This window comes from Streptomyces sp. NPDC003379, assembly GCF_053589195.1.
On the sequence record NZ_JBSFRK010000057.1, the window covers coordinates 1 to 48,083 of the forward strand.

General features: G+C 69.1%; 54 protein-coding genes. 25 read left to right on the forward strand and 29 right to left on the reverse strand.

The window, feature by feature from the left end; all coding sequences use genetic code 11:
- Positions 1 to 117 precede the first annotated feature (117 nt).
- The 9 genes from thpD to ACWDVB_RS35405 are packed head-to-tail and all read right to left on the reverse strand — an operon-like array spanning position 118 to position 7,276.
- Entirely contained in the window at positions 118 to 1,014 is an 897-nt protein-coding gene (gene thpD / locus ACWDVB_RS35365; protein ID WP_451518850.1) for an ectoine hydroxylase, read from the reverse strand.
- Complete coding sequence (ectA, locus tag ACWDVB_RS35370; protein ID WP_451518849.1) at positions 1,011 to 1,565, reverse strand: diaminobutyrate acetyltransferase; 555 nt, start codon at positions 1,563 to 1,565, stop codon at positions 1,011 to 1,013. Before ectA ends, thpD begins: the two co-directional genes overlap by 4 nt.
- Before the next feature lie 2 nt (positions 1,566 to 1,567).
- Positions 1,568 to 1,972 (reverse strand): ectoine synthase, encoded by a 405-nt coding sequence (locus ACWDVB_RS35375; protein WP_451518848.1) that lies wholly within the window; start codon positions 1,970 to 1,972, stop codon positions 1,568 to 1,570.
- A 26-nt stretch (positions 1,973 to 1,998) separates the two neighbouring features.
- Positions 1,999 to 3,267, reverse strand: a complete 1,269-nt coding sequence (gene ectB / locus ACWDVB_RS35380; protein ID WP_451518847.1) for a diaminobutyrate--2-oxoglutarate transaminase — start codon at positions 3,265 to 3,267, stop codon at positions 1,999 to 2,001.
- 37 nt (positions 3,268 to 3,304) lie between these two features.
- The gene (locus ACWDVB_RS35385) at positions 3,305 to 3,574 is read right to left on the reverse strand and encodes a phosphopantetheine-binding protein (RefSeq protein WP_214923742.1); all 270 of its coding nucleotides are present in this window, start codon (positions 3,572 to 3,574) and stop codon (positions 3,305 to 3,307) included.
- Positions 3,575 to 3,601: 27 nt separating this feature from the next.
- Entirely contained in the window at positions 3,602 to 5,146 is a 1,545-nt protein-coding gene (locus tag ACWDVB_RS35390; protein WP_451518846.1) for a class I adenylate-forming enzyme family protein, read from the reverse strand.
- The gene (locus ACWDVB_RS35395) at positions 5,143 to 5,574 is read right to left on the reverse strand and encodes a hotdog fold domain-containing protein (RefSeq protein ID WP_451518845.1); all 432 of its coding nucleotides are present in this window, start codon (positions 5,572 to 5,574) and stop codon (positions 5,143 to 5,145) included. Before ACWDVB_RS35395 ends, ACWDVB_RS35390 begins: the two co-directional genes overlap by 4 nt.
- 23 nt (positions 5,575 to 5,597) lie before the next feature.
- Complete coding sequence (locus ACWDVB_RS35400; RefSeq protein WP_451518844.1) at positions 5,598 to 5,990, reverse strand: holo-ACP synthase; 393 nt, start codon at positions 5,988 to 5,990, stop codon at positions 5,598 to 5,600.
- The gene (locus ACWDVB_RS35405) at positions 5,987 to 7,276 is read right to left on the reverse strand and encodes a diaminopimelate decarboxylase (RefSeq protein WP_451518843.1); all 1,290 of its coding nucleotides are present in this window, start codon (positions 7,274 to 7,276) and stop codon (positions 5,987 to 5,989) included. The genes ACWDVB_RS35400 and ACWDVB_RS35405 overlap by 4 nt, the downstream gene beginning before the upstream one ends.
- Before the next feature lie 208 nt (positions 7,277 to 7,484).
- On the opposite strand from ACWDVB_RS35405, the gene ACWDVB_RS35410 reads away from it, so the two are divergent.
- Complete coding sequence (locus ACWDVB_RS35410; RefSeq protein ID WP_451518842.1) at positions 7,485 to 7,652, forward strand: hypothetical protein; 168 nt, start codon at positions 7,485 to 7,487, stop codon at positions 7,650 to 7,652.
- Between the two features lie 40 nt (positions 7,653 to 7,692).
- Here ACWDVB_RS35410 and ACWDVB_RS35415 read toward each other — a convergent pair whose 3' ends face one another.
- Both ACWDVB_RS35415 and ACWDVB_RS35420 read right to left on the reverse strand, forming a co-directional pair.
- Positions 7,693 to 10,773, reverse strand: a complete 3,081-nt coding sequence (locus tag ACWDVB_RS35415) for a BTAD domain-containing putative transcriptional regulator (RefSeq protein ID WP_451518841.1) — start codon at positions 10,771 to 10,773, stop codon at positions 7,693 to 7,695.
- Between the two features lie 49 nt (positions 10,774 to 10,822).
- Complete coding sequence (locus tag ACWDVB_RS35420; RefSeq protein WP_451518840.1) at positions 10,823 to 11,053, reverse strand: hypothetical protein; 231 nt, start codon at positions 11,051 to 11,053, stop codon at positions 10,823 to 10,825.
- 191 nt (positions 11,054 to 11,244) lie between these two features.
- On the opposite strand from ACWDVB_RS35420, the gene ACWDVB_RS35425 reads away from it, so the two are divergent.
- Positions 11,245 to 11,862, forward strand: a complete 618-nt coding sequence (locus ACWDVB_RS35425; RefSeq protein ID WP_451518839.1) for a hypothetical protein — start codon at positions 11,245 to 11,247, stop codon at positions 11,860 to 11,862.
- Positions 11,863 to 11,928: 66 nt separating this feature from the next.
- Here the strand turns inward: ACWDVB_RS35425 and ACWDVB_RS35430 are convergent, their stop codons facing one another.
- Positions 11,929 to 12,219: a hypothetical protein gene (locus ACWDVB_RS35430; RefSeq protein ID WP_451518838.1), complete on the reverse strand. Its 291-nt coding sequence runs from the start codon at positions 12,217 to 12,219 to the stop codon at positions 11,929 to 11,931.
- A 338-nt stretch (positions 12,220 to 12,557) separates the two neighbouring features.
- On the opposite strand from ACWDVB_RS35430, the gene mobF reads away from it, so the two are divergent.
- Entirely contained in the window at positions 12,558 to 14,471 is a 1,914-nt protein-coding gene (mobF, locus tag ACWDVB_RS35435; RefSeq protein ID WP_451518837.1) for a MobF family relaxase, read from the forward strand.
- 875 nt (positions 14,472 to 15,346) lie between these two features.
- Here the strand turns inward: mobF and ACWDVB_RS35440 are convergent.
- Entirely contained in the window at positions 15,347 to 16,015 is a 669-nt protein-coding gene (locus ACWDVB_RS35440; RefSeq protein ID WP_451518836.1) for a DUF3223 domain-containing protein, read from the reverse strand.
- 536 nt (positions 16,016 to 16,551) lie between these two features.
- Here ACWDVB_RS35440 and ACWDVB_RS35445 point away from each other — a divergent pair.
- From ACWDVB_RS35445 to ACWDVB_RS35465, 5 genes are all read left to right on the forward strand, one after another.
- Complete coding sequence (locus ACWDVB_RS35445) at positions 16,552 to 17,310, forward strand: replication-relaxation family protein (RefSeq protein ID WP_451518835.1); 759 nt, start codon at positions 16,552 to 16,554, stop codon at positions 17,308 to 17,310.
- 33 nt (positions 17,311 to 17,343) lie between these two features.
- Positions 17,344 to 17,781, forward strand: a complete 438-nt coding sequence (locus tag ACWDVB_RS35450; RefSeq protein WP_451518834.1) for a hypothetical protein — start codon at positions 17,344 to 17,346, stop codon at positions 17,779 to 17,781.
- A 129-nt stretch (positions 17,782 to 17,910) separates the two neighbouring features.
- Positions 17,911 to 18,579, forward strand: a complete 669-nt coding sequence (locus ACWDVB_RS35455; RefSeq protein ID WP_451518833.1) for a DUF402 domain-containing protein — start codon at positions 17,911 to 17,913, stop codon at positions 18,577 to 18,579.
- Between the two features lie 222 nt (positions 18,580 to 18,801).
- Complete coding sequence (locus ACWDVB_RS35460; protein WP_451518832.1) at positions 18,802 to 18,957, forward strand: hypothetical protein; 156 nt, start codon at positions 18,802 to 18,804, stop codon at positions 18,955 to 18,957.
- 109 nt (positions 18,958 to 19,066) lie between these two features.
- A complete protein-coding gene (locus ACWDVB_RS35465) occupies positions 19,067 to 19,369 on the forward strand; it encodes a hypothetical protein (RefSeq protein ID WP_451518831.1) in 303 nt (100 codons plus the stop codon).
- Here the strand turns inward: ACWDVB_RS35465 and ACWDVB_RS35470 are convergent.
- Positions 19,348 to 19,614, reverse strand: coding sequence for a hypothetical protein (locus tag ACWDVB_RS35470; protein ID WP_451518830.1), 267 nt, complete (start codon positions 19,612 to 19,614; stop codon positions 19,348 to 19,350). The two genes, ACWDVB_RS35465 and ACWDVB_RS35470, sit on opposite strands and share 22 nt — an antisense overlap.
- 87 nt (positions 19,615 to 19,701) lie before the next feature.
- Here ACWDVB_RS35470 and ACWDVB_RS35475 point away from each other — a divergent pair, with 87 nt between their 5' ends.
- Positions 19,702 to 20,313, forward strand: coding sequence for a hypothetical protein (locus ACWDVB_RS35475; protein WP_451518829.1), 612 nt, complete (start codon positions 19,702 to 19,704; stop codon positions 20,311 to 20,313).
- Between the two features lie 10 nt (positions 20,314 to 20,323).
- Here ACWDVB_RS35475 and ACWDVB_RS35480 read toward each other — a convergent pair whose 3' ends face one another.
- The 4 genes from ACWDVB_RS35480 to ACWDVB_RS35495 form a co-directional block, all read right to left on the reverse strand.
- Positions 20,324 to 20,842 (reverse strand): DUF6233 domain-containing protein, encoded by a 519-nt coding sequence (locus tag ACWDVB_RS35480; protein WP_451518851.1) that lies wholly within the window; start codon positions 20,840 to 20,842, stop codon positions 20,324 to 20,326.
- Between the two features lie 97 nt (positions 20,843 to 20,939).
- The gene (locus ACWDVB_RS35485) at positions 20,940 to 21,560 is read right to left on the reverse strand and encodes a hypothetical protein (protein WP_451518828.1); all 621 of its coding nucleotides are present in this window, start codon (positions 21,558 to 21,560) and stop codon (positions 20,940 to 20,942) included.
- 225 nt (positions 21,561 to 21,785) lie between these two features.
- Positions 21,786 to 22,883: a terpene synthase family protein gene (locus tag ACWDVB_RS35490; RefSeq protein WP_451518827.1), complete on the reverse strand. Its 1,098-nt coding sequence runs from the start codon at positions 22,881 to 22,883 to the stop codon at positions 21,786 to 21,788.
- A 46-nt stretch (positions 22,884 to 22,929) separates the two neighbouring features.
- The gene (locus ACWDVB_RS35495) at positions 22,930 to 23,970 is read right to left on the reverse strand and encodes a polyprenyl synthetase family protein (RefSeq protein ID WP_451518826.1); all 1,041 of its coding nucleotides are present in this window, start codon (positions 23,968 to 23,970) and stop codon (positions 22,930 to 22,932) included.
- Positions 23,971 to 24,331: 361 nt separating this feature from the next.
- Here ACWDVB_RS35495 and ACWDVB_RS35500 point away from each other — a divergent pair, with 361 nt between their 5' ends.
- Entirely contained in the window at positions 24,332 to 26,263 is a 1,932-nt protein-coding gene (locus ACWDVB_RS35500) for a helicase HerA domain-containing protein (protein ID WP_451518825.1), read from the forward strand.
- A gap of 88 nt (positions 26,264 to 26,351) precedes the next feature.
- Positions 26,352 to 27,182, forward strand: a complete 831-nt coding sequence (locus tag ACWDVB_RS35505; protein ID WP_451518824.1) for a hypothetical protein — start codon at positions 26,352 to 26,354, stop codon at positions 27,180 to 27,182.
- A 99-nt stretch (positions 27,183 to 27,281) separates the two neighbouring features.
- On the opposite strand, the gene ACWDVB_RS35510 is transcribed toward ACWDVB_RS35505, so the two are convergent.
- From ACWDVB_RS35510 to ACWDVB_RS35520, 3 genes are all read right to left on the reverse strand, one after another.
- Positions 27,282 to 27,848: a hypothetical protein gene (locus tag ACWDVB_RS35510; RefSeq protein ID WP_451518823.1), complete on the reverse strand. Its 567-nt coding sequence runs from the start codon at positions 27,846 to 27,848 to the stop codon at positions 27,282 to 27,284.
- A gap of 218 nt (positions 27,849 to 28,066) precedes the next feature.
- A complete protein-coding gene (locus tag ACWDVB_RS35515; protein ID WP_451518822.1) occupies positions 28,067 to 28,390 on the reverse strand; it encodes a restriction endonuclease in 324 nt (107 codons plus the stop codon).
- A gap of 73 nt (positions 28,391 to 28,463) precedes the next feature.
- Positions 28,464 to 28,961, reverse strand: a complete 498-nt coding sequence (locus ACWDVB_RS35520) for a hypothetical protein (RefSeq protein ID WP_451518821.1) — start codon at positions 28,959 to 28,961, stop codon at positions 28,464 to 28,466.
- Between the two features lie 192 nt (positions 28,962 to 29,153).
- Between ACWDVB_RS35520 and ACWDVB_RS35525 the strand changes: the two genes are divergently transcribed.
- The 3 genes from ACWDVB_RS35525 to ACWDVB_RS35535 are packed head-to-tail and all read left to right on the forward strand — an operon-like array spanning position 29,154 to position 31,581.
- On the forward strand, positions 29,154 to 30,470 hold the full coding sequence (locus ACWDVB_RS35525; RefSeq protein WP_451518820.1) for a hypothetical protein: 1,317 nt from the start codon (positions 29,154 to 29,156) through the stop codon (positions 30,468 to 30,470).
- The gene (locus ACWDVB_RS35530) at positions 30,467 to 31,042 is read left to right on the forward strand and encodes an N-acetyltransferase family protein (RefSeq protein ID WP_451518819.1); all 576 of its coding nucleotides are present in this window, start codon (positions 30,467 to 30,469) and stop codon (positions 31,040 to 31,042) included. Before ACWDVB_RS35525 ends, ACWDVB_RS35530 begins: the two co-directional genes overlap by 4 nt.
- Positions 31,039 to 31,581 carry a flavoprotein gene (locus ACWDVB_RS35535; protein ID WP_451518818.1) on the forward strand — a complete coding sequence of 181 codons (543 nt, stop codon included), beginning with the start codon at positions 31,039 to 31,041 and terminating at the stop codon, positions 31,579 to 31,581. Before ACWDVB_RS35530 ends, ACWDVB_RS35535 begins: the two co-directional genes overlap by 4 nt.
- Positions 31,582 to 31,819: 238 nt before the next feature.
- Here ACWDVB_RS35535 and ACWDVB_RS35540 read toward each other — a convergent pair whose 3' ends face one another.
- Both ACWDVB_RS35540 and ACWDVB_RS35545 read right to left on the reverse strand, forming a co-directional pair.
- A complete protein-coding gene (locus tag ACWDVB_RS35540) occupies positions 31,820 to 32,044 on the reverse strand; it encodes a hypothetical protein (protein ID WP_451518817.1) in 225 nt (74 codons plus the stop codon).
- A 621-nt stretch (positions 32,045 to 32,665) separates the two neighbouring features.
- Positions 32,666 to 33,274 carry a 2'-5' RNA ligase family protein gene (locus tag ACWDVB_RS35545; protein ID WP_451518816.1) on the reverse strand — a complete coding sequence of 203 codons (609 nt, stop codon included), beginning with the start codon at positions 33,272 to 33,274 and terminating at the stop codon, positions 32,666 to 32,668.
- A gap of 85 nt (positions 33,275 to 33,359) precedes the next feature.
- Here ACWDVB_RS35545 and ACWDVB_RS35550 point away from each other — a divergent pair, with 85 nt between their 5' ends.
- On the forward strand, positions 33,360 to 33,677 hold the full coding sequence (locus tag ACWDVB_RS35550) for a hypothetical protein (RefSeq protein WP_451518815.1): 318 nt from the start codon (positions 33,360 to 33,362) through the stop codon (positions 33,675 to 33,677).
- Between the two features lie 574 nt (positions 33,678 to 34,251).
- Here the strand turns inward: ACWDVB_RS35550 and ACWDVB_RS35555 are convergent.
- Both ACWDVB_RS35555 and ACWDVB_RS35560 read right to left on the reverse strand, forming a co-directional pair.
- Positions 34,252 to 34,824, reverse strand: coding sequence for an HD domain-containing protein (locus ACWDVB_RS35555; RefSeq protein WP_451518814.1), 573 nt, complete (start codon positions 34,822 to 34,824; stop codon positions 34,252 to 34,254).
- A gap of 14 nt (positions 34,825 to 34,838) precedes the next feature.
- Entirely contained in the window at positions 34,839 to 35,894 is a 1,056-nt protein-coding gene (locus ACWDVB_RS35560; protein WP_451518813.1) for a helix-turn-helix domain-containing protein, read from the reverse strand.
- A gap of 182 nt (positions 35,895 to 36,076) precedes the next feature.
- Between ACWDVB_RS35560 and ACWDVB_RS35565 the strand changes: the two genes are divergently transcribed.
- The 5 genes from ACWDVB_RS35565 to ACWDVB_RS35585 all read left to right on the forward strand — a co-directional run bounded on the left by ACWDVB_RS35565 (position 36,077) and on the right by ACWDVB_RS35585 (position 39,609).
- On the forward strand, positions 36,077 to 36,469 hold the full coding sequence (locus ACWDVB_RS35565) for a DUF6415 family natural product biosynthesis protein (RefSeq protein ID WP_451518812.1): 393 nt from the start codon (positions 36,077 to 36,079) through the stop codon (positions 36,467 to 36,469).
- A 107-nt stretch (positions 36,470 to 36,576) separates the two neighbouring features.
- Entirely contained in the window at positions 36,577 to 37,161 is a 585-nt protein-coding gene (locus ACWDVB_RS35570) for a hypothetical protein (protein ID WP_451518811.1), read from the forward strand.
- Positions 37,162 to 37,485: 324 nt separating this feature from the next.
- A complete protein-coding gene (locus ACWDVB_RS35575; protein WP_451518810.1) occupies positions 37,486 to 37,893 on the forward strand; it encodes a GNAT family N-acetyltransferase in 408 nt (135 codons plus the stop codon).
- Positions 37,894 to 38,293: 400 nt separating this feature from the next.
- On the forward strand, positions 38,294 to 38,926 hold the full coding sequence (locus ACWDVB_RS35580) for an RNA polymerase sigma factor (RefSeq protein WP_451518809.1): 633 nt from the start codon (positions 38,294 to 38,296) through the stop codon (positions 38,924 to 38,926).
- Complete coding sequence (locus ACWDVB_RS35585) at positions 38,923 to 39,609, forward strand: hypothetical protein (RefSeq protein ID WP_451518808.1); 687 nt, start codon at positions 38,923 to 38,925, stop codon at positions 39,607 to 39,609. Before ACWDVB_RS35580 ends, ACWDVB_RS35585 begins: the two co-directional genes overlap by 4 nt.
- A 23-nt stretch (positions 39,610 to 39,632) precedes the next feature.
- Here ACWDVB_RS35585 and ACWDVB_RS35590 read toward each other — a convergent pair whose 3' ends face one another.
- A complete protein-coding gene (locus tag ACWDVB_RS35590; protein ID WP_451518807.1) occupies positions 39,633 to 40,268 on the reverse strand; it encodes a hypothetical protein in 636 nt (211 codons plus the stop codon).
- 163 nt (positions 40,269 to 40,431) lie between these two features.
- Between ACWDVB_RS35590 and ACWDVB_RS35595 the strand changes: the two genes are divergently transcribed.
- Entirely contained in the window at positions 40,432 to 41,052 is a 621-nt protein-coding gene (locus ACWDVB_RS35595) for a zinc finger domain-containing protein (RefSeq protein ID WP_451518806.1), read from the forward strand.
- Positions 41,053 to 41,065: 13 nt separating this feature from the next.
- Here ACWDVB_RS35595 and ACWDVB_RS35600 read toward each other — a convergent pair whose 3' ends face one another.
- Both ACWDVB_RS35600 and ACWDVB_RS35605 read right to left on the reverse strand, forming a co-directional pair.
- Complete coding sequence (locus tag ACWDVB_RS35600) at positions 41,066 to 41,377, reverse strand: HTH domain-containing protein (RefSeq protein WP_451518805.1); 312 nt, start codon at positions 41,375 to 41,377, stop codon at positions 41,066 to 41,068.
- A complete protein-coding gene (locus ACWDVB_RS35605; protein WP_451518804.1) occupies positions 41,374 to 42,297 on the reverse strand; it encodes a replication initiation protein in 924 nt (307 codons plus the stop codon). The genes ACWDVB_RS35600 and ACWDVB_RS35605 overlap by 4 nt, the downstream gene beginning before the upstream one ends.
- A gap of 742 nt (positions 42,298 to 43,039) precedes the next feature.
- On the opposite strand from ACWDVB_RS35605, the gene ACWDVB_RS35610 reads away from it, so the two are divergent.
- The 4 genes from ACWDVB_RS35610 to ACWDVB_RS35625 all read left to right on the forward strand — a co-directional run bounded on the left by ACWDVB_RS35610 (position 43,040) and on the right by ACWDVB_RS35625 (position 44,895).
- Positions 43,040 to 43,870: an N-6 DNA methylase gene (locus ACWDVB_RS35610; RefSeq protein WP_451518803.1), complete on the forward strand. Its 831-nt coding sequence runs from the start codon at positions 43,040 to 43,042 to the stop codon at positions 43,868 to 43,870.
- Complete coding sequence (locus ACWDVB_RS35615; protein WP_451518802.1) at positions 43,867 to 44,040, forward strand: hypothetical protein; 174 nt, start codon at positions 43,867 to 43,869, stop codon at positions 44,038 to 44,040. The genes ACWDVB_RS35610 and ACWDVB_RS35615 overlap by 4 nt, the downstream gene beginning before the upstream one ends.
- Positions 44,041 to 44,114: 74 nt before the next feature.
- Positions 44,115 to 44,237 carry a hypothetical protein gene (locus ACWDVB_RS35620; protein ID WP_451518801.1) on the forward strand — a complete coding sequence of 41 codons (123 nt, stop codon included), beginning with the start codon at positions 44,115 to 44,117 and terminating at the stop codon, positions 44,235 to 44,237.
- An 85-nt stretch (positions 44,238 to 44,322) separates the two neighbouring features.
- On the forward strand, positions 44,323 to 44,895 hold the full coding sequence (locus ACWDVB_RS35625) for a hypothetical protein (RefSeq protein ID WP_451518800.1): 573 nt from the start codon (positions 44,323 to 44,325) through the stop codon (positions 44,893 to 44,895).
- Between the two features lie 49 nt (positions 44,896 to 44,944).
- Here ACWDVB_RS35625 and ACWDVB_RS35630 read toward each other — a convergent pair whose 3' ends face one another.
- Complete coding sequence (locus ACWDVB_RS35630; protein ID WP_451518799.1) at positions 44,945 to 47,344, reverse strand: Helicase associated domain protein; 2,400 nt, start codon at positions 47,342 to 47,344, stop codon at positions 44,945 to 44,947.
- Positions 47,345 to 48,083: the final 739 nt, after the last annotated feature.

Genomic DNA, 48,083 nt, shown 5'->3' on the forward strand with positions numbered 1-48,083 from the left:
GTGTGCACCCCGCCCCCCTTCCCGGGGCCCGGGTGTTCTGCGGCGTGCGAACACTTGCCGCGGGGCGGGGGGGCCCCCGTGGAGCCGCCCCGCGCCGGAAGGGTCATTCAGCTGAGGTCACATCCGGGGTGCGAACTCTCGGTTGCCCAGGTGCTGGGGGCGCGGAAGGGCTGCCGCGAAGGGCTCCTCCAGGGCGTTTTCCACGCTGTTGTACACGATGAAAATGTTCGAGCGCGAGAACGGGGTGATATTGCCGTTGGAACCGTGCAGCAGGTTCGAGTCGAACATCACCGCTGACCCGGCGGGGCCGGCGATCTGCTTGATGCCGTGCTCGTGGGCCATCCGCGACAGGTGCTCCTGGCCGGGAGAACCCACGGTGATGCGGTGCACCCGCAGAGACTCCTTGTGGAAGTCCAGGGGAGTCTCGCCGACCGAGGGAATGAACGTCTTGTGTGTGCCCGGCATGACCATGAGGGGGCCGTTGAACTCGTAGTTCTCGCTCAGGGCGATGGACACGCTGAACGCGCGCGGCCTGGGCATGCCGTCCTCGGCGTGCCAGGTCTCGAAGTCCGAGTGCCAGTCGAACTCGGCGCCGCCGAAGCCGGGCTTGTAGTTGACCCGGCTCTGGTGGACGTACACGTCCGAACCGAGCACCTGGCGGGCGACGTCGGTCAGCCGGGGCGAGTTAAGCAGCTCGGCGAAGACCTCGCTGACCTTCTCGACCTCGAAGACCGAGCGAAGGCGGTCGGAATCCGGCTCCAGCACCACGCGGTCGCTTGCCAGCAGCGCCGGGTCCTCGCTCAGCCGCAGGAGTTCGGCGCGGTACGTCTCGACTTCCTGCGGAGTGAGCAGGCTGTCGAAGACGTGGTAGCCGTTGGACTCGTAGCGGGCCCGTTCCTGCTGGCTGAGCGGCCCTTCGTGGTCGCCCCAGATGGTCGGGTCGTGGCGCGTCTGAGCTGTGGCCTCGCCCGTGACGCGGGTCGGATACAGGTCGGTGCGGGGGACGGCGGTCATTCGGTGTTCTCCTTCTGCTTGGAGGGCACGTCTGCGAGGGGGCCTATGCGGTGCAGGACTTCGTCGTGATGGCCCTCGCCCAGCCAGTCGGCTGGGAAGAGAACGCGGTCGGTGACCTCGGCCGAACGCTTGCGGGCGTACTGCCTGAGAACCATGAGGATGGCCTTGTTCTCGGCGGAGACGGTGGCCTCGACGTACCGGGCACCGCGGTCCCGCTGCCGGTCGGCTGCGGCCTCGAAGAGCTTCACGCCGAGGAACGGGATGCCGTGCCGGGGGCTGACCGCCGTCTGCCAGACGAAGTACGTGTCCGGTTCGTCGGGACGTCGGTAGCCGGTGAGAAAACCGACGATCTCCTCATTCACGGTGGCCAGCAAAGAGCAGTCGGCGAAGTCCCGGAACCACAGAACATAGGAATAAGGACTGTTGGTGTCCAGGCCAGGGGTGTTCTTCACCAGCTCCCACACCGCGAAGCCGTCCTCGGGGCGCGGAGTGCGGAAGACGGCCTTCTTGCGAGGCGATACCTGGGGTTCGGATTCGAGTGCGGTCGCCACGGTCAGTTCGCCTCGCCCTCGGTGAGCAGAGGGTAGACGCCGGATTCGTCGTGGTCCTCCCGGCCAGTGACCGGAGGGTTGAACACGCATATGTAGCGGGAGTCGGTCTTGGGACGCAGGGTGTGCCGCTCGTGCCCGTTGAGGAGGTACATCGTGCCCGGAGTGATCCAGTGTGTCTCCCCCGTCTCCTCGTCGGTAAGCTCGGACTCACCCTCGACGCAGAGCACGGCCTCGATGTGATGGGCGTACCACATCGTTGTCTCGGTGCCCGCGTAGACGGTGGTTTCGTGCAGCGAGAAGCCGACCTTCTCCTGGGCGAGCACGATGCGCTTGCTCTCCCAGGTTCCAGAACGCGAGCGTACGTGGCGGTCGGTATCGGTGATGTCGGCGAACGACCGGACGATCATGGGTGGTTTTCCTCTCTCTGGTTTTCTCAGCGGGTCTCGCGGACGGAACGGGCAAGGACAGTCAGTCCTTCGTCCAGCTCGTCCTCGGTGATGGTCAAGGCGGGCAGCAGCTTGACCACCTCGCTCAGCGCGCCGGAGGTCTCTACGAGAAGCCCCAGTTCGAAGGCACGTCGGCAGACCTGTGCGGCGCGCAACGGGTCGTGGAACTCCAGGCCCCAGGCGAGTCCGCGGCCGCGGACATCCGCCACGTCGTGAGGGTGTTCGGCGGTGACAGCCCTGAGCGCGGCCTCGACCTGTTCGCCGCGGGCCAAGGTCTGTTTTTCCATATGGCTGTCGGCCCAGTAGGTCTCCAGCGCCGCGGTGGCCGTGACGAAGGCCGGGTTGTTACCTCGGAAGGTGCCGTTGTGTTCGCCCGGTGCCCAGACGTCCAGCTCCGGTTTGAGTAGCAAGAGCGACATGGGCAGGCCGTAGCCGCTGATGGACTTCGAGAGCGTGACGATGTCCGGCACGATGCCGGCCTCCTCGAAGGAGAAGAACGCCCCCGTGCGGCCGCAGCCCATCTGGATGTCGTCGACGATCAGCAGCATGTCGCGCCGACGGCACAGGTCCGACAGGCTCCGCAGCCACTCCATACGGGCCACGTTGATGCCGCCCTCGCCCTGCACCGTTTCGACGATCACAGCAGCCGGCTGATTGAGGCCGGAGCCTTGGTCCTCCAGCAGCCGCTCGAACCACAGGAAGTCCGGGGCCTGGCCGTCGAGGTAGCGGTCGAATGGCATCGGGACGCCGTGTATCAGAGGTACACCCGCACCAGCGCGTTTGAAGGCGTTGCCTGTCACCGCCAGCGCGCCCAGTGACATTCCGTGGAACGCGCCGGTGAAGGACACGACCGTTTCATGACCCTTGACCTTGCGCGCCAGCTTCAACGCCGCTTCGACGGCGTTGGTGCCCGTCGGGCCCGGGAACATAACTTTGTACGGCAGGTCGCGAGGCCGCAGCACGATCTCCTGGAACGATTCTAGGAAAGAGCGCTTGGCCGTCGTGGACATGTCCAGGCCGTGTATGACACCGTCCCGCACCAGGTAATCCAGCAAGGCACGTTTGAGTACGGGATTGCTGTGGCCGTAGTTGAGGGCGCCCGCACCGGCGAAGAAGTCGAGGTAGGCGTGACCGTCCTCGTCGTACATGTGCGAGCCCTGCGCGCTGTGGAAGACGGTCGGCCAGCCACGGCAGTAGCTGCGTACCTCCGACTCGAGGGTTTCGAAGACACTCAGGTCCGGCAGAGTGACCGTCATGCGGTGCCTCCTTCTGCTTCGGGAGCAGTGCGTACGGTCACGCCGCGGCGGGGGAGGGGGCCAGCGGGACGGAAAGTACGAAGTCTGTGAAGGTGTCCACCGACTCAAAGTCGTCCACGTCCAGTTCTTCGGGATCGACTACGAGCCCGATGGAGTCCTCGAGCGCCATCAGCATCTCGAGCATGGTGGTGGAGTCCAGGTGCAGGTCGTCGAAGAGCCTGACCTCCCCCCGCAGGCCGGTGACAGGGCGCTCCAGTACATCGGTCAACGCCGTCTCCAGGGCCTGGACGACATCCTTGCGTTCCATGAGTCTTCTCCTTGAGTAGAATTGGGTTCAGTCGAGTTGGGCTGTCTGCCGGTCGGGCCTGACGGGAACCGCCGCCTCAACCAGGGAGGCAAGCTGCTTCCGGTCGACCTTTCCGTTGCCGTTGACCGGCAGTTCGTTGAGCCGCACGCAGCGGCGGGGGATTTTGAACGGCTCGATCTGTTCGCGCATCCGTTCTAGAAGTTCATCAGTGGCCAGTTCAGTGACCACCGCGAGCAGCGCGGGTCGTCCGCTGTCCGGGGGCAGGACAGCTGCTGCCGACACCTGCTCGATCCGGCGCGCCGCCGCCTCGACCTCCGTACAGCTGACGCGAAAGCCCCGCTCCTTGTACAGATCGTCCCGGCGGCCGGAGAAGTAGAGGTAGCTGTCCTCGTCCATCCAGCCGTAGTCGCCGGTACGCAGTTCAGGGAAGAGCCCTTCGGCGCGGGGAAAGCGTTCGGCGGTCAGTTCGGGGCGGCGCCAGTAGCCGGTCATCACATGAGGGCCGCGCACCACGAACTGCCCGATCTCGCCCGGGGGGAGACGCTCGCCGTCGTCTCCGGCGACGTATATCTCCGTGCCAGGCAGCGGCCGGCCGCTGGATCCCGGACGTTCGAGATCCCCGTCCGGTGGCATGATCGCCGCGCGCTTGCACTCGGTGAGCCCGTACATCACCTGGATCCGGAGACCGGGCAGGGCGGAGCGCAGGGAGGATATGGTCTCGGCGGGCAGGGCCGCACCGGTGTTCGTCAGCAGTCGAAGTCCGGCCAGGCGCCCGCTGCCGCGGCTGCTACGGGCGAGCAGCCAGGCCAGTCGGTCGCTGACCGAGGGGACACCCGCAAGTATCGTCGCCCTGCTGGACTCGAGACTACGCAGCAGTGGTGGACCGGCCTCGGCCGCGGTGGCGAGTCGGAGCTGCGCGCCGCTGAGTACCGCCAGGAACAACTGATACAGACCGTAGTCGAAGGACAGCGGTAGCGGGCAGTAGACGATGTCGTCGCTGCGGTAGTCCAGCCGGTCCTGGATGGCCGAGGCTGCGAACAGCATCTGCTGATGAGTGCTCACCACCGCCTTGGGCAACGAGGTGGTGCCCGACGTGTAGATCAGGCAGGCCGGGTCGATGGCGAGGGTGCCGGGGTGGGGCAGCGGGCCTGCCCCGGCCTGCACCGTGAGGAGTTCCGTCAGTGACAGGGACGCCGTCCCCACCCGTTGCGCCGTCGCCTCGGCCGAAGAGTCGTCGGTGACAAGCAGCACTGGCTCGCTGTCAAGCAGTACGTGCTCCAGCGGTCCGCCACGCACCTGCTCGTGCAGCACGCTGAAAGCGGCCCCGAGCCGGGAGAGACCGTACAGCGCCGCCGCGATGCCCAGCCCGTCGGCTGCTGTGACCACCACCCGGTCACCGCGCCGTACGCCCCGGCCGGCGAGTGCCGTGGCGGCCTGGACACTGGCCGTGGCCAGTTCACCGTAGGTGAGGCTGCCGTTCTGGTCGGTCAGGGCGATGCGCTGCGGAAGCTGCTCGGCGGTGGCGTCCAGCACCTCGTGCAGCAGCCGCGGCTGCTCGTCTGCCCGGGTCACGCCGCCGCCCCTTCGGCCGGAGTGGGCCTGGCGACCAGAGGAGCGACCGTGGTGGCCGTGGCGCTGCAGACCAGCTGGGGGCTGGACAGCGCCTCGGCAGCGCTCGGTGACGCGCCGGGACGCGCTGAAACCACCTTGTGTGCTTCCAGCTCCACCACCCGGCGCAGTCGGGTCCGGTGGACGAGCCGTGCGCGGGCCTCGATGTAGTCGCCGGGGTAGACGGGAGCGGTGAAGCGGACCTTGGCGTACTCGGACAGCAGGCCCTCGTCGCCGTCAGTGCGTACGGTGATCTCGGTGACCAGATCTCCGAACAGCCGAAGGATGCAAGCCCCATCGATCAGGCCGCCGCCGTAGTGGGCATCTGCCTGGCTCATACGCACCCGCAGGAACGCGACGGTGCGGTTGTCTTCGTCTTCTGGTGTACTCATGGCGCGGGACTCCTTTCAGTAGGTCAAATACCGGTCCCCGGAGAGGGCATGCTGATCGCTACGGCTGCCACCACGTTCTTCTTGTGCGCGATGGAAAGGGCCGTGGGAGGTAGGGACAGGTCGGCGGCCCGGCCGGTGAAGCGCACCGACGGCGCACCGTCATCCGTGCGGCCGATGCTGATCTCGCGGGGCGTGAGTCCCTGGAAGAAGCCCCGGCCCAGGGACTTGAGGACCGCCTCCTTGGCGGTGAACCTGCCGGACAGAAACTCCAGGCGGCGCCCGGCGGTCATCTGCGCGGCGAGTGCCAGCTCCTCGGCGGCGAAGGTGTAGCGCAGGAACCAGTCCCGGTCCGCTAGCCGACGCAGCTCTCTGCGGTCTAGTACGTCCAGCCCGATGCGCAGATCTGGTGGGCTCACTGGTGGCCTTCTTCGCTGAAGTCGGCCAGCTGTTGGCGGCTGAGCAGGTCCTCGGGCGTGTCCCGTTCGCGCACCAGGTGCGCCTTGCCCCGGTGGACCACCACCTCGGCGGGGAAGCCGTGGCTGAGGAAGAGCCCGGGGGACGCGGTGGGTCCGTACGCACCGGAACGCTCTACGCCCAGCAGATCGCCGGGCCGCACTTGGGGCAGGGCGACCTTCTTGGCGACCACGTCGTTGGGCGTGCACAGCGGACCGGTGAGCGAATAGCGGCGGTCCGCCTGGCCGCCGGGGCGGCTCAGATGCTGCACGGGGAAGTTCCGCTTGACGAAGCTGCCGATGCCGACAGCGGCCATGTGGTGGTTGGTGCCGCCGTCAGCGACCACGAACCACTCACCCATGGACTGCTTCACATACCGGGCGCGCACCATGTATGTGCCGGCGCGGGCGGCCAGGTATCGACCCAGTTCCATGATCACGCGGCATCCGGGGTGACGCCGCGTGAAGGGGATGACGGCATCACGCATTCCGGTACCGAGTGCTGCCACATCGGGGTCTGCCTCGCCGTCGAAGTACGCGACTCCGAGCCCACCGCCGACATCTACCGTGTGCAGCGGGATACCAAGTTCCCCCGCGAGGTCCTCGGCGGTGGCCAGGATTCTACGGGTGTTGTGGACGACGTCGGCGGCATCCAGAATGCGGGTGCCCATGTAGGCGTGCAGGCCGATGACCTCGACGCGCTGTAGAGCCGCCAGTTGCTTCTTGGAGCGGCGTACGGTCTCTTCGTCGATACCGAACTGCCGGGGCTTGCCCCCCATCGAGAGCCCCGATCCCTGGGCGACGAAGGCCGGGTTGACCCGCAGCATCGCCGGGAAGGTGCAGCCCCCGCTGCTCTCCAACAGCGCGTCCAGCAGCTGGAGTTCCGCTATGGATTCGCACACCACGGCGTGGATCCCCGCCTCGACGCAGGCCGCGAGCTCTCGCTCGTCCTTGCCCGGACCGAGGAAGATGATGTCGCTAGGTGCGATACCGGCCCGCAGGGCAGTCAGCAGTTCGGTGTACGAGGAGACTTCGGCGCACGCGCCCAGCGTGCCGAGAAAGGCGCACACACTGATGTTCGGATTGGCCTTGAGTGAGTAGAAGATGTCGATCTCTTCCGGAAGCTCCTCGCGAAGCGTGCGGAAGGTGTTCTCCAGGATCTCGGTGTCGTAGACGAACAGCGGGGTTCCGAAGCGGTCAGCGAGTGCTGACACGGGGATTCCCTGCACGTGGATTTCCTCGGCGCTCATGCCTTCTCCTCCTTGCTGCCGCTCGAATTCTTGCGGCCGACGACTGCGGAGGGGAATGCAGAAACGCTGGTCAAAAGCGTCCTTGACCTCTTTGGGCCGGACGCGCGAGGGTGCGGGAACCGCAGGGTGCCGGGGCGGTAACGGGCCGGGAAGGAGGCGCGGAAGTATCAGCGGCGTCAGAGGGAACGCCACCTGAGGGAGATTCGAAATGCGCACCAAGCTCACCACCGTCGTCTCGATCGTCGCGGCTGGGGCTTTCGCTTGGGCGCTCGCCGCCCCCGCGCAGGCCAGCACCCAGGACTCCGGCTGGCAGCTGAAGGCAGCGGCCGGCACGAGTGCCGGTCAGGCGACCAACGACAACAACGGCAACAGCTGACCTGGCGCTCAGGCGCACGGTCCTCCTGGGAGCCGTCACCTCACGCGTACCGGAACACGCCTTCCGGTACGCCCATGAGAAAGAACAGCGAGTCGGCCTTCTGGCGGTTACTGACGGAGGCCTCCAGGTCACCCATCGCCTCGCTGGTTGCAGCGAGGCCGTCCAGGGCCTGGGCCTTCTCGTAGTGCAGTTCCATGCGGGAGGAGAGCTCGTGGGCCAGCTGGTTCTGGCGCAGAGCCTCCGCGAAGTCGCCCAGCGCGAAGTACGTGCGGGCGGCGGAGAGGTGCACGAACGCCCGGTGGATGTCGTCCGTGCTGCGGATGGCCTCGGCCAGCGCGTGCAGGACGCATTCGCGGGCGTCCTCGACCCGGCCCATACGTAACAAGATGTCAGTGCGGCAGGCCAGCATGGCCGGCAGGACCGAGGGCATCCGCAGATGCTCGCAGCACTCGACCGCCTCTTCCACCCGGGCGAGTGCCTCCTCGTAACGGCCCATGCCTTCCAAAGCGCGCGAGAGATAACTGAGCGCGTCCACGGACAGCTGTATCTCTCCTATGGAGTCGAATACTGTCAGCGCCTCCTTTGCCGTCTCGGCCGCCATCGCGAACCGCCCGAGTCGCACCTGCACTTGACTCAGAGTGCTCAGGGACGAGCCGTCGAGCCGCGCGAAACCGATCTTCCGCGCCATGCAGTTGGCCTCCTCGCTGAGCTGGAGTGCGCGCTGCAATTGGCCCAGGCTGTTGTACGCCTGACCCAATCGGGCCTTGCACTCGGCCTCACTACGTGTGTCATTCATGGACCGTGACAGCTCTAGGGCTTCCTCCAGATGGGCGACCGCGTCCCTGATGCGGCCCAGCCGCCACTGCCCCATGGCTAGATTGGTGAGGTTCAGGCGCATCAGCGACGGGTCCGCCAGCTGCCGGGATGCCGTGACACCCGTCTCGAGCGCCACATTCGCCTCCAGGTCGTAACTGCGGATGCTGGAGTGGAAGCCCACCTCGCGCGGCAGCCGCGCCGCGTGCCGCAGCAGTCCGCGTCCGTGCGCGATGTCCACTGCTGCCAGCAGACTGTCACGGTGCTGGTCGAGCCATCTCAGCGCAACATCCTTGTCCGCGATTTCCGGCTCCTGTCCGTCCCGTTCGCCAACCGGTTCGCTGTGGCAGGGCCTGCCGGGGAAGAGCGTGTCGCAGGCGTGCGCCGCCGTGTGCAGATAGTGGTCAAGGAGCCGCTCCACCGACTGCCCGTCTTCCGGAGCCGCTTGGCCCTGAGCCAGCCGGCGCGCGAAATGGCGCACCAGATCATGGAAGGCGTACGTACCTGGCTCCCTGGCCTCCAGCAGGCGGACATCCACGAGCCTCTCCAGGAGATCCTCGGCGTCCAGGGCCCCGCCGCCCAGCAGCGCGGCGGCCTCATCAACATCGATGTACCGGCCCGGGTGGTGGGCCAACAGTCTGAAAGCCGTGCGCTGCTCCTTCGGCAGGGACTCATACGACAGGGACAGCGCGCTCGCAACTCCTCTGTCGTCGCTGGACAGTTCATCGAGCCGCCGCCCGTGGTCCTGTAACCGGTCGACCAAGAGCTGGATCGTCCAGCGCGGCCGGTTCGACAACCGGGCAGCCGCGATGCGCACCGCGAGCGGGAGCCCGCCGCACAGTCGCAGCAATTCGACCGCGGCCTCCGGCTCCCGTTCCACCCGCTCGGCGCCCAGGGCGTGCCGCAGGATCTCTTGGCTGTCCAACTCCGCGAGGGCACCGAGGGAGAGCCATTCCACGCCGTCGAGGTCCGTAAGCCGGGGGCGGCTGGTGACCAGGGTGAGACTGCCGGGCGAGGTGGGGATGAGGGTACGGACCCGTTCGGAGGTGTCGGCGTTGTCGAGGATGAGGAGCATCCGGCGGCCCTGCATGTAGGACTGCCAGAGTGCGCTGCGGCCTGCAGGAACGCTGGGAATCTCCTCGCTGGGGATCCCGGCGGCCGCCAGCAGGTCACCCTGGGCGGAGAACGTACTGAGCGGCCTCTGTCCCGGAGTGAAGCCTCGCAGGTCGACAAACAACTGCCCGTCCGGATAGCGCTGTGCCAACTGGTGGGCGGCTCGTACGGCCAGCGCCGTCTTGCCCCCGCCACCCATGCCGTCGATCGCGATGACCGTGGGCGATTTCGTTGGTGTCCGTTCGACCGCTGTACGGATCCGTTCCAGCTCGGACGCACGACCAGAGAAGTCCGGCACGTCGTACGGCAGCGCATGCGGGACCGAAAAGGAAGCGCCATACGCGCGAGCCGACGCCCGCTCCGGAGGCGCAAGGGATAGATCCTGCCGCAGCATGGATGCGTGCAACTCGCGCAGTTTAGCGCTGGGATCGATGCCGAGTTCTTCGGCGAGCAGGTCCCGAGTCTGAGTGAACTCTTCGAGGGCAGCGGCCTGTTGGCCGGTGTGATAAAGAGCGAGCATCAGCTGGCCGCGCAGCGTCTCACGCAGGGGGTACCGGCCCGCCATGGAGCGCAGTTCACCGATGATCGAGGCCGCCTCGCCCGCCTCTATGGTCAGCTCGTACAGCCGCTCAGCAGCCACGAGACTCTGCTCCTCCAGTGCGGTCGAAATGGCATCAACGACTTGCCCGCCAGCCCCAGCCAGCACAGGCCCGCGCCACAACTCCAGCGCGGAGCGCAGCTGTGCCGCCGCCCTCGCATGCACTCCCGCTTCCCCGGCCGCATGGGCCTGACGCAGCAGCTCCTGGTAACGCGTCAGGTCGAGCTGATCCACACCAACAACCGCACGGTAGCCGGGGCCATCGGTCACTATCAGTTCGAAGCCCTGCGGGATCCGGCGGCGCAACTCGGCCACGGCCTTGCGGACCTGGTGTGCCGCGCTCTCCGGAGGCGCTTCGTCCCAACCGGCTTCAACAAGGCGTGAGACGGGGATTACCCGCCCGGCTTCGAGTAACAGCATGGCGAGAACACGTTTCCGCAGGATCCCGTTGATAGGGACCGCCCCCCCTGCGTTCCAGACTTCCAGGGATCCAAGAATGCTGAAGCGGGGTCTGCCGCTTACCGTTGTCTTGTCTATGTCTGAAATCGCGGCGTGCACGTAGTACCCCCTGTGGACGATGCCTGCCTTCGAGCCCAAGTTGTGATCTTAAGCTCACCCATGGGATGCCTACTCGGGTGCCCGCCTCTCACTCTTGGACCCGGTCCAGACGCTCATCCAGTGCGCGCAGCAGCCTGCCCCGGTTCTGGACTCGGTGCAGCGTCCGGCATGGCTGGGAGAGACGGCCCCCGGCCTCACCCAGCACGATCTCGGCGAACAGCCGCCGACCGTCGTCCCGGGGGAGACGCTCGGCCCGCTCGCGTACGTCGTCGGGCGACTGCGTGCGCCACGCCCACGAGCGGACGACTCTGCCACGCAACCGAGTTGGCGGTCCCTACGATGGATGCGGCATGACACGAACGCCACCCGCCGCTGTCGCGACGCCCACGCCGTTCGCGACCTAGATCGGCCAGGCTCACCCGGACAAAGCCCGGCACGGGCCCGTGCATCTCGCCTGGATCCGTCTCCTGCTGACCTGGGGGGAGCGTGGGAACCTTCCGGAGAAGCACCATGACCAAGAACGGCTCCAACGCCCGCAAGCACCGCATCCGCGCATACGCGGCGAAGACCGGCAGCACCTACCGCCAAGCCGCTGAACATCTGAGCCAGCAGCAGGAACAAGAGGCGAAGGAGCACGCCGAACGCCTGGCGCGCATGCGTGCTATCCACCACGATGCTGAGACTCTCGAAGACGAGCGGGAGTACTACCTCGCAAAGATGCTTAGCGCCGACCTCCCGGAACCAGTCCGGGCGTGCCTGTTCGTTCTTGCGGATCGTCTTGGCACGGGCAAGCTGATCGACACACGGGGCGTCAACGTCAACCACCCCGAACTCGTCCAACTCACCGGCCTTTCTCCATCAGCGGTCGCGGAGGCACTGAATCTCGGTCGAGCGCACCGATGGATCACCGGAGACTTCACCGGCAGTCACGTACGTCTCTCCGTGCCGGGCGAAGAAGTCTCGATGTACGAATGGATCCTCAGCCGCATCACACGACCAGTGGCTGATGCCGAAGTCCATGCCCGCGTGCTCGCGCGCATCGAGGCCGAATGCGCCCGCCAGGCCCAATCACAGGCCGATGCCCGAAAGTTCATCGAGAACTTCATCGCGGCGCGGACCGCCTCCTGAGAGCGCGCGGTCCGGTTGCGCGCTTTCAGGCCCCAACACCGTTGCCGCTTCCGCCGCATCGGATGGTCAGGGACCTGTGAGGATGTCGTGGCCGCCGATGCGATGCCAGATGATGTGCCGCTCGCCACGGACTATCTCCTTCCCATAGGACCAAGTGGCCCGCCCGTTCCCGTCCCACGTCAGCTCGAAGACACCAGGCACACGCCGGACGCCCTTCACGCGGAGGCCGGCGCGGAAGCGGCCGGTGCGCAGGTCCTCGACGAAGGCTGCCACGGTCTTGCGGAAACGGTGGCGCTGTTCTGGGGTGAGGCGGTTCAGGTCGGCGGCGAAGCGGGGCAAGGTCTCGTAGGTCGGCACGTCGGTCCTCCAGGCAGCAAGAAGCCCCCGGCGCTGCCGGGGGCGGAGAGTCGGTGACGTGGTGCAGGGCGCGGCGTCTTTGGCCGCTGGGTGGGGGAGCGGTACGTAGATGTGCACTGGTTGGCGTTGAAGTCGCCTGCTGACGGTTTTCGGCGTTAGTGAGGCGTGTGTGGCGGGGGTGCCGCGCAGTATTTACATGGCCCTGGTGGTGTCCGCCGGGCGGGCACGGCGGCGTCGCGAACGCCCGCCGGGCGGGATCGGCCGTGAAGTTCTGGTGAACTCTCCCGCCTCACGGGATCGTGCTTTTTCGCAGGTCAGGGCCGGTGTGTGCTGTGGCGATGCTGAGTGTCGCGAAGATCCAGAGACGTAACGCGTGGCGGTACTACATACGCGGAGTCGCGTTCGGGGACGGCCGCCGCCCGGTCGGCCAGTCGTTGAAGGACGCCCAGGAGCTGGCCGGGCTCCCACCGGGACGGTGGCTGGGGCGTGGTCTGCGTGCGCTGGGGCTCACCGAGGGCGGTCAGGTGTCCGAGCGTCAGCTGGAGCTGTTGTTCGGCGAGGGCCGGCACCCGGACGCCGACCGCATCGAGCGCGGCCTCCTGGACGACGGCGTCGACCCGGCGACGGCCCGCCGGCTGACGGTGCTGGGGCAGCCGATCGAGGAGATCGAGGCCCGTAAGCAGACTCCACTGCTGGGCATGGACTTCACCTTCCGGCCGCAGGCGTCACTGGTCGTGCTGTGGGCACTGGGCGACGCCACCGTGCGCCGGGTCATCGAGCGGGCCCACGAGCGGGCCATCGCCACGGCGCTGCGCTGGCTGGGGGATGAGGTTGCCGAGACCCGGTGGGCCTCCGGCCGCGGCCGCGCGAAGACGCCCGCGCTCGTGGTCGCCGCCTTCCGGCACTTCGACAACCGCGACGGGCTGCCGCTCCTGCACGAGCACTGCCTGATCCTCAACCGCGTCCAGCGCCTGGGCGCCGACGGTGAACCGGTCTGGGGCGCTCTGGACACCTACCGCCTCTACCAGAATGTGGTGGCCGCCGGGACGCTCTACACCCTGGCGATGACGACCGAGGTGTGCGAGACCCTGGGGCTGGCGACTGTGCCGCGCGAGGTCACGCCGGGCCTGCGTCCGGTCATGGAGATCGCCGGAGTGCCCGAGGACCTCATCAACTGGTCGGCGTCCCGCCGCCAGCGCATCGAGGACGCCCTGGAGGTGCTCACCGACCAGTACGTGAAGGACCACGGCCACCTGCCAGGCGAGCGCGGCCGTCACCAACTGGGCTGGTGGGCGGCACAGGAGACCCGGCCCGCGAAGAAGAAGCCGAAGCCCCTCGCGCAGCTGCTCGCGTGGTGGCACGCCTCCGCGATCCTCCGCTTCGGCCAGCAGCTCATCGACGGCCTCCTGAACAGGTGCCGGGCCGCCGGAGCGGCGATCCGGGCGCGGGTGGATCCCACCGTGGACGTGGCGCTCGCCGCCGTCGACGTCGCCGCGGTCGTCTTCACCGTGCGCGAGAAGTTCTCCCGGCGCCACATCCTGGCCGAAGCGCGCCGGCACCTGCTGGAGACGCTTCGCGGCCGCGAGTTCACCCGCGGCCTGGACGACTACATCGCCCACCGGGTTCTGCTGCGGTACTCCCGCCGCCGCACTGTCGCGAAGCCCGGCCGGGAGGCTCCGGCGGCGGACCGGATCAGCTACACCGCTGACTTCCCGGTGCCGCACCGGTGGTGGATCGCTCCCGCCGACGGCACGCCGCCGCGTGAGTCCAGCCGCTACGAGCGCGCCCGGGTCGCCAGCCTTGCCGTGCAGAACGCGATCCGCGACGCCCGCATCCGAGCCGCCACCGCCACCGCCAGCGAGGCGACGACCTCAGCCGTCTCCGCACCCGCCGATCACCGAAACCTCGAGGGCGAGACGGCGTCCGCTCCCCACGCCGTTGACCACCCGGGCCGGGACACCACCCTGACCCCGGCGCAGCGGGCCGCCGCCATCCAGGCCCACCAGCAGGCCGCGATGCCCGAGGAGTACCTGGAGGGCCGCACGACCGACCCGGCGACATGGCTGCGCACACCCGAGAACCTGGACCGGCTCGCCGCCTTCACCCGCGCGGCCAGCACCCGCCGCCGGGCCATGGAGGACCGAAAGGCCCCGGCCGCCGATCTGGCCAGTCCGGTCGACCAGCACCGCCAGGAGCACGAGCAGCAGCGCCAGGAGCCCGACCCCGGCCAAGGCCAGGGCCTCCGGCCGTGACGCGCCGTGCGGCCCGCACGGCGGGACGGACGACGAAGTCACCGCGCCAGGCGCCGGGGATGAGTGGACGCGATGGACTCCACCGCGCGCCCGTGCACGGAGGTGAGTGGAAACCACGGTGGAGCGGATCGAGCGGTCCACCCGGTGGGGGAGTGCGGAACATCCCGGCATCCGGTGCGCTCGGTGCGGTGCATTGGGTGCACCGGGGTGCCCGCCGACGACGCTGTGCACTCCCACCCACCGCACCACCGCACCGGCACGCCGCACCGCACGCTCCACCGGCGCACGTCGAAGTGGCCGCCACTCCCGCCCGCTCCACTCGATGCGACCACACAGGGTGACGGCGCATCGGATGCGGTGCACTCGATGCACCCCTTGACCAGGTGTGCCGCCGGATTCCACCCAGCCCATCGGATGGAATGCAACCCTTGTCCACCCACGAGTTTTCGAGCGATCTTCGACGTTTCCCCTTGACACACTCCGCTACCGCCACGGAGACGACCCGCACCGGGTCCTTGATGCCCGGTGCGGGAGGGGAGATCTTTCCCTCCCGGCGCACCGCGCACAGTCACCACCCGTAGGCGCGGTGCGGCGCGGCCGATGCCGTGCATCGCCGCACCGCGGTGCGTTCCACCGGGTGGAAGCCCACGACATCGTCCGCACCGAGTGGGAGTGGAGGCCACCGCGAGGCGCACCGAGTGCGGGTGGAGCCCACTCGGTGCGCTCCACCGAGTGGGGAAGTGCGTTCCATCGGGCGCAACTCAACGCACCGGTCGCGCGTGCCGCTGCCCCGGACATCCGGTGCGTGCATCCGATGCGCGTCGGTTCCGCATCCGCGCACCGCGTCGGCGCGCGGATGCGGCGGGGACAGGGCGCTACACGCGTGGGCGGCGCAAGTTCTCCTTGGCGGACAGCAGCCCGAGTACGGCGTGCTCCTGGTGGTGAGCGTGCCAGCGCTCCGCCAGGGCCCGGTCGGTGAACAGGGCCAAGCCCCGAGCCGTCTCCGCAGTCAGACCAACAGCATCGAAGCCGCCGGCGGCCTGGACGAACTCCATCGCGATGTCGTGGAAGCGCGGGCCGCTGAAGTAGGAGACGTGTACGTCTGCGGGGGCCAGGGGCTGGCCGCTCTCGTCGGACACAAGCGTGTTCGACGCCTTGCGGGACTCGTAGTAGGTGTTGACCTGCGGCTGAATCTCGGTACGCATCGCGGCCAGCACGCGCTGCCGGTGCGTGGGCGCCTCCAGGCACTTCTGGTACGAGAAGGCGACCTTGCTGCCGTCAACCAGGACCGCCTCCGGGCCCTTGTGGTGACCACGCGGGGTCGCAATGATCCGGAAATGGTCCACCCCCGGGCCGACCTTCTCCGCCGCATTGGGGTGCATGTCCAGCAGGTCCCGCAGCAACAAGTCGTCGTCCTCCTGGTCGACGTCCTTCCCGAGGCCGTAGCGGCCCAGGATCGCCTGCACCGCCTCCTGTCGGGCCTTCTTCGTCGCATAGCGGCGCGAGCCGATCCAGACCTCGGGCACCTTCAGCTCCTCTGCCAAGCGGGTGACGGAAGCGCTCACGCTAAAGCACATCTGCCGATCCGGACGGAGCTTCGCCCTCGCTGTCAGCCCGCCGGGGGACAGAGAGCCGATCGTGACTCCAGCCACGGACAAATCCGCCGGACAAGGGGCCCAACCTGGCGAAAGCGGACGCCGATTGGTGGTGGGCGTCAGACCGCGGACAAGGGGTGGCTTCACACGGTGGCCCCGGCCCGTGCGCAGATCCGCGTGTGGGCCGGACGACCGCCGACCCGGCCTGCACGCCGGAGAAACCGAGGACCCCCTTGCCCGCCGATCTCACGCCCGACCCCGCCCACGAACACCATGCGGCCCGTGGCCGCTGGCCTTCCAAGGACGTCAACCAGGTCCCGCAAGCCCCCTCCATGGACCCCTCCATCGCCCCCTCCATGGCCAATGTGCCCGCCGGTCGCGTCTCCGCAGGCCAGCCCCCGAAGTCAAGGCCCCGCGACGTATTCGACAACCCTTCCAAGTCTTCGAAGCAAACATGGAAGCCAACCCACACCAGGAAGAAGGAAGTGCTGAAGGCTCTGGGGATCTTCCAGAGGGCTACCGCTGACCACCTGTGGCGGATGCTGCGTCCCGGGGACCGGCACAACCGGTGCACGAGGGACACCCTCAACGCCCTCAAGGGCGAGGGGAAGGTCCGGGTGGAGACACGACTGGAGTCGGGCCACCAGCTGTGGGTGCTGACCGAGCGAGGGCACAAGGAAGCCAAGCAGCTGCTCCCGAAGAGCGTGCGGATGTCGGTGCTGCGCAAGCTCCAGTACGACGACGACGGAGAGCCGGTCGACGGCGACGGCTTCGACGAACATGCCGCCGCCGTGACGATGACCGCCTCGGTCCTCACCGGGGCCGGGTTCGGCACCCCGCTGTCCTGGCAGACCGAGATCGCCCACCGCCTGCCGTACGGGTACACCCAGTACGCCGACCTGACGATGCGTGCCCCGGACGCCGGGGTGCCCGCGATGCTCCTGGAGGTCGACCGCGTCAATGAGCCCGTCGACGACCTGGTGGCGAAGCTGCGTCGGTACAGCGACTGGTTCGAGCTGCTGGCGCCGAAGGTCGACAAGGACCTCGAGCGGGCAGCCCGTCGGCAGGGTGCGGCCGTGCACGACTTCCGGCTGTGGTCGCGGATCTACCCGGCGACCGGGCGGGAGGGGTACGTGCCGGTGGCGTTCGTGTTCACGGGGAAGACCGCCGCGCAGCGTGAGAGCCGGATGCGGCGCCTGGAGCAGAGCGCCCGCCGCTACTTCGCTGGCACCCCGTACCCGTAGGCCGGGTTCACGGCCGTCGACTACCACCAGGCGGTGCCCGTGGTCGTCACCGAGCTGGAGCGGATCACCGCCGACCCGGCCGGGGCAGCGGGCAGGGTGTGGCGGCGGCTCGGGCGTGAGGAGTGGCAGACGTTGAGCGAGGCCCTGGACAACCCGGACGGCGAGCGGCTGTACCGGGTGGAGGTGGAGCAGTCCCGCAGGCGCCAGGCGGAACGAGAAGCCGCCGAACGTGAGGCGAAGCGGCCGGTGTGCGCCCGCTGCGGGACGAAGTTTACCGACGAGCGCTGGCAGTTGATCGTGCAGACCTCATGGCGTAGCACCGGGGATGACCTGTGCGGGCCGTGCCGCCAGCAGGACATCGACCGTGCGGAGGCGGAGCGCGTCGCGCGGCGCGAGGCGGAGGAGTCTGCGGCGCGGGAGGCGGCCGAAGCGAAGGCGAAGAAGAACCGCGGCCTGTTCCGCCGCCGGTAGACGAGGGCAAGCCCAAGGGGACCCTGGGTAAACCACTCTCGGACGGCGGCTTGCCCACACCGGCCGGGGCGCGCTGAGGTGGGCAAGCCCGGCCGGGATATCCCGGCCGGGGACGCCAAGGAGGATCCGGTGCGCAGTTTCGAGACGGGCCAGACGGTCGTGCGACGCGATGTTCACCGCTCCGGCCGGGTGTGGAGCGAGCAGGCGCTGCGGGTCCTCACCGACGCCGGCGAGGCGCTGGTGACCGCCTGCGCGCCCGGAGCACAGGCCCGCTGGCCCGCCCTGTACGCGCAGGCCCGCACCGAGGGGGACCGCTCGGTGCGTACGGAGGCGTTCGACGCGATGGCGACGGGGGAGTGGGAGCTCGAGGGAGCGGTATGGCAGGAGACCGACCTGCTGCTGTGGAAGCCGCCCACGTCCTGGTTCAGCGTCAACGCCTTCTTCGTACCCGACGGGGACGGGCGCCGGCTGCGGAACTGGTACGTCAACTTCGAGCACCCCACCCGCCGCGCCGAGGCCGGGTTCGACACCCTCGACCTCGCCGTGGACCTGGTCGTCGCGCCCGACCTCACCCGCTGGGAGTGGAAGGACGAAGACGAGTATGCCCACGTGCGGCGCCTTGGCATCGTCTCCGACACCGAGCACCGGGCCGTCGACACCGCTCGCAGCGAGGTCCTGGCGATGCTCACCGAACGCTCCGGCATCTTCGCGCAGGCGGACCGGTGGGCGGCCTGGCGGTGGGATCCGGCTTGGCCCACGCCGTGCCTGCCCCTGCCGGTTGCCACGACGCGACGCTAACGCGGTCGGTGCTCTACGTTCCCGCCCGCTCGGTCCCGCGACCGCGTCTCCAACCGGGAGACCAGTGCGGCTGGGCGGAGAGGATAGTCACCATGATCTTTCATCGAGCCCGGCCTGTCCGTACGCAACGGCTTCACCGGAGGGCCGCTCGCCGACGCCGCGCTGTCCCGTGCGGCCCGCGCCGGGCAGCTTCTCGACGAACTGCAGGAGCAGGCGCCCACGATGACCGACGGCCAACTGCGCGACGGCATGTACCGGGCGCTGCGCCGCTTCACCCAGGAGCAGCCGCCCACGTGCCAGATCGACAGCATCACCGCGCTGATCCGCCGGGGAGTGCGCATCGACTGGCCCGTCTCCGACCGTCTGCCCTGCGCCTGATACCCGTCCTGCGGGAGGGCACCCCCGCGCCCTCCCGCAGGACGGGAGAGGCCGAACTATCGGTCGCCGCCGGCCTTCCGCTGTCGGCGGTGGCTGGGAGGCTGGTCGGATGAACGAGGGTGACGAGCAGCTGCTGCGCGGCCGGGTGTACGGCCACGACCACGACGGCCCCAACCCGGGCCCGCTGCCGCACCAGACGTACGCCGCGCTGGTCGGCGGCCCGCTGGACGGCCTGCTGCTCGACATCACGGGCTGGCGGCCGGAAGAGATAGACGACGGCGTCGCCCTGATGACCGAGCTGGGGCGGTGGCCCGGCGGCCGGGCGTTGTACGACCCGCGCCCCGACGACCCGCGCCCATCGGGCGGCCCGGGTGTGGTGTGCCGCTTCTACTACTCCGGCGACACGCCCTGACCCCGGCCGCCGGCCTCGGCGCCCGGCCTGCCCTCGGTCAGCTGGCTGGCGGTGTTCTCGATCCACAGCAGCGCCCACTCGACTCCGGCCCGCCACCCGGGTTCCGCGCTGTCGTAGCGGCCTTCGGCGTCGGCGCGGATGTTGGCGGCGAGGGCGCGCAGATCCTTCTGCAGTCCCTGCCGCTTGGCCGCATCCATGGCCTGGATCATCTCGTCGGTGATGTCACCGGGTCGCAGTGCGCTCATCGCCCCACCTTGGACGATGTCCCCCGCCGCTGGCCATATCTCCAGGGCGCTGACCTGTGACCTGCAGTGGCGATAGCGTCCGGCCCCATGACCACCACCGACACGATCGCGGCCCTGGCTCTGGCCGTCGCGGTCGTCGCTGCCGCTGCCGCCATCGGCTCCTGGAGGGCCGCGCGCAACGCCAACGGGGCTGCACAGACCCTGTCCCGGATCGAGCAGCAGCGCCTGCACGCTGATCTCACCCCGCACTTCCGCTGCACGGTCGTGGCTAACGAGGCCCGCTCCACCGCCATGCTGCGAGTCCACCTCGAAGGCCCGCCCGGCCTGCTGTCCCACGGCGCCATCGAGATCACAGCGTCCCTGCGCAACGACAACCCGCACCGGGGCGGCGGGCCCCAGCTCGCAGGTGCCCCGGCTCCCGAAGAGGTCCGCGCCCACGTCTGGGGGCCGTGGAAGTTCAGCGCGGACGGCCGCGACGACACCGGCCGGACGGTCGCTCCGCAGCAGCTGGCGATCGGCGAGTGGACGCGATACGGCCTCACCCCCACCACCCCGCCACCGTGGTCGACGACCAACACGCACGACTGGCAACGCGACTACGCGAACGAACCGGTACGCCTGAGCATCACCGCCAGGTCCAAGGGCAGTGAGTGGATCGTGCCGCTGGAAGTCCCCGTCACCATTGAGGGCACCTCGTGACCACGGCAGGTCAGGAGTCGGTGATGTGGTCGAAGCCGCTCAGCATCGGCGTCAGCTCCTGAGCACACCCGCACAGCGCGCACAGCCGCGTGCCCGGGTTCTCCGCGACGTTCAGCGCCTGCTCCACATCGAGCAGCGGCGCCCCCTGCGGCGCTTCCTCGCAGTCCGGCGCGTGCAGCACACCACGGGCCGGGCCCTGTCCCTCGCGCGCCTTCGCCAGCACCCAGCCCGAAGGCCGGCGCTCCCCGAGGACCTCACGGACCATCGACTTCGGCGCAGGCGGAAGGGGCTCGGTGGGGACCTGGTCGTAGTCGACGCCGTCGACCGGCCGCACGTGGTCGGGAGCCCGGACCCACACCCGGTACTCCGCCGTCTCCACGCCGCCGTCCTCGAGGTCCCGGTACGACGGCAGTCCCACGAGGTACACCCACCCGTTCTCGGTCTGCCGCCGCCTCCACAGCCGTGCCACGACCTCCTGCTCCGGGTGCCCGAGCACCGGGTCGGCGGGCAGCACGACTCGCACCGGCACCGGCCGGGCTGCGTCGTCGGAGGGCGAAGTCACGGCCCCACCGTAAGCAGCCGGGCCCGCCCCTACCGCAGGAGTGGGCCGGCGCGCGCCTGCGCCGTCAGCGGCGCTTCATGCCGATCCCGGACGCGACGTCCTCGGACAGGCTCTCGTACGGCAGGCCAGCCTTCTCCACGATGTCGACGAGGACCTCGTGCTTGGCGTAGTGGGCGGCGTCGGTCAGCCCGGCCTCCAGGCGGGCCAGGCGGCGCAGGAAGCGTTCCATGTCGACCGTGCCGCCCTCGCGCATCGCTTTCCAGACGCGCGCGTACTTGGACGCCCAGTCCTCCAGGGTGGCGCGGTCGCCGTCGAACAGGCCGTCGTCGTCCAGCTGGCCGCGCTGTTGGACGCTCATCGGCCGAAGCCGGTGGTGGCGGGCGGCGGAGGGCCGCTGGTACGCCCAGATTTCCGCGCCGCTGCCTCCGGAGTCGACCACGACCGATCCGACCAGCAGGTCGAAGGCGTCCTCGATGGCGGCCGCGGCCTTGTCGATGTCGCTCGCCGGGCGGCGGGTGACCAGCTGCACGTGCCCGACCCAGCCGTCCGCGTGCTCCAGCACCTCGAGCACCGCGCCGGGCAGCGGCCCGCCGGGCGAGGCGATCTCGCGGTCCCAGATCTCCTGTACGTCCGTGTCCCGCTGGTCCAACTGGCTGCGCCTGCCCGGCTGTTCGTGCTCGGCCATCGGTCCCTCTTCCCCTAGATCGGTCCTGCATCTCCTGTTGTACCGACTGCGGCTCACAGGCGGAGCGTCTGCGGATTTTCGGTCCGGAAAGTTATCCACTGTGACGACGCAGGACTGTTGGCAAGAATCGGTGCAGGTTGCCTGCGGTTACGGGGCTATGACGCCATGTGGTTGGCACGGGTGACGCAGGTTAGTTGGCAACCCGTGATCACGGCTTGTGATCGTTCATGGGTTGAGGTGCCGCCACATCCAGGCGATGTCCGGGTATGGGGGCGGGGTGAGGTCGTCGGGGTCCCATAGGAGAGGCGTGGGGCTGGGGGTAAGAGTGGGTAGCGCCGGGGGGCCGTCATTGTCGCTGGTGGTTTCGGCTGTGAGGTAGCGGGCGCTGGTGGCGGTGAAGTTGACGGTGGCGGGAATCCACTGGGGCAGTTCGGCGGCATAGCGGGCGACGGCGGGCCGGGGGTCCTGCAGGAGTCGTTGTTGTAGGCGGAGCATGAGACAGAGGATGTGTTCGTAGAGTTCTGCGGCCTTGAGCAGAGCGGCGGCGGTGTCGAGGGCCTGGTCGGCGGCGAGGGCGGAGAAGATGTTGACCTCGCCGTCCTCCTGGGCTTCCTTGGCGAGGCTGCCGAGGTCGTTGATGATGATGCAGGGGTAGAACGCCGCCTGAGTGAAGGCCCGTACCAGCGGGTCGTAGAGTTCGGCTGGTGTCATCACGTACCCGGCGCCCGGCGCGGTGTAGGAGGCCAGGGCGCTGGCGCCGGCCTTCGACCAGCGCATGCGCAGGTACTCGCCGACTGTGGGGGCGGCCGTAGCGGCAGACTGCAGCGCGGCCTTCCACAACTGCCCGCCTAACCAGTGGGTGTTCTCGGCACGGAGAGCTGCCATACCGTCAGTTCCAAGGCACTCTTCCATCTGCTTCCGCAGGTCGCGCAGGCTGCTGAGGAACGGGTCAGCCGGCAATGGGGCGTCCGGCGGCTCGTACAGGACCCGGTTCGCCTCACCGGTCAGGGCGACCGCCCGGGAAAGATCGCTGGTGAGAGTGTCAAGATGGTCGTCCCACTTGAACGCCCAGTAGCTGTAACACGTCATGGCGGTCCCCGCCGCTTCGGTGACGAAGGGCATCCCGTGAGCGATGAGCCCACCGAGGTTCATGTGTGTCAGGCGGGAGCCGGGGGAGCACAGTCCCTGCTCGACAGCCCAGGCGGCGCCAGTTCCATCGAGCATCTGGCTGCCAGCCGGGTGCTCCCGCAGGGGCACCGGGCAGTACAGGTGCAAGCCCTCGGGAGGCAGGCTGCTCATGAGGCTGCTGAGAGTGGTCGTCATGCCGTGCCTCCACTGTGGGGGTCCTGTTCCGGTCTGCTGCAAGTCCTCAGTGATCACGGGCGGTAAACAGGCGGGCCAAGGCGACGAGTTCCGCCCCGGCAACCGGCTCGGGACCGGCGGCGTGCAGGCGCTCGAGGGCCAGCCTGGTGTGCCGTTCGCCCTCCTTCTTCGCCCAGGCGCGTCCCCCGGCCTGCTCCACCAGACGGGCCGCCAGTTCCTGCTCAGCGGGCGACAAGGGGCCTGGGCCTGCGTACAGCTCGCGCAGTTGGTGCGCGGCCGGCCCGTCGGCGCCCAGCGCGGCCGCCACGGGGAGGGACTTCTTGCGAGCGGCCAGATCGGAGCCGACCGGCTTGCCGGTGCGCCGGGGGTCGCCCCAGATACCAAGCAGGTCATCGACGAGTTGGAAGGCCGCACCCAGATGGGCTCCGAACGCCCGCAGGTGAGTGACCCGATGTTCGTCCCCACCGCCAGCCAGTGCCCCCAGCGCGCACGCGGCGGCTACCAGGGCGCCGGTCTTGCCCGCCGCCGTCGCCTGAACCTCCTCAACAGAGGGCCCGACCGTGTTCTCCATCTGGATGTCGGCGTACTCACCCTCAATCAGTTCCTGCTCAGCCCCGGTCAGTTCCCTCGCCTCAGTGGCTCGCAGCGAGGGTGGGCCCTGGTCGAGAACCTGCACGGCGAGGAAGAACAGCGCGTCTCCGGCCAGCACCGCGGCTGCGGTTCCCATCTCGGACCACACCGCCGGCCTGCCCCGCCGCAGCCGGTCCCCGTCGATGAGGTCGTCATGCAGCAACGAGGCGTTGTGCACCAGCTCCACCGCCACAGCCGCCGGTACACCCGCCGCAGTCTCGCCACCGACTGCCTCACACGCCAGCAGGGCAAGCGCAGGCCGCATCATCTTCCCTGCCCGCCCCTGCAGCGGCCTGCCGGAACTGTCCCACCACCCCAAGTGCACCCCCACCGGGCGCCGCACCCGCTCCGGCAACCGGCTCACCGCCTCCCGCAAACCCGGACCGGTCACCGAGACAGCATCGGACAACACCTGCCCCACCTCACGAACCGGGCGCATCAAGGGCTCCGCCGTCATCCCATACTCCCGCCAGTAGGCAGTACGACAGTCCGCCCGGTACGACAGACCACGACGACAACAGCTTCCATTGACGGGGCCGCGCCGCTGCGGCGATAGAGCGCAAATCGCGCCTTGGCTTGAACCTCGACACCGACCGCAGACGATCACACCACATCGCTCCGGAAAGTAACCACAAACCCACAAGGGCGACATTTGCCAACCAACGTGCTGACTTGCCAACTGAGATGCGTCGTCACATCCACAGATCGCAGGTCAGGGCCCACTTTTCGCCGCGTTCTATCCACAGGCAAGCGGCTTTACGGTTCGTGTCCGCTTCCGGGTGTGAGGTGCCGGGACGCACACCGAAAGGGCACGGCCGATGGCACAGACGAAGTTCGACAAGCAAGTGGAGGAGACCGCCGAGTCCCTCGTGTTCGGCATCGGCCGGTTCCTGGCCGGCCGGCCGATGGACGGGGTGAAGCGGACCGACGCGACGTTCTGGCGCTCGGGCACCAGGGTCCTGCCGAAGGTCGAAGGCCGCGTCTCGCGGTCCTCCTACCGGGCCGGGTGGAAGCGCCTGACCTTCCGTATCAGCGCGCTGGCCGCCGCCGGGGCGGGCGGCTACCAGGCCGGGTGGGTCCACCAGGACGCCACCGTCGCCACCGCCCAGCAGATATGGGCCGACCCCGATCCCGCGATCGCCGCGCTGGAGCAGACCGGGATCGCCGCGGCGTCGACCGCGGCCGTGGGGACCGCCGCCTACCTCACGCTGACCCGCAAGCGCCGGGAACTGATGCGGGAGTGGGTGCTCCCGCTGCACGAAGCCCTCGCGCTGCCGCTGCGCCTGCCGGAGCAGACCGACCCGCGCCGCTACCTCCACATCCCGCGCAACTTCAGCGAGGACGACGCGGTGATCCGCGTGGACGTGCCGGGACGCCTGGACTTCTCCAAGGACCTGGTCGTCGACATCATCACCACCAAGCTCGCCCTGGAGGGTGTCACCTTCTCCTGGCACCTGGCGGGCCGCGAGACGTACGTGACGGTGAAGAAGACCCGCAAGCCCCCGGCCAAGGCGGCCTTCAAGGACCCCAAGGTCCGCGAGATCGTGGCCGCCGCCAAGGAGTCCGCGCCCGTCATCGGGATTGGCTCCGCAGGGCGGATCGTCACCGTCGACCTGGACGCCGAGTCCCCGCACATCCTGGTCAACGCCTCCACGGGCGGCGGCAAGTCGGTGACCCTGCGGTGCATCGCCTGCCAGATGCTCCACCACGGCAGCCGCGTGTTCGTCCTCGACACCAAGCGGATCTCCCACCCGTGGGCGTCCGGGCTGCCCGGGGTCACGTACTGCCGCGACATCGCCGACATCCACGACCAGCTCATCGCCCTGGGCATGGAAGGCCGGCGCCGAACCCGCGTCGCCGACGACCTGGGCATCGACGCCGACCCCAAGGCCATCGGCCCGCGCATCTTGATCCTCCTCGAAGAGGTCAACGCGACGATGAAGCAGCTCGCCCGCTACTGGGAGAAGACCCGCGAGTCCGGCGACCCGAAGGTCTCTCCGGCCGTCGACGCGCTCAACGAGATCCTCTACATGGGCCGCCAGCTGCGCATGCACGTCCTCCTGGTCGCGCAGTCCGCCACCGCCCGCGCCCTCGGTGGCCCGGAGGTCCGCGAGCAGTTCTCCACCCGCATCCTCGCCAAATACAGCGTCAACGCATGGAGGATGCTCGCCCCGGAGGTCCACCCCGCGCCGAAGTCCACCAAACACCGAGGCCGCGCCCAGGTCGTCAGCGGCGGCTCCGCGCGGGAGACGCAGATCCTGTTCTTCACCGAGGCCGAAGCCCGCGAGTGGGCCACCACCGGCAAGAAGGCCGCGGCCGCCGACAGGCCCGTCCCGGTGCAGCTGCACAAGCCGCCCACCGACTCCCTCGCCGACGCCGGGCCCGCCACTGTCCCCGGCCTCCCGCCCGTCCCCGAGCAACTCGCGGGCGGGGACCGGCCCACCGACGCCCTGCACTCCGCCCCGGCCCCGGCCGCCGCGCCCGGCGAGCTCGCGTCCAACGCCACGGCGACGCCGCCGGCGACCTCGGCCCCCGTCGATGACGATCAGGTGGTGGGGCTCCGCGAGGCCGCCGAACACCACCTGCCCGGCATCACCCTGGCCGCGCTGCGCTTCGCTCGCGCCAACGACCCGGCCTTCCCCGCCCCGGCAGGCAAGCGCGGCGCCGAACTCCTCTACCGCGTCGGCGACCTCAAGAAGTGGGCCCGCAACCGGCCCCGTGCCGCCACCGGCACCACCGACCTCGACTGACCGGGCCCTGTCCGCTTCAGCCGACACGATCCACCCCCTGGAGAACACCCGGTTCACCAGGACCAGCACAGAAAAGGAACACCGCACCATGCAGTGGAACAAGAACAAGAGCACCCTCCCGAAGCTGCTGCGCCTCACCGACCCGGGCCTGCGCGAGCACCTGGCGGCGATACCGGCCTCCCAGGCCCTCATCGGCCTTGGAGCCGACGGGCAGCCGGTCAGCATCGACTGGGACACCGAATCGCCGCACGTCCTGGTCTGCTCCGCCACCGGCGGCGGCACCTCGACCGTCCTGCGCACCCTGGCCGCCCAGCTCCTGCACCACGGCGCGCACACCGTGGTCCTCGACTCCAAGCGGATCTCCCAGACGTGGGCCTCTGGCATCGACAACGTCACCTACTGCCGCGACATCGAGGCCATCCACGACGCCCTGGTCGGCCTCCGGACCGAACTGCAGCGCCGCATCGCCCACGGCGACCAGCACGGCGACTGCGATGACCTGCCGCGTCTGACGGTGCTGCTCGAGGTCGCCCACCACACGCTGAGGCAGCTGACCCGCTACTGGGACAAGGTCCGCCAGGCGAACGACCCGAAGACCTCCCCGGCCCTCGACGCCCTCCACGGGCTCCTCTTCGCGGGCCGCGCGGCCCGCATGCACGTCCTCCTCGGAGGCCCGCTCGACACCACCCCGCTGGGCGCCTTCGCCCGCGAGCAGTTCTCCACCGTGATCCTGGGACGGGTCACCACCCGCACCTGGGGCCGCCTCGCCCCGCAGATCCACCCCGCCCCGAAGAGCAGCACCCGCCCCGGCCGCGTCCACGTCGTCCAGGGCACCACCGCCCACCCGACGCAGGTCCTGCTCCTGACCGACACCGAAGCCGCCGACTGGGCCGCCGCCACGGCGGCCAGGAAGAACTGATCTGGAGGCGGACACACCACGGGCCCGGGGGCGCGGCCATGACATCCCCGGGGCCCGACTCCTGGAGTCGCGCTGTCCAACGACTGCGCGACTCCGCCGTTACGTCGTCGCCAGCTCCGGCACTTCGAGCGCCTCAGCGACTTTCCGGGCCATCGCGGCCACCTCCGGCGGGAAGCGGTCCAGCGAGCTGAGGTCGTCGCAGAGCCTGGCCCGCAGCCCGTGCAGACACGCCATCGTGAACAACACCTCCGGGGCGTCCTCGGGCTGCTGCGCCTGCTCCGCCTGGCGCTGCCCCCGCCCGTACATCGTCCGCACCGCCCCGATCTCGTCACTGCCCGCGGGTGCCTCCTTGCCCAGCAGTCCGTCCAGGTGCGCCCGGTCGTGGTCCTGGGGGCCGTTCGCGCGGTCCTGCTGCTGGCTGAGCTGGAGGTAGCCCCGCAGCGTCTCCGGGTTCACGCCGACGTCCTCGCAGTACGCGGCGATCAGCATGGCCACGCAGTTCATGGTGTCCGCCGCGTCCGTGGCCCGGTACAGCGTCATCCGCTTCCAGTCCCGGGCGACGTCCGAACCGGCGTAGCTCATGACCTCCTGGCAACGCTCGACGGCCTCGGACGTGAGCTGGTAGACGGCGCGGCGCATCGGCTCGGGCATCGGGGTGTGTTCCATGGCCCGCACGGTAGGGGGATTGCGCCTTCCGGCACCGCAGTTGCGGCCCCTGGTCACCCGTACAGCCCAGACACCGTCACGGCTGCCGGGGTGATGCGGCCTCATCGGCCGGGAGCGGCTTGAAGGAGAAGCTCTCGGCGGCCACTGGTGCACAGCGGCCGCCGCGAGCTTCGTTGCGGTCGGCCGGTGCCGACGGGGGAGGCAGCACCGGCCGACGATCAGGGAGAGGCCGTGGCGGTCGCCTCCGCAACAGGAGCGGTGTCTTGGAGCCGGTCCAGCCGCTCATACAGTGCGCGCAGCAGCCTGCCCCGATTCTGGACCCGGCGCAGCGTCCGGCATGGCTGGGAGAGACGGCCCTCGGCCTCACCCAGCACGATCTCGGCGAACAGCCGCCGACCGTCGTCCTGGGGGAGACGCTCGGCCCGCTCGCGTACATCGTCCGCGACCGCGTGCGCCGCCCCCGCGAGCAGGAAACCGACCTGTGCGTAGTCGTCGGGCTGCAGCGCCTGCGGGTCGGACCACGCCAGGACAGCCCTGACCAACCGCTCGTGGGTGGTGCGATCCAGCGCAGCTCTCCCTCGGACTGGCCCCCCGGGGCGTGGAGCACGGTGTAGCTCATGGGGTGGCCGCCTTGTCGTGTGCGGGCTCGGCGAGCCTGTGCAGGTGGGCCGCGAGCTGGTCGGCGCCGACGAGGGCGGGCGGCTGTTCGCGCGGGGAACTGACCCAGTGGGCCACCGCCGTGCCGTCGAACTCGCTCGAGGGGATGAGCAGCTGGTGCCCCCTGGAGAGCACGCGGACGCCGGGCACGCCGACGCAGGAGCTGCCGGTGCCAGCCGCCACCAGCACATACAGCACGTCCCGCAGATGGTCGGCGAGCACGGGATAGCCGCGGCAGGTTCCGGCGCGCAGTGCGGTGAGCGCCGCCAGGCCGGTGTCCATCGGGGTGATGGACACCGCGTCCCACAAGTCTCCGCAGGCCACCCACTGGGTGCGGTCCCTGGCGCGCTCCCACCGTGCATGTTTCTCGGCGGTGGGCTCGGCCAGCTCGTGCCACGTGGGCGCCGGGGTTTTCTTCTCGCTCTTCACCGTTGGGCCGGCGGATGAATTCGCCACGGCGCTCTCCCCTGATCAGTCGTCACGTCACTGTCCACGCAAGCAGCAGCGCGCAGCCGGGTGCGACGGCCAACCGATGAAAGAACGATGCAAGTCGGACCTGCGGGGTGAACTGAGGCCAAGGCCGGGGCAGGAGAACCAGGGGAGCGGTACGGTCGCCGCACCCGTCCGTCGCGCGGACCCGGAGCCGGTATGGCCGACCACCGCAAGCCCATCCCCAACACCCGGCTGCGGGCTGCCCGCGAACTCGAATTCCAGATGAGCCGCGGCGAGTTCGCCAAGAAGGTCAACGAGACGGGCAAGGCGATGGGCGAGAACGTCGCCTGCGGATCACGGCTGATCGCGGACTGGGAAGACGGAAATGTCGGCTGTCCCCGCGCCGTGTATCAGCGCATCCTGACCACGATGACCGGGCGCAGCATGGCCGACCTCGGCTTCAGCCTGCCCACACCAGCACTGCCCGTACTGCCCGCCGCCCCACCGCACGGGCTCCAGGAGGAGGATTCGGTGTACCGACGCGCCTTCCTGTTCGACGGCACGGGCACGATCCTGGCTCTGCCCCTCGGTAAGGGGCAGGCGCCGGGCAAGATCGGCGCCAGCGAGGTGCGTGCCGTCAAGGCGGCCGTGGTCAAGCTGTACGCCAAGGACCACGACCACGGCTCGGCGCCGTTGCGCCAAGCCGCGTCCGAGGCGCTGCACACCGCCTACCAGTGGCTGCAGTCGGGGACGCACACCAGCCGCACCGAGTCGAAGCTGCGCTCGGCGACCGGCGCCCTGTCGATCGCCGCCGGGTGGCTCTTCTACGACTCCGGCCGCGCCGGGGATGCGCACTCGCTGTACGGCGAGGCCCTCGCGGCCGCGAGGATCGCCGACGATCCCGAGCTGGAGGCGCACGCCTTCGGCTGCCTCTCCCTGCTGGCCAAAGCATCCGGTCGCCCCCGTGAGGCGATCTCCGCCGCGCAGGGCGCACAGACCGTCGCCCGCCACCTCGGCTCCCCGCGACTGCTCTCCCTGTTCCACATGCGCGAGGCCGGCGGCTGGGCGCTGATGGGCGACGCCGGCGCCGCGGACAAGGCGATCGTCCGCGCCCACACCCTCTACGCCAAGGGCCCTGCAGATGCCGACCCGCCCTGGCTCTCCTTCTACGCACCCGGCGAACTCGCGGGCCTGGAAAGCCTCGCCCGCGCCGACCTCGGCCAGCACGAGCGCGCCGCCGCCGGCGCTGAGCAGGCCGTCCTCCTGCACGGCCACGCCTTCGCCCGCAACCGCGCCCTGTACACGGCCGACGTGGCCATCCAACATGCGGTAAGGGACCGTCCCGAGCCAGAGGCTGCCGCCGAGGCCGCGGGCCGGGCCCTCGCGTTCCTCCCCGAAGTGCGCTCCGACCGCCTGCTGCAGTCCCTGCACAACGTCGCGGGCGCACTCCAGCGGCACAGCCGTGTTCCCGCGGTCGCCGACTGGATCGAGGAGTACCGCACCACCACCGCCACTGGAGGAGGACGGGCGTGAGCACCACCCGCACCGACGTCGTGATCCGCACCTACGGCCCCGGCCACATCCCGCCGATGCTCGACACGATCGCCGATCTCTGGGCCGACGCCCACCTTGAACTCGTCAACAACCCAGGCGCCTCCACCGACGGCCTGACAGCCCCCGCACTGCGCCGCCAGATCACCGGCCATCTCAAGCACGAGGGCTTCACCCTGGTCGCGGCGTACGCGCACGGCACCATGGTCGGCTTCGGCTACGCCTTCCCGTGCACCCCCGAGTACTGGTACGGCCTCGAGCTGCTGCCCGAGATCCCCGAGCACATCTGCGCGGGCCGCCTCATGGGCCTGTGCGAGCTCGCCGTCACCCCCGCCCGCCAGTCCCAGGGCATCGGCTCCCGCCTCCACACAGAGCTCCTCAAGGCCATCAACCCCGACTACGCCTCGCTCCTGGTCCGCCCGGACAACACCGCCGGGCGCACCCTGTATGAGCGCCTCGGGTACAAGTACGCGGGCCCTTATCGCAACGAACCCGGCGGCCCGGTCTATGACCTTCTCCTCCTCCAAGTCGACCGCGAGGCCACCACACAGTGACCACACGCACCCTGTACCTCATCGCCTGCGCCGCCCCGCCCACCCGACGCCTCCACGTACCCGTCCGCGCCGCCCAGGCGGCCGGTTGGGACGTGTGCGTGATCCTCACGCCGTCCGCGTACCGATGGCTCAACGAGGACGCCGAAGGCGAGATCGAGGCCCTGACGGAGCTGACCGGACACCCGGTCCGCTGGCAGTACAAGCTGCCCTCCCAGCCGGACGTCCTGCCCGCCCCGGACGCGATCCTCGTGGCCCCGCTCACCAACAACACGCTCGCGAAATGGGCCACCGCGATCAGCGACACCCTCGCCCTCGGCCTCATCACCGAGGGCATCGGCCTCGGCCTGCCGATCACCGCCCTGCCCCACTTCAACGACGCCCAGGCCGCACACCCCGCCGTGGCCGGCCACATCGCCTTCCTGCGTGAAGCGGGCGTCACCGTGCTGCTCGGGGAGGGCGGATTCGTGCCGCACAAGCCCAAGCACGGCGACCTCGACGCCTACCCGTGGCAGGCCGCCATCGACACACTCCCCGCCTGACCCCCGCTCGAGGTAGCACCGGCCCCGGAATCCCTCCTGGGAACCCGCAGCCGCCACATAGCCCACGGGGAACAACCCGGGACCCCAGGGCCTACACACTCCAGTGCGATGCCGCTGCTTAGGACCTACGGCATCGCACAGAGGTGCGTGTAGGCCCTGGGGCGCGATGCTGCTGGCCCGGAGCAGCGAGAGATCCCGGGTCGCTCAACGCGCCCGGGAATCCTGCCCGTCAACTTCGCTATTTGTCCGCCCGATAGAGCTTGATGTCCTTATTGACGAAGAGATGCACGTAGCCACACCGCCAGCAGATCAGTCCCGTAGCGCTCTCGTCGGCCCAGGCCACCTTGAAGAACTCCATACCGGTGCTGTTGAGCAAGACACTCCGCTCTCGGAACATGTCTCCCTGACAAACTTGGCAGGTCAGCCAGACGTCCCCCAGTGCTGCACGTACCGGCTTCGCCATTGAGCGCCCCCTGTCTTTGACATGTGAACGGAACGAGATTACGAGGCTGCATGAGCCGCTCACAGCCCGCGTGAGCACGCACCGAGGAAAGCACGTCCACCTGCACCACCTCGCGTGAGGCCAGACCGAAGGGGAGCCTCGGTGCCTCGCGCCACGACCGGTCGCACCTGCTGCGCTGAGCGCTGCGGCACACGTTGCACCAGGCAGTGCCCCTGGAGGCGGCGCTGCCCCGGACCCGGGCCAAGCGCTGGGACCCGGCGGACCGGGCCGGTACTGCCCACAGGGGTCCCCCAGGGAAGTAGTCGGCGCGCCTTGGACCCCTTGACCACGTGCTGTGACGTGCAGGTTTTCCCGTCCGTCCGTCAGTGATGAGGCGCCCTGGCAGGCTCCTTCGCCGCCCGGCCCTGCTGACCGCAGCCCGCGCTGCGCGTCCAGCTCGCCGTCGAACGCCTCACCGCCGCGACCGCCGAACCGCGGCCCGCCCCCATGGTCGGCCGCCGCACGCTCGGGCCGCGCACGCTTCAACGCGCGCGAGGCCGGCCACGGCACCGCCGCGTGGCGGACTCCTGGTGGGTCCGTGGCGGTGGTCATGACGGCGTAAACGGGCATGAGGCGCAACACCTAGCAGAGTGGGAACTCTTCGATCACGTCCCACGTGTAGTAGCCCAGGTCGGGGCGCTGGTGTTGGCTGACGAGGTAGAAACGATCGATGGTGACGTCGACCCGCTCGGGGCGGAGGGAGCGAAGTCCTCGGTTCAGGGGGCGGTCGTCGAAGTCGCCGTCCTTGACGTAGGCCAACGTCGAATGAGCCCACATCTTCGCTGGCGCCGGGCGCAGTTCGATGCCAGGCACCGACTCGGCCGCGGCCCGGACACGCCTGTTGAGCTCGGCCACGCCGGCCTCCGGGTACATGGCCACGGTCACGGCCGTGACACCTGGCCAGGTCGGGCCCATCTGAACGGTGAATGCGCGCATTCCCACGAGTTCGCGGCGGGTGGCGTTGATGAGCTGCTCGCTCTGCTCGGCAGTCGTCGGGTGGTAGAGCCCCTGGACTGTGCAGTGAAGCCATTCCTCGGGAACCACCCCCAGTTCACTGAAGCCGCTGAAGAGGTCGCGGTGAGCACGCGCGTAGGCGCGGTAGTTGTCGTGGCGGTTCAGCAGCACGAGGAAATGCAGGTAGGGGCCGGCGGCCCAGACGGACCGACGGGCAGGGCTGAAGAAGGTCTCCACGGTGCTTTGAGGGTCCTCTCAGACGAAGGCGGGGCGGTTGGCGGCCAAAGCCGGGAAGGAAGCGCGCCAGGGTACGCTCTGGGGCATGTCCTCCGTCACAGTCGCCCTCCCTGACCGAGCCGAACTGGCCCGTCGGCTCAGGGCTGTTGACGATGATCCGCACATAGTGGATCAGTTCCAGTCGAAGCTTCTGCACAAGGCCGGCCAGCAGCTGAGCAGTACGGGTGTCGCCGTCGCCCTGAGCCTGGCGTTCGAGGAGTACCGGCAGGAGCAGGACCTGCCGCCGGTGATCGCAACGGTGCTCTTCCGGCAGCTTGCCGACTATGCGCTGGCGATCATCGACGACCCGGTGGCCCGACGCGAGGCACTGGAGATCATCAACGCAGGGCTTCCTCCGGCGTAAAGAGCCTGATTTCAAACCCAGCCCGGTGACGGGTCTGCCGAGAGGCGCGTTGGGCCGGTATGGGTGGAGGTTGAGCGGGTGCGGGCAACGTTGGACGTGCGACCTGCGGTCACAGCCTCGGATCGCATGGCAGACCCGATCCTGAACGGGGTGTGCCGCACTATCCGCCGCAGGCGTGTCACGTGTAGAGGGGCTGCGTGTGCATCGTGTTCATCCCGGCTGATGAGTGGTGCAAGCCGCAGGTCAGGGTCGCGTTGATGCGGAGTTTGGCCAGATGAGCCCCGGGCTTCTGCTTTGTAGGAACGAACCAGTCAGGCCGCCTTGAGTGCTTCGCCTGGCCGTGGACGTGCTGCGGTGGGGTGGACGGGCTGGCGGGTGAGACGCCGGGTCATCAGCCTGATCGCTGCGAATCATCGCCTTGGAGCTCTCGGGCAGGCGCTTGTGGTCTCTGATCAGGCGTCGGGCGTGCCTCACCCATACCCAAGATCACGCCACGGTGGCCGGGAAGGTCTGACCCCGAGGCGGATACACCACGGGCCCCGGGGGATCGGTATCTCCCCGTGGCCTGGCACTGTCAGGGCAGGAAGTTCTTCTGCCACTCCAGCGAGTTCATGCTCAGCGCGGCGTCCGCGAGGGCCTTCGCGGACGGGGTCTTGAGCGAGGCGAGGCTGGTGTCGATCCAGTTCTGGGTGAGGCTGTAGCCCTGCTCCTGGTACTCGACTGCCTGCACCAGGCACTCCAGTTTGTCCGCGTCGCGGGCGACGATCGCCTCCGGGGTTTCGCCGGCCTCATACTCGTCGACCGCGCTCTGCACGCCGGTGCGGACGGCCGGGTGGGCGTTGGCGACCTGGTCGGCGGTCACCTCGCCGTTCGGCGCCGCGCGCAGGTACTTGCGGCCGATGTGCGGGATGTCCCCGATCCGGGTCTCCTGGGAGTCGTGGAACAGGCACATCAGCGCGACCCGGGCGGGATCGGCGCCTTCCATCATGGCGAGCACTGAGCCGATCACTCCGACGCGGAAGGAGTGTTCGGCGACGGATTCGGGGGCCTTGTTGCCGGTGAACCACCAGCCGGTTCGTGCGACGCGCTTGAGCACGCCCATCTCGGAGATGAAGCTCGCGGTGCCCCTGGTGGTGTCATCGGCCATGCGGTCCTCCGGTGTCAGCAGTTGTGATCGAAAACGTAGTGGACATGGGCCAGTTCGCACCGTGATCTCGCCGTCAGGGCTGCCCCGTCCAGGAGGAGGCCGGTCCGCTCGCGCAGCGGAGCGGCGATCGGTCCGGCGGCCTGGGACAGCCACGGGAACGCCGTCAGCAGCGCCCACAGCGAGTGCGCGTACAGGTCGGCGTAGCCGGGCGCCAGGTGCAGCCCGCGCGCCAGGCCGCGCAGCAGGGTGACGGGATCCCAGCCGGTGAGGTCGCGGTCGCGCATGAAGGTGTCGTCGGGCTGCGGCACGGGCAGCGCCCCCAGCCACAACGCCCAGTAGTTGAGGTTCGCGGCCTCCGCGGTGTCGTCGTCGGCCAGGGCGCGGTCGATGAAGTCGAGCAGCGGCTGCGGGTCTCCGAGCCGGGCGAGCGCCGTGGCGGTGGAGCGGGCCTCTGCCCAGTGCGGTGACCAGCCACGTCGGGCAAGGACATCGCGCCGCCGGTGCAGGGTGTGCGCGGTCCACGCGGCCGCGTCCGGCCCGTGGTCATAGGAAGCGAGATAGAGCGCCTGGCGGTGCAGCAGCGCGCCCGGCCCTCCCAGCGTCGCCGCGTGCTCGGTGGTGCCCCGCAAGTGGTCGAAGAACGCTGCTCGGTCCACGGCCGCCAGTTGCGGCGCAGCGGCGACCGGCCCGCGACGCGGCTTGGGCAACCGTCCGGCGAGCGCAGGCGGCACACTGCCGTTCAGCGCCCAGGCGAGCATGTGCGCGGTGTCCCGGGTGTGGACCCACCCGGCCAGCGGGTGCGGGCCGCCGACGTCGCCACCGAGGCCGGCCGCGATGATCCGGTCCGCGTCCATCGCCGCCTCCAGCCACCGCACCAGGCTCGCGTCCGCGCCCAGCGCCGGCAGACGCCGGCGCAGCTCCAGCAGCGCCCCGGCCCTCATGTTCGCCACAGGGCGCCGCCCCGACTCCCAGCCCTGCAACGTGTCCACGTCCACGCCCAGGACCTCCGCCATCGCCGCCTGGGTGCACGGGATCGACTCGCGCGCCAGGCGCAGCACGAAGCCGGTCACCGTACCTGCTGATGTCCGTCGCGGCCTGCCCATACCGGCCTGCTCCCCGGTCGCCCTACGCACCGAAACCCGTACTCACGGTCAGTCCTACCGCATCGGCAGCCGCCGTACGTTCGCCTTGTGGTCGAAGCCAGACGAACGAGACCGCGCACATCCCAACCCGCCCCCACAGCGAGGCCCCGATGAGCCACACGCACACCGTCCTGCACGACCCCGAGGGACGCTTCGAAGAGGAGCTCCCCCTCGATCGCGCAGCCCCTCAGTGCCTGGTGAAGGCGGTCCTCGCCTGGAAAGGCGACCCAGCTCTCGCCACGGCGGACTACGAACAGATCGCGCTGCTGCTGACCGGCGCCGCACGGTCAGTGGCCGGCGACGTACGCCGCGCCGCTGCCCGCCTGCCCACAGACCACCAAGCCCGCGCGCTGGCCGACGTCTTCCTCGAGGAAGCCGAGCGCCGCCTGTCCGGACCGCTGGAAGGAGCCGCGCGCTGCGTCCAAGGCCGCGCCCGACTCGTACGCGCCCTGTACGAACGCCTCGACCTCCTCACGGAGACCTCCCCGGTCCCCGTCCCCTGAGCCGTCGCGTACCCGGGCGTGACCACGGTCCCCGGGTACGCGGCGCCGGCACTACCCCGGCCCGCCGGGCCGGGCAGCACCGCTCGACACACGAGAGGGGCACCATCGTGAGCACGCTCATCCAGCCCGAGACCGTCGCGGCCCGCGCCCGGCAGATCCTCACCACCTGGAAGGCCGACGAAGAGTGGGCCCGCCTGTGGGACAGCTGCGCGAAGTACAGCAGCGACTGGGACGACTTCTACGGCTACCCGATCATCCTTGACTACGACGCGGTCGCCGACGCGCCTGCGCTGTTCACCGAGACCACCCGCCTCATGGCCCTCAAGGCCGCCATGTACGAGCTGACCGACGGGGATGAGAAGGCGGCCGAACTCGCCCAGCCGGTCCCGGTCGACGTCATGTCACACGCTCTCACCGCTCAGTTCACCGTGCTGTCCCGCATCCAGGAACGGACCGGTAGCCGATTCGTCCACGCCACCGACATGGAGGACGGGTTCGCCGGCGGCACCTGGAACCCGGGCGACTTCACCCACCAGGCGTACCGCGCCGCGTGGGGACCGGTGAACGAACGGTTCTGGATCGACGCCGACGAGACCGAACGGCGCCGCAAGGTCCTCGACGAGGTCTACGCCCAGATCGGTGTCACCGAGCGAGGAAGGAAGGCAGCCATCCTCTCCGCCGCCGCGGCATAGCCTCCGGCTCAGCGGCCGGGACCTCCTTCGGCGGAGGGGCGGTCCGGTCCGGCTCCAGCCCCACCTTGTGCGGGTGCACACAGGCCGGAGTCCGGTCGGCGGTGTACCGAAAGCCGTCGGCCGGATCGAACGGGCACTCCCAAGACGGCCGGTCGTACACGACGAACGCCTCACGCGGCAGCCGCTTCGACGGGCAGATGCCACACGCCGGATGATCCTCGCCCTGGGCGAACGGCTCACTCATAGCGGCACGGTAGCGGAGCAACGGCACCGGCCGCTGCCACAACCACACGAACGAGCGGCGCTCATCCCACAGCGACACTGGTGAGCGCCGTCGCCGCTCGACACGATCACGGACATCTGGTCCAACCCACACCTGGAGCCGGTCGACACCTCGGGCGCCTCCGCCGACGGCCTGTCCGCACGCTGATCGCCGCGTATGCGCAGGGCAGCATGGTCGGCTTCGGCTACGCCTTCCCGTGCACCCTCGAGTACGTGTACGGCCCCGAGCTGCTCTCCGAAATCCCCCAGCACATCCGCACGGGCCGACTCATGGGCCTGTGCGAGCTCGCCGTCACACCGGCCCGCCAGTCCCAGGGCATCGGCTCCCGACTCCACGCCGAACTCGTCAAGGCCATCGACCCCGACTACGCCTCGCTGCTGGTCCGCCCGGACAACACCGCCGGCCCAACCCTCTACAACCGCTTCGGCTACACGTACGCGGGTCCCTAGACAAGAAGGCCGTCGTGCGGTGACCACACGCACCCTCACCGATCCTGACCTGGCACCGGCGCGGCTACGTCTCCATGAGACGCACGTCACGTTCGGAGTGATGTCACGATCGCGGGCCCTCGCTGCACTCCCTTGATGTACGGGGTGCGCCGGGCACCCCGTGAAGAGGGAGGGGGACGGGTGCCAGAGACAGTGATCGGGTTAGTGGGTCTCGGGGTCGTGTTGAGCGGACGGCTTCTATACCGATGGATCTGCAGCCGGGCTCAGGTTCAGCTGGCCCGTGTGATCCAGCAGGGCACCAGCGAGCGCGTCCGGGGCCTGCCGCCGGGAAGCGTGGTTACCGAGCGCCGGGTCGGCGAGGAAGTACGCATAGAGATCGGGGCGGCGGGCGGGGAAGCTCATGGCTGACTTCGAGATTGATCTGGAGACCGCCCAGCTGGAGCTGGAGCCTCTGGTGCACCACAGGTACACGACCAGCCATGCCTCCGCCGACTCTGCGCCAGAGCCACGCGTTCCCGTCGCTCAGCCGCAGGGGCATGGCAGCGTCGCCCGGGTGGAGTTCGCCCAGTTCTACGAGCAGCACATGGCCAAGCTGATCCGGCACCTGATGCGACAGGGCGCCGGCGGCCATGAGGCAGCTGAAGCGGCTCAGGCGGCCTTCGCCGCAGCGTTCGTGAAGTGGGAGTTCATCGAGCACCCGGCCGCCTGGCTGCGCATGGTCGCCATGCGCCTCTACCTACGCCAGCCCGCCCGCCGCGAGGAACTCACCCAAGAGTTCCCCGAACTGCCGGGCGGCGTCTGCCCGCTGCGCTCGGTGGAACTCAAAGAAGAAGAAGCCCGGGTCTACGAAGCGCTCGCCGAACTACCGCCGATGCAACGCGCGGCGCTGGCCTGGCACTTGGATGGCTTCACCACCAGCGAGATCGGCAAAGTCTTCGGTATGACCCACGAAGCGGTTCGGCAGAACCTGAGCCGCGGCCGCGCCCGGCTGAAGACGACCCTGCTGAACGCGACCGACGGAGGCGGACGATGACGCACTTCGACAGCGATGCCGCACTCGATGCTCTGCTCGAGGTAGCGGACGACGCCGTACTGACCGCCGTGGAAGCGCGCCTAGACCTCGATACAGGCCGCGCCGCCCTGTTCGCCCTGGTGACCAAGCCCGAACGCGGAGACCGGCCGGCGGCGAGCTGGAAGTTCGGCCCGGACGGGACGGTCACCGACTTCGCCGGCATTCCGGTGGAGCCGATTCATCACCACGACGTCCAGGTGGAGGGAGACACGCTGCACTGGTCCTGCACGATCGACCTCAACAACCTGGTCAACGAGATTCTGGAACTGCTCTGCAAGATTGCGGATGACCTCGAGTCCCTCCAGCGCTGGATGGGCGCCATGTCCAGCGAGCAGCCGCTGGCCCCGGGCCGGGCAGAGACAGCTGCCACGATGCTCGGCTCCCTGGTCCTGGGCGTCCGAGAGCGGAACATGCACGAGGAGATGGCCCTCGGGCTGGTCAGCGCCGCCTTCGAGGAGACGCGGACGATGCGGACGGAACTGCGCAACGCCCACGCCCACCGCATGTTCGATGGCGATTGGTCCTGGGCCGACCACCAGTGCCGCCAGATCCTCAACTCCCTGGAGGCCGCTCAGCCCCTCGTGACGAAGCTGTTCGCTGACGATGGCGAGGATTCGCTCCCTCTTCCCCTCCCACTCGGATGACCAGCACGCACATGGCCTGGCACTCATCCACGCGGGAGCTCAAGTTCGCGCTCTGCCCGGGTCTGGGCGACGAACGGTGCCAGGAAGGCGTGCGCCTGCCGTTCGGCCTGGGCGTGTTCGTCGACGGTCAGAGCGCGCCGCGCGCACAGCTCGGTGACCTCCACCTCGTACGTGCGGTAGTCCGAGTCGGGCCGGGGCTGCTCGACCGCGTACCAGTGCCATCCATGCAGGGTGGAGCGCCACAGCTGCCGGTTCGCCTCCATGAGGCCGCCGAAGTGGTGCACGAACAGTTCGACGACGTCGCGGTCGAAGTCGAAGCGCGCCACGTCGCCTACCGCGCAGCCGGCGCACTCCTCCTGCGGCCCGGGGCACGGCGCGAGGTGGTACTCGTAGCGCGGGTACGTACGGCGCGGATGGGCCCGGCGCTGGCGGTAGGTCCGGCCGACACCGCGACGGTGGACCTCGATCAGTTCCTGGTCCTGGAGGCCGCGCACGGCCCGCCGCACCGCAGCACGCTGCGCGTCGCTCGGCTCGGTCACCTCGTAGACGACGCGGGCGAGCTGGCTGACCGAGGTCAGATTCGGAGCGCCGTCGAACCTGCTGCGCCCGGCGGGCTCACTGCGCAGATACGCGAGGACGGCCCGCTGAACCTTTCCCATGCCCCGTGACATGGCCCCAGGATTCCGTCACGGGCGCGCCCTGGGCAACGAGCGCTTAACGCCAGGCGGGAGCACACCGGCGTACGGGCCCATCAACCGCGTCACCGCCGGTACGGTCATCGTCACGGCAAGACGGCGCACACCACCGGACCCAGGGGGGCCAATGGGCGTGGAGAACGGACCGCAGAGCGTCCCGTGGGGCGGCGAGTGGCGACGGCACCTCCGCTCCGATGCCGAGACGGATCTCGTGCGCTCGTGGATGCGCCGTGTCGAATGCCCGACCTGCAAGGCGGCCGCAGGGCAGGCCTGCCGCACCAAGGGCGGCCGCCCGACCAACGAACACCGGGCACGCCGTGATGCCGTCGGCCCGATCCCGTACGCGAAGTGGCGAAAGGAGGGCCTCATCCCGGAGCAGCGGACGTACACGATTCCGGCCGTGCTCAAGGAGTCGGAGAAGGCCCGCGCCGACTTCAACGTGGACACCGCCCTGGCCGACGGTGTGGCGGTCGTCCGCATGTTCCTTGCCGACCGGCTCGGGTTGTTCCTCCAGGGCGAGGAGGCCATGGACCGCATCGACGACGCCGTGCGCAAGCTGATCGAGGTCCGCGGCCCGGTGGGGACGGCCGACGTGGTCACTGTCCTCGCTCACCAAGTCGCCTCGCTGCTGGCTGCGAGCGCCGGCCCCGACGGCGATCCGGAGGCCCTGTTCGACACGGTGATCCGTACGCAGGTCGACATGGCCCGCAAGATGCGGAAGAGCCAGAGGGAGCGCGCCGAGGGTTGACCCGGCCGGCTCGCTACGCCTGGCCCTGCTCCTGGGTTTCACCGGCAGCGGCGTAGCGGGTGAGGTCGACACCGGCTGAGCGGGCTTCCTTGAGCCGGATGGACACCAGACCGGCGGAAACATTCAGCTCGCGCGCGATCTCGTAACCCCTCAGCCCCTGCCGGTGCAGCTCGACGATCTGGTCCCGTCGTTGCCGGGAGCGGCCCTCGTACGTCGTGCGTTCCTCGGCGATCATGCGCACCACCGTCCGCGGGGACACTCCGAACCGGTCCGCAAGTTCACGGGCCGTCACGGTACGGCGCTCACGGCTGGGTTCCTGCGTCACGACGTCCCCCTCATGTACTCCAGCATTGCTGCGGCGCGCTCGTCCCGGCGCGCAGCTCGTACTTGCCCGGAAGCCTTCCCGCCCTTGGCGCCGCCCTTCTTGCCGCGGGCGGACTGGATGGCGACGAAGGTGGCCTCGTAGACAGCTGCGCCGTCCTTCCACATCCTCGACTTGGTCGTGATCCACCGGTGGATGCTGTTGGCGATCGCGCGGGCTTCAGATTTCGGCAGCGGCTCCGTGAACTCGGCGTTGCGGGTACGGACTTCGGCGTGGATGGCGGTGTGGAGGGTGTCGGAGCTGCCGAAGTGGTGGCGTACCTCGCGGTACGCCCAGGTCCGTGCCGTCTCGAAGATCGAGCAGTTGCGCCCCAGCCCGGTGATGTTGGTGCGGAACCGCTTGGTCTCACGCCAGCGCGAAGGCGGCATATGGCCGTCCAGCGCCTCCTCCAGGCCGCCGAGCGTGTGGAGTCCGCCGTGGAGCCACTCGGTGCTCCAGTCCGTGTACAGCGGGTTCTTCGTCATCAGCCCCGAGTACGCCGCATCGCCCTCCAGCGCGCGGCGCAGGCCCTCGGTGACGGCGGCGGCGTAGGCCAGTGGCTTGCGCCGGGCGTACTCGGTCCGCGTCACCGCCTCCGCCAGCGCCCACACCGCATGAGCATGCCCATTCACCGGGTTCTCCACGACCGCGTTGGGCAGCGGATGCGACCCCACCGACGACACCGCCCGCAGCACCGCATCCGAGTGGTCCACATCCACGACGAGAAGATTGCTCACCGCCGACGGGTTCGCCTCCACGTACCGACGCGTCATCGCCACCGGCCGCCGCTCCCGCCGGATCCCCTCCTGCAGCCGGTTCGTCGCATACGGCCGCAACGGCAGCCACAACTCGTCCCACTGTGCCACCGGCAACTCCACACTCATACGCTGATCATCCCGGTCCGGCCGAGCGGGGAGGTACGGACACGCCGCAGGATTCAAAGTGAGTCACGAAAGCCAAGTCAGATGGTTCCCGCCCACGCGCCGCTCGTTCCCGCTGGAAGTCTTCAAAGTACGCCACGAAGACCAAGTCAGATGGTTGGGCTTCCCCACCCGGGGAAGCCCAAGACCGCTTGCCCCAGGGAGCCACAGATTCAAGGTCAGTCAGGAGCCAAGTCGGCTGGTTCAGCTCCCCCTGCCGGGAACCACGACCTCCCCCGACTCCTTGACCAGCTCCGGCCGCCCCGTAGTTCGCCGGGGGAGCACCTCGAAGATCCCAGGGCCTACACGCACACCAGTGCGATGCCGCAGCTCAGAATCCCCGGGCATCGCACCTCAGTGCGTGTAGGCCCTGGGATCGACGCCGCTGGCCCCGGACAGCGAAGGACCCCGAGTCGCCCAACGCCCCTCGGAGTCCTGCCCGTCAGCCTTACGCCGCCGCCGACTCCAGCGGGGCTGCGTGTGCATCGTGTTCACCCCGGCGAGTGGTGCAAACCGCAGGTCAGGGACGCGTTGATGTGGAGCCTGGCCAGATGAGCCCTGGGCTCGTGCTTCGTAAAAACGGACCGGTCGGGCCGCCACCGGGGCGAACGACCGCAGACGCCTTAGCTACGAGAAAACATAAAAAGCTCAGCTAATGCTGTGTAGGCTGCTCTGGCGACGGCATCAATCAGAGTCGGGGTGGGACATGCCGAAGGCGTTGTTCGTGAGCGCGAAAGCGGCGCAACAGGCGAGGGGGGAGCGTGCCCAGGATGAATTGATCTTGGGGGAATGGAGTCCGTTCCACGCGCGTTCACGGCGGCCGACCTTGTTTGACCCTGACGAGGTCGAGTATGTAGTCGGGGTGGCGCAGGGCGTCATCCTCGCGGTGCACAAGGTCGTCGCTGACGCGGAGGGGAAACCGTGGCGTGCGGTCACGGACTCGGGCGACCCCGACCGGTGGCGTGTGCGCTTCTCCGGCGTCCGGACGCTGCGGCACTTGGAGGGAACTCCCAGCCCTGTGCGTTGGGGGCGTGGGCAGGGCACACCAGTTAAGGTCGCGGACGCCAGCCTGCTGACAGATGGGGACGCCGCTGTCGAGCGAATCGACGGCCCCTCAGGCACCGCACGACGGGCCGTTCTTGACCAAGTCGTGGTAACCAGTGGTCCGGATGGCGAAGTGACCGTAGACGCACCGCCCGGGACGACGGTAACGGTCCGCACCGCAGCTACCACATCGGCACCGCCAAGCCCCTCGCGAGCCACCAAGGCGAGCGGGCGGTACTACACCCCGCAACTGCTCGTTGAGCAGACGGTGGCAGCCGTTCTGGACGCCATGGGTGACGAGGTACTGCTGCAGGGCGGTGTCTCCCTCTGCGATCCTGCTCTTGGCTCAGGCGCCTTCCTCGGTGAAGCGATCAAGCAACTGGAGCAAAGGTATCGGGAATTGGGTGAGGCGCCCGAGATCGTTGTGACCGGCCCGCTGGTCGCCAAGATCACCGAACGTATCCGTGACCGCCTCGAAGAGGCGGTCACATGAGCCAGAAACCAAAGAGCGGTGCGGAGCGTCCGTTCCTGGATATTCGGATCGGCGCGCTACGGATCACCTTGCAGAACCGGCCCAGCAGACTCATCACCGCCATGGCCACTGTGACGCTCGGCCTCGGATCCTGGCTCGTAGCGGGCGGGACAGGACTTCTCACCCGCTGACGACACCGGCTACGCCCAGGTCGCCCCCTCCGGCCGCGAGCGACTGGAGCTTGTCCGCGTGCGTAGCCACATCCGTGTCATCTGCGGTCCAGCCCCAGCCCCGCCGCACCGCCCGCTACGCTCTGGACAACGGCTTCCACGCCGTCGTCGAAGGCATCCTGTACGGACCGGGGGCGCCTGGAGACGGCGGTCTGTGACCGCGGCCGGGGCTGGGCCGGGGTGGTCAGTGCGCCGAACGCATGACAGAGCAGTACATGCCGTCTGCCCTGCCGTTTAGTGGGTGTGTCGAAAACGAAGAAGAAGATGGTTGTGAGTCAGCGTGCGAAGGCTGAGGCGCGGCGAAGGCAGGCGGCGGCTGAACGAATCGGGCCCCAGCCGCCGAAGTTGCCGAAGCGCCCCTGCCTCCGAGACCTGAACCCGCCAGGGAGCTGGTACAAGTCCGACAACTGGCACCGGCCCGGGCCCATGGTGAAGCGGCTAGGGGCCTCGGGCGCTCGCCAGTTCGCCAGGCAGGCGAACGCCGATATGGAGCCAGGTGAAGCCGAGATCAACGAGCACATGCTGGAAGTGTTGATCCGCTACGCAGACACGTATGGACGCTCCGGCGTTCCCGGTGCTGCCTTCACCTTGGACAAGGTCGTACGCACCTCGTCCTTTCTTGCTGAAGTGATGGAAGCACAGCAACTAGACGAAGAAGAGGCCCTGGCAGCTGTGCACGATCTGCACGCTCTTGGTCTGCTGTGGGTGGACGACGATGGCGCTGTTTGGAGGTCGATTCCTCCGGGAATTCCGGACCCAGAGAACGCCGAATGGCGCATGTGTGATCGAGTATTGGTGCCGCAGCGCAAGATCTAAACGCATTGGGGGCCCGCAGTCCGGGCAGCCCACTGCCACGCGGCCGTGGCTATGCCGCCCACTCCAGCCCGAGGTCGGCCAGCGCGGCGAGTTTGTCGGCGGTCAGCTTGCCCCGGCGACTCTTGCTGTTGCTGAGGAACACCCCGAGCTTCACTTCGCTCCCGTCCTCAAGGCGCTCTACGTGGGCCCTGGGGACCTTCACAGAGCCCGTGCGGGCCTTGTACTGCGCCAGGGCCGCAACGCCCCTCTCGAAGGCGCTCACGGGCGCTGTGGACGGCTTGGCGGACACGTCCGGCTCCACCGGGGCCGGAGGGGCGGCGAGCGGGGTGACGCCGACGGCCTCCAGGCGCTCGCGCTGCCCGTCGGCCAGAGCCGCCCACACTTCGAGCTTCCGCTGCCGGGCCAGCCACTTGCCGACGTCCATGCCGTGCACGGTGAAGCCAGGCAGGACCTCCGCCGGGCCTTCCTCGTCGCGCACCAGCTCGCGCAGCGCGGCGTAGTGCCGCTGCCACTCCGTGGGCCACGACGGGTTCCAGTCCTCGTCCACGGCCAGGAGCGCGGCCTCCCACTCCGGGTGCCCCTCCAGCGCACCGGGACGGCGCAAATTGCTCAACCACTGCCCCACCGGCTTGTCCAGCGCGGCCGCCGACCGGGGAGCGCACAGCGTCCAGTGCTCCGCGTAGTACACCCGGGCCGCCGCCAGGTTCTCCTGGAACCGCGCATCGGCCGCCGACCAGGCCATGCCCAGCTTCTCCAGCCGCGCCGCGCGCCGGCCGTTCATCTGCCCGGCCCCGTACGCCCGGCGCTGCTCCGCGACCCAGGTCCCCAGCGGGAACGCGCCCTCCCTGTGCTCGTACGGAACCCGGGCATGGCCCTCACGCTCGGTGAACTCCTTGAGCTTCGCCCAGCCGCGCGCCCAGTCCTGCCGCTCCGTGTCGATCACGTTGAAACTGACCCAGTTCGCGACCATCACCGGATCACGCGGAGCCGCAAAACGGAGCAGCAACCGGGTTTCTTCCTCGTTATCACCGGGCGCGGCACCGATGTATTCGGAGGGCTGCGCAACGTCCTTCTGAGGCTCCTGCGGGATCGCCAGCAATTCCACGGCCTCCTCATCGTGAGCCCGCAGACCCTCCAATACCTTCACCAACGGCTTGTACGAACCCGAGGTGAACATATCCTCCGGACTTTCATCGGGCTGGAGGAATACCGGCACGATCAGAGAAGCGAGCTTTCCCTGTCCGGGCTTCTGACGCAGCGCCCGGCCGATCGCCTGCACGATGTCGTGCGGCGCGCCCTTGGGGTCCAGCAGGGCCACGGAGTCCACGGCCCGGATGTCCACACCCTCCCCCAGAACGCGGCAGTTCGAGAGCACCGCCCGCCGGGCGGTGGAGCCGAACTTCCCCAGCACCTCCCGCCGGCGCTCCGGGACATGCTCGCCGCACAGCCAGTCCGCCCAGATCTCCGCCGGGTACTTCTCCGGCTGGTCGGCGTGCAGCCGCTTGGCCACGCGCTGAAGGCCCTCCGCATACGCCGCGGCCTCTATGGTCCGGTGGTGGAAAGTGATGCACGTCTGGAGGTTGTGCTGCTCCATCGTGTGCAGCAGCGCGGCCTGCAGCGTCCCCAGGCGCTGCCCGCGGACCTCCTCGGTGTGCCGCTCCTCGCCCATCAGCCGGTCCGGAGTGACGACCGGGTCCTGGAGCTCCAGGACGATGATCTGGTACCGCGCCAGCAGCTTCCGCGACACCGCCGACGCCAGCGAGAGCTTGTAGAGGACCGGCCCGAAGACCTTCTCGTCGTCCATCGAGGCCGCCATCTCGCGCGGCAGCGGGTCACGCACTCCCTCGGCGACCTCGCGGTTCAGCCGCTCCTCCCAGATCCGCGGCGTCGCCGTCAGGTACAGCCGGCGGTGCGCCGGGATCTTCGTCTGGTCGTGGATGTCCGCCCACGCCTTACCCATCGAGCCCGACGTCCTGTGCGCCTCATCGACCACCGCCAGGTCCACCGGGGCGAGCTTCTGCCCGTAGGCGCCCTCGAACGACTCCACCAGCACGCCCAGCGACGCGTAGGTGGCGTAGATGGTCACCGGCCCCGTCGAGTGCCACAGCGCCAGCTGCACCGGGTTGGTCGTGGACCGCACTCCCAGGTGCCACAGCTCCGGGTCGTCCAGCGGCGAGCACACCATGACCGCCGGCCCCTTGTGCCCGGCCCCGCTCCACGCCTTCACGGTCTGCGCCAGGAGATCCAGGGTCGGCACCACCACGAGAATGCGGCCCTTGGGCACAATCCGCTTTGCCGATGCTGCCGCGATGATGGTCTTTCCTGTCCCGCACGCGGCGTGCACCTGCCCGCGCAGACCATTCCAGGGAATGCCGCCCGGCGGGATATCGAGGCCGCGCACGATGGCGGCCATGGCCTCAATCTGGTGTTCACGCAGCTTCACGGCCATGGCTTACTCGCCGTCCTGCTCGGGCGCGCACTCGTGGTCGGATTCGAGAATGGTTCCGTCGTCGACAGGCCCAAATTCCCATGTGGTGTCGCAGTCGCCGCAATATCCAGACCCGTAGAAACTCACGTTCGCCATGCTTTTACACTCTCCTATGCTTCGAGCAGCGAGAAATGGAATCCGGCGCGGTGAGTGGCGGGCCGGGGGGATGGTGTCTGGTCCCAGACTCTACACAGCCAGCAGCCGTGATGCATCATCCCTGCGGCAGCTTCCCCCTGTAGGCTGATACTTGGCTGAATCCCGCCCCACGGGCACGGTTCATAGGGTAGGCTGGCGGGGTATTGGTGAACGTGAGCGGCCGGTTTCGAGGGCGGGGGAGGGGTTCGGGTGGAGCGCAGCGGAGCCCGTCACTGCGGTCGGGCCGGCATCCCGTCAACCCGACGGTCCGTCACATCCGTTGCGGGGGTGGTGGCCAGTAACCCCAAGCCCTACACAGGCTCGCACGTGATGCACCTCCCCTCGTAGCCAGCCAAGGCAACCGCGCTTGCGCGGGTGCCCACAATTCGCGCTTGCGCGAATTGCCCTTCCTTTTGAAGTCCGCTTGCGGAATTCCATTCTGGCGCTTGCGCCGGAATCCGAATTGCGCTTGCGCAATTCGCGCTCTATGCCCCGGCTTGCCGGGGCATATCCCGCGGAGCGGGATATGCCCGACCCACGGGGCGCCTTTTCAGGCGGCGTTGGC

Excerpts from the sequence above, each read along its gene's own strand:
- ACWDVB_RS35385 (WP_214923742.1), bottom strand. The coding sequence starts at position 3,574 with ATGGAACGCAAGGATGTCGTCCAGGCCCTGGAGACGGCGTTGACCGAT.
- ACWDVB_RS35470 (WP_451518830.1), bottom strand. The coding sequence starts at position 19,614 with ATGAGCGCACTGCGACCCGGTGACATCACCGACGAGATGATCCAGGCC.
- ACWDVB_RS35510 (WP_451518823.1), bottom strand. The coding sequence starts at position 27,848 with ATGGAACACACCCCGATGCCCGAGCCGATGCGCCGCGCCGTCTACCAG.
- ACWDVB_RS35465 (WP_451518831.1), top strand. The coding sequence starts at position 19,067 with ATGAACGAGGGTGACGAGCAGCTGCTGCGCGGCCGGGTGTACGGCCAC.
- ACWDVB_RS35630 (WP_451518799.1), bottom strand. The coding sequence starts at position 47,344 with ATGGCCGTGAAGCTGCGTGAACACCAGATTGAGGCCATGGCCGCCATC.
- ACWDVB_RS35585 (WP_451518808.1), top strand. The coding sequence starts at position 38,923 with ATGACGCACTTCGACAGCGATGCCGCACTCGATGCTCTGCTCGAGGTA.
- ACWDVB_RS35485 (WP_451518828.1), bottom strand. The coding sequence starts at position 21,560 with ATGGCCGAGCACGAACAGCCGGGCAGGCGCAGCCAGTTGGACCAGCGG.
- ACWDVB_RS35580 (WP_451518809.1), top strand. The coding sequence starts at position 38,294 with ATGGCTGACTTCGAGATTGATCTGGAGACCGCCCAGCTGGAGCTGGAG.
- ACWDVB_RS35615 (WP_451518802.1), top strand. The coding sequence starts at position 43,867 with ATGAGCCAGAAACCAAAGAGCGGTGCGGAGCGTCCGTTCCTGGATATT.
- ACWDVB_RS35555 (WP_451518814.1), bottom strand. The coding sequence starts at position 34,824 with ATGGCCGATGACACCACCAGGGGCACCGCGAGCTTCATCTCCGAGATG.
- ACWDVB_RS35595 (WP_451518806.1), top strand. The coding sequence starts at position 40,432 with ATGGGCGTGGAGAACGGACCGCAGAGCGTCCCGTGGGGCGGCGAGTGG.
- ACWDVB_RS35460 (WP_451518832.1), top strand. The coding sequence starts at position 18,802 with ATGACCGACGGCCAACTGCGCGACGGCATGTACCGGGCGCTGCGCCGC.
- ACWDVB_RS35505 (WP_451518824.1), top strand. The coding sequence starts at position 26,352 with ATGCAGTGGAACAAGAACAAGAGCACCCTCCCGAAGCTGCTGCGCCTC.
- ACWDVB_RS35540 (WP_451518817.1), bottom strand. The coding sequence starts at position 32,044 with ATGGCGAAGCCGGTACGTGCAGCACTGGGGGACGTCTGGCTGACCTGC.
- ACWDVB_RS35490 (WP_451518827.1), bottom strand. The coding sequence starts at position 22,883 with ATGACGACCACTCTCAGCAGCCTCATGAGCAGCCTGCCTCCCGAGGGC.
- ACWDVB_RS35565 (WP_451518812.1), top strand. The coding sequence starts at position 36,077 with ATGAGCCACACGCACACCGTCCTGCACGACCCCGAGGGACGCTTCGAA.
- ACWDVB_RS35590 (WP_451518807.1), bottom strand. The coding sequence starts at position 40,268 with ATGGGAAAGGTTCAGCGGGCCGTCCTCGCGTATCTGCGCAGTGAGCCC.
- ACWDVB_RS35525 (WP_451518820.1), top strand. The coding sequence starts at position 29,154 with ATGGCCGACCACCGCAAGCCCATCCCCAACACCCGGCTGCGGGCTGCC.
- ACWDVB_RS35375 (WP_451518848.1), bottom strand. The coding sequence starts at position 1,972 with ATGATCGTCCGGTCGTTCGCCGACATCACCGATACCGACCGCCACGTA.
- ACWDVB_RS35610 (WP_451518803.1), top strand. The coding sequence starts at position 43,040 with ATGCCGAAGGCGTTGTTCGTGAGCGCGAAAGCGGCGCAACAGGCGAGG.
- ACWDVB_RS35495 (WP_451518826.1), bottom strand. The coding sequence starts at position 23,970 with ATGACGGCGGAGCCCTTGATGCGCCCGGTTCGTGAGGTGGGGCAGGTG.
- ACWDVB_RS35500 (WP_451518825.1), top strand. The coding sequence starts at position 24,332 with ATGGCACAGACGAAGTTCGACAAGCAAGTGGAGGAGACCGCCGAGTCC.
- ACWDVB_RS35425 (WP_451518839.1), top strand. The coding sequence starts at position 11,245 with ATGACCAAGAACGGCTCCAACGCCCGCAAGCACCGCATCCGCGCATAC.
- ACWDVB_RS35405 (WP_451518843.1), bottom strand. The coding sequence starts at position 7,276 with ATGAGCGCCGAGGAAATCCACGTGCAGGGAATCCCCGTGTCAGCACTC.
- thpD (WP_451518850.1), bottom strand. The coding sequence starts at position 1,014 with ATGACCGCCGTCCCCCGCACCGACCTGTATCCGACCCGCGTCACGGGC.
- ACWDVB_RS35475 (WP_451518829.1), top strand. The coding sequence starts at position 19,702 with ATGACCACCACCGACACGATCGCGGCCCTGGCTCTGGCCGTCGCGGTC.
- ACWDVB_RS35395 (WP_451518845.1), bottom strand. The coding sequence starts at position 5,574 with ATGAGTACACCAGAAGACGAAGACAACCGCACCGTCGCGTTCCTGCGG.
- ACWDVB_RS35410 (WP_451518842.1), top strand. The coding sequence starts at position 7,485 with ATGCGCACCAAGCTCACCACCGTCGTCTCGATCGTCGCGGCTGGGGCT.
- mobF (WP_451518837.1), top strand. The coding sequence starts at position 12,558 with ATGCTGAGTGTCGCGAAGATCCAGAGACGTAACGCGTGGCGGTACTAC.
- ACWDVB_RS35605 (WP_451518804.1), bottom strand. The coding sequence starts at position 42,297 with ATGAGTGTGGAGTTGCCGGTGGCACAGTGGGACGAGTTGTGGCTGCCG.
- ectB (WP_451518847.1), bottom strand. The coding sequence starts at position 3,267 with ATGACGGTCACTCTGCCGGACCTGAGTGTCTTCGAAACCCTCGAGTCG.
- ACWDVB_RS35550 (WP_451518815.1), top strand. The coding sequence starts at position 33,360 with ATGTCCTCCGTCACAGTCGCCCTCCCTGACCGAGCCGAACTGGCCCGT.